This window comes from Streptomyces sp. NPDC057900, assembly GCF_042887885.1.
GTDB lineage: Bacteria > Actinomycetota > Actinomycetes > Streptomycetales > Streptomycetaceae > Streptomyces.
In genome coordinates, this window is sequence record NZ_JBHVOI010000005.1 from 335,921 (window position 1) to 393,591 (window position 57,671).

At 71.4% G+C, this 57,671-nt stretch carries 51 protein-coding genes and 1 riboswitch (2 of these 52 running past the window's edge); of the genes, 31 read left to right on the forward strand and 20 right to left on the reverse strand.

The window, feature by feature from the left end; translation table 11 throughout:
* A protein-coding gene (locus tag ACFVQ0_RS21765; protein ID WP_073735556.1) for a sulfite oxidase-like oxidoreductase crosses the window boundary here: on the forward strand, positions 1-565 show its 3' portion. It extends 68 nt beyond the left edge of the window; only the last 565 of its 633 coding nucleotides appear in the window; its start codon lies beyond the left edge, outside the window; the stop codon is at positions 563-565.
* Between the two features lie 15 nt (positions 566-580).
* Here ACFVQ0_RS21765 and ACFVQ0_RS21770 read toward each other — a convergent pair whose 3' ends face one another.
* From ACFVQ0_RS21770 to thiO, 6 genes are all read right to left on the reverse strand, one after another.
* Positions 581-1,072 (reverse strand): DUF4396 domain-containing protein, encoded by a 492-nt coding sequence (locus ACFVQ0_RS21770; RefSeq protein WP_390090356.1) that lies wholly within the window; start codon positions 1,070-1,072, stop codon positions 581-583.
* 70 nt (positions 1,073-1,142) lie between these two features.
* A complete protein-coding gene (locus ACFVQ0_RS21775; RefSeq protein WP_390090358.1) occupies positions 1,143-2,021 on the reverse strand; it encodes a deoxyribonuclease IV in 879 nt (292 codons plus the stop codon).
* 6 nt (positions 2,022-2,027) lie between these two features.
* Complete coding sequence (pknB, locus tag ACFVQ0_RS21780; protein WP_390090360.1) at positions 2,028-3,947, reverse strand: Stk1 family PASTA domain-containing Ser/Thr kinase; 1,920 nt, start codon at positions 3,945-3,947, stop codon at positions 2,028-2,030.
* A gap of 123 nt (positions 3,948-4,070) precedes the next feature.
* Positions 4,071-4,865, reverse strand: a complete 795-nt coding sequence (locus ACFVQ0_RS21785) for a thiazole synthase (RefSeq protein WP_390090362.1) — start codon at positions 4,863-4,865, stop codon at positions 4,071-4,073.
* Positions 4,866-4,867: 2 nt separating this feature from the next.
* The gene (gene thiS / locus ACFVQ0_RS21790) at positions 4,868-5,086 is read right to left on the reverse strand and encodes a sulfur carrier protein ThiS (RefSeq protein ID WP_390090364.1); all 219 of its coding nucleotides are present in this window, start codon (positions 5,084-5,086) and stop codon (positions 4,868-4,870) included.
* Positions 5,083-6,267, reverse strand: a complete 1,185-nt coding sequence (gene thiO, locus ACFVQ0_RS21795; protein WP_390090366.1) for a glycine oxidase ThiO — start codon at positions 6,265-6,267, stop codon at positions 5,083-5,085. The genes thiS and thiO overlap by 4 nt, the downstream gene beginning before the upstream one ends.
* Positions 6,259-6,371: riboswitch (TPP riboswitch) on the reverse strand. (Overlaps the previous gene by 9 nt.)
* Positions 6,372-6,564: 193 nt before the next feature.
* Here thiO and ACFVQ0_RS21800 point away from each other — a divergent pair.
* The 5 genes from ACFVQ0_RS21800 (at position 6,565) to ACFVQ0_RS21820 (ending at position 11,046) form a co-directional block, all read left to right on the forward strand.
* A complete protein-coding gene (locus ACFVQ0_RS21800) occupies positions 6,565-7,746 on the forward strand; it encodes an NAD(P)/FAD-dependent oxidoreductase (RefSeq protein WP_390090757.1) in 1,182 nt (393 codons plus the stop codon).
* A gap of 83 nt (positions 7,747-7,829) precedes the next feature.
* Positions 7,830-8,195: an Rv2175c family DNA-binding protein gene (locus ACFVQ0_RS21805; RefSeq protein WP_123526562.1), complete on the forward strand. Its 366-nt coding sequence runs from the start codon at positions 7,830-7,832 to the stop codon at positions 8,193-8,195.
* Between the two features lie 97 nt (positions 8,196-8,292).
* Positions 8,293-8,946, forward strand: a complete 654-nt coding sequence (gene thiE / locus ACFVQ0_RS21810; protein ID WP_390090368.1) for a thiamine phosphate synthase — start codon at positions 8,293-8,295, stop codon at positions 8,944-8,946.
* Positions 8,947-9,082: 136 nt separating this feature from the next.
* Entirely contained in the window at positions 9,083-10,000 is a 918-nt protein-coding gene (metF, locus tag ACFVQ0_RS21815) for a methylenetetrahydrofolate reductase [NAD(P)H] (RefSeq protein ID WP_390090370.1), read from the forward strand.
* Positions 10,001-10,050: 50 nt separating this feature from the next.
* Positions 10,051-11,046, forward strand: coding sequence for a hypothetical protein (locus ACFVQ0_RS21820; RefSeq protein ID WP_390090373.1), 996 nt, complete (start codon positions 10,051-10,053; stop codon positions 11,044-11,046).
* Between the two features lie 58 nt (positions 11,047-11,104).
* On the opposite strand, the gene ACFVQ0_RS21825 is transcribed toward ACFVQ0_RS21820, so the two are convergent.
* From ACFVQ0_RS21825 to ACFVQ0_RS21845, 5 genes are all read right to left on the reverse strand, one after another.
* Complete coding sequence (locus ACFVQ0_RS21825; RefSeq protein WP_390090375.1) at positions 11,105-12,622, reverse strand: phytoene desaturase family protein; 1,518 nt, start codon at positions 12,620-12,622, stop codon at positions 11,105-11,107.
* A gap of 31 nt (positions 12,623-12,653) precedes the next feature.
* Positions 12,654-13,271, reverse strand: coding sequence for a DUF4126 domain-containing protein (locus ACFVQ0_RS21830; protein ID WP_390090377.1), 618 nt, complete (start codon positions 13,269-13,271; stop codon positions 12,654-12,656).
* A 376-nt stretch (positions 13,272-13,647) separates the two neighbouring features.
* Positions 13,648-14,259, reverse strand: a complete 612-nt coding sequence (locus tag ACFVQ0_RS21835; protein WP_311306182.1) for a TetR/AcrR family transcriptional regulator — start codon at positions 14,257-14,259, stop codon at positions 13,648-13,650.
* Positions 14,260-14,288: 29 nt separating this feature from the next.
* Positions 14,289-16,376, reverse strand: a complete 2,088-nt coding sequence (locus ACFVQ0_RS21840; RefSeq protein ID WP_390090379.1) for a YhgE/Pip family protein — start codon at positions 16,374-16,376, stop codon at positions 14,289-14,291.
* Positions 16,348-17,142 carry an ATP-binding cassette domain-containing protein gene (locus ACFVQ0_RS21845; RefSeq protein ID WP_390090381.1) on the reverse strand — a complete coding sequence of 265 codons (795 nt, stop codon included), beginning with the start codon at positions 17,140-17,142 and terminating at the stop codon, positions 16,348-16,350. Before ACFVQ0_RS21845 ends, ACFVQ0_RS21840 begins: the two co-directional genes overlap by 29 nt.
* A 168-nt stretch (positions 17,143-17,310) precedes the next feature.
* Between ACFVQ0_RS21845 and ACFVQ0_RS21850 the strand changes: the two genes are divergently transcribed.
* The 3 genes from ACFVQ0_RS21850 to ACFVQ0_RS21860 all read left to right on the forward strand — a co-directional run bounded on the left by ACFVQ0_RS21850 (position 17,311) and on the right by ACFVQ0_RS21860 (position 19,379).
* Positions 17,311-17,835, forward strand: a complete 525-nt coding sequence (locus ACFVQ0_RS21850) for an SAV_6107 family HEPN domain-containing protein (protein ID WP_390090383.1) — start codon at positions 17,311-17,313, stop codon at positions 17,833-17,835.
* Between the two features lie 102 nt (positions 17,836-17,937).
* The gene (locus ACFVQ0_RS21855) at positions 17,938-18,696 is read left to right on the forward strand and encodes a class I SAM-dependent methyltransferase (protein WP_390090385.1); all 759 of its coding nucleotides are present in this window, start codon (positions 17,938-17,940) and stop codon (positions 18,694-18,696) included.
* Between the two features lie 284 nt (positions 18,697-18,980).
* The gene (locus ACFVQ0_RS21860) at positions 18,981-19,379 is read left to right on the forward strand and encodes a DUF3040 domain-containing protein (protein ID WP_024493487.1); all 399 of its coding nucleotides are present in this window, start codon (positions 18,981-18,983) and stop codon (positions 19,377-19,379) included.
* Positions 19,380-19,579: 200 nt separating this feature from the next.
* Here ACFVQ0_RS21860 and ACFVQ0_RS21865 read toward each other — a convergent pair whose 3' ends face one another.
* The 4 genes from ACFVQ0_RS21865 to ACFVQ0_RS21880 all read right to left on the reverse strand — a co-directional run bounded on the left by ACFVQ0_RS21865 (position 19,580) and on the right by ACFVQ0_RS21880 (position 25,257).
* On the reverse strand, positions 19,580-22,006 hold the full coding sequence (locus ACFVQ0_RS21865; protein ID WP_390090387.1) for a DUF3488 and DUF4129 domain-containing transglutaminase family protein: 2,427 nt from the start codon (positions 22,004-22,006) through the stop codon (positions 19,580-19,582).
* Between the two features lie 10 nt (positions 22,007-22,016).
* On the reverse strand, positions 22,017-23,402 hold the full coding sequence (locus ACFVQ0_RS21870; RefSeq protein WP_390090389.1) for a DUF58 domain-containing protein: 1,386 nt from the start codon (positions 23,400-23,402) through the stop codon (positions 22,017-22,019).
* Positions 23,402-24,451: an AAA family ATPase gene (locus ACFVQ0_RS21875; RefSeq protein WP_390090391.1), complete on the reverse strand. Its 1,050-nt coding sequence runs from the start codon at positions 24,449-24,451 to the stop codon at positions 23,402-23,404. Before ACFVQ0_RS21875 ends, ACFVQ0_RS21870 begins: the two co-directional genes overlap by 1 nt.
* A 242-nt stretch (positions 24,452-24,693) precedes the next feature.
* Positions 24,694-25,257 (reverse strand): beta-class carbonic anhydrase, encoded by a 564-nt coding sequence (locus tag ACFVQ0_RS21880; protein ID WP_390090393.1) that lies wholly within the window; start codon positions 25,255-25,257, stop codon positions 24,694-24,696.
* 401 nt (positions 25,258-25,658) lie between these two features.
* Between ACFVQ0_RS21880 and rsmH the strand changes: the two genes are divergently transcribed.
* From rsmH to ACFVQ0_RS21960, 16 genes are all read left to right on the forward strand, one after another.
* Positions 25,659-26,624, forward strand: coding sequence for a 16S rRNA (cytosine(1402)-N(4))-methyltransferase RsmH (gene rsmH / locus ACFVQ0_RS21885; protein ID WP_390090395.1), 966 nt, complete (start codon positions 25,659-25,661; stop codon positions 26,622-26,624).
* 49 nt (positions 26,625-26,673) lie between these two features.
* Positions 26,674-27,264: a hypothetical protein gene (locus ACFVQ0_RS21890; protein WP_390090397.1), complete on the forward strand. Its 591-nt coding sequence runs from the start codon at positions 26,674-26,676 to the stop codon at positions 27,262-27,264.
* 4 nt (positions 27,265-27,268) lie between these two features.
* Positions 27,269-29,254, forward strand: a complete 1,986-nt coding sequence (locus ACFVQ0_RS21895; RefSeq protein WP_390090399.1) for a peptidoglycan D,D-transpeptidase FtsI family protein — start codon at positions 27,269-27,271, stop codon at positions 29,252-29,254.
* Between the two features lie 18 nt (positions 29,255-29,272).
* Complete coding sequence (locus ACFVQ0_RS21900) at positions 29,273-30,991, forward strand: UDP-N-acetylmuramoyl-L-alanyl-D-glutamate--2,6-diaminopimelate ligase (RefSeq protein WP_390090401.1); 1,719 nt, start codon at positions 29,273-29,275, stop codon at positions 30,989-30,991.
* 4 nt (positions 30,992-30,995) lie between these two features.
* The gene (gene murF / locus ACFVQ0_RS21905) at positions 30,996-32,402 is read left to right on the forward strand and encodes a UDP-N-acetylmuramoyl-tripeptide--D-alanyl-D-alanine ligase (protein WP_390090403.1); all 1,407 of its coding nucleotides are present in this window, start codon (positions 30,996-30,998) and stop codon (positions 32,400-32,402) included.
* The gene (gene mraY / locus ACFVQ0_RS21910) at positions 32,399-33,469 is read left to right on the forward strand and encodes a phospho-N-acetylmuramoyl-pentapeptide-transferase (RefSeq protein ID WP_311306196.1); all 1,071 of its coding nucleotides are present in this window, start codon (positions 32,399-32,401) and stop codon (positions 33,467-33,469) included. Before murF ends, mraY begins: the two co-directional genes overlap by 4 nt.
* Entirely contained in the window at positions 33,451-34,893 is a 1,443-nt protein-coding gene (gene murD / locus ACFVQ0_RS21915) for a UDP-N-acetylmuramoyl-L-alanine--D-glutamate ligase (protein ID WP_390090405.1), read from the forward strand. The genes mraY and murD overlap by 19 nt, the downstream gene beginning before the upstream one ends.
* A gap of 115 nt (positions 34,894-35,008) precedes the next feature.
* Complete coding sequence (gene ftsW / locus ACFVQ0_RS21920; protein WP_390090407.1) at positions 35,009-36,451, forward strand: putative lipid II flippase FtsW; 1,443 nt, start codon at positions 35,009-35,011, stop codon at positions 36,449-36,451.
* 6 nt (positions 36,452-36,457) lie between these two features.
* Positions 36,458-37,552, forward strand: a complete 1,095-nt coding sequence (murG, locus tag ACFVQ0_RS21925; protein WP_390090409.1) for an undecaprenyldiphospho-muramoylpentapeptide beta-N-acetylglucosaminyltransferase — start codon at positions 36,458-36,460, stop codon at positions 37,550-37,552.
* A gap of 50 nt (positions 37,553-37,602) precedes the next feature.
* Positions 37,603-38,397: a cell division protein FtsQ/DivIB gene (locus ACFVQ0_RS21930; protein ID WP_390090411.1), complete on the forward strand. Its 795-nt coding sequence runs from the start codon at positions 37,603-37,605 to the stop codon at positions 38,395-38,397.
* Between the two features lie 276 nt (positions 38,398-38,673).
* The gene (gene ftsZ, locus ACFVQ0_RS21935) at positions 38,674-39,888 is read left to right on the forward strand and encodes a cell division protein FtsZ (RefSeq protein ID WP_311306201.1); all 1,215 of its coding nucleotides are present in this window, start codon (positions 38,674-38,676) and stop codon (positions 39,886-39,888) included.
* Between the two features lie 17 nt (positions 39,889-39,905).
* Positions 39,906-40,646: a peptidoglycan editing factor PgeF gene (pgeF, locus tag ACFVQ0_RS21940; RefSeq protein ID WP_390090413.1), complete on the forward strand. Its 741-nt coding sequence runs from the start codon at positions 39,906-39,908 to the stop codon at positions 40,644-40,646.
* Between the two features lie 3 nt (positions 40,647-40,649).
* On the forward strand, positions 40,650-41,378 hold the full coding sequence (locus ACFVQ0_RS21945) for a YggS family pyridoxal phosphate-dependent enzyme (protein ID WP_390090415.1): 729 nt from the start codon (positions 40,650-40,652) through the stop codon (positions 41,376-41,378).
* Between the two features lie 125 nt (positions 41,379-41,503).
* Positions 41,504-42,115 carry a cell division protein SepF gene (locus ACFVQ0_RS21950; protein ID WP_073735522.1) on the forward strand — a complete coding sequence of 204 codons (612 nt, stop codon included), beginning with the start codon at positions 41,504-41,506 and terminating at the stop codon, positions 42,113-42,115.
* 71 nt (positions 42,116-42,186) lie between these two features.
* On the forward strand, positions 42,187-42,471 hold the full coding sequence (locus ACFVQ0_RS21955; protein ID WP_389211005.1) for a YggT family protein: 285 nt from the start codon (positions 42,187-42,189) through the stop codon (positions 42,469-42,471).
* 49 nt (positions 42,472-42,520) lie between these two features.
* Entirely contained in the window at positions 42,521-43,666 is a 1,146-nt protein-coding gene (locus tag ACFVQ0_RS21960; RefSeq protein WP_390090417.1) for a DivIVA domain-containing protein, read from the forward strand.
* Positions 43,667-43,950: 284 nt separating this feature from the next.
* Here the strand turns inward: ACFVQ0_RS21960 and ileS are convergent, their stop codons facing one another.
* Positions 43,951-47,100, reverse strand: coding sequence for an isoleucine--tRNA ligase (gene ileS, locus ACFVQ0_RS21965; RefSeq protein WP_390090419.1), 3,150 nt, complete (start codon positions 47,098-47,100; stop codon positions 43,951-43,953).
* Between the two features lie 575 nt (positions 47,101-47,675).
* Between ileS and ACFVQ0_RS21970 the strand changes: the two genes are divergently transcribed.
* Genes ACFVQ0_RS21970 through ACFVQ0_RS21985 form a run of 4 tightly spaced genes read left to right on the forward strand, consistent with a single transcriptional unit; the run spans position 47,676 to position 50,565 of the window.
* Entirely contained in the window at positions 47,676-48,416 is a 741-nt protein-coding gene (locus ACFVQ0_RS21970; RefSeq protein ID WP_390090421.1) for a TraR/DksA family transcriptional regulator, read from the forward strand.
* 57 nt (positions 48,417-48,473) lie between these two features.
* Positions 48,474-49,133, forward strand: coding sequence for a signal peptidase II (gene lspA / locus ACFVQ0_RS21975; protein WP_390090423.1), 660 nt, complete (start codon positions 48,474-48,476; stop codon positions 49,131-49,133).
* A 23-nt stretch (positions 49,134-49,156) separates the two neighbouring features.
* Positions 49,157-50,098 (forward strand): RluA family pseudouridine synthase, encoded by a 942-nt coding sequence (locus ACFVQ0_RS21980; protein ID WP_311306208.1) that lies wholly within the window; start codon positions 49,157-49,159, stop codon positions 50,096-50,098.
* Complete coding sequence (locus ACFVQ0_RS21985) at positions 50,095-50,565, forward strand: GNAT family N-acetyltransferase (protein ID WP_390090425.1); 471 nt, start codon at positions 50,095-50,097, stop codon at positions 50,563-50,565. The genes ACFVQ0_RS21980 and ACFVQ0_RS21985 overlap by 4 nt, the downstream gene beginning before the upstream one ends.
* A 29-nt stretch (positions 50,566-50,594) precedes the next feature.
* Here the strand turns inward: ACFVQ0_RS21985 and ACFVQ0_RS21990 are convergent, their stop codons facing one another.
* A complete protein-coding gene (locus ACFVQ0_RS21990) occupies positions 50,595-52,925 on the reverse strand; it encodes a hypothetical protein (protein WP_390090427.1) in 2,331 nt (776 codons plus the stop codon).
* Between the two features lie 239 nt (positions 52,926-53,164).
* Here ACFVQ0_RS21990 and ACFVQ0_RS21995 point away from each other — a divergent pair, with 239 nt between their 5' ends.
* Positions 53,165-54,751, forward strand: coding sequence for a Na+/H+ antiporter (locus tag ACFVQ0_RS21995; protein ID WP_390090429.1), 1,587 nt, complete (start codon positions 53,165-53,167; stop codon positions 54,749-54,751).
* A gap of 87 nt (positions 54,752-54,838) precedes the next feature.
* Here the strand turns inward: ACFVQ0_RS21995 and ACFVQ0_RS22000 are convergent, their stop codons facing one another.
* Entirely contained in the window at positions 54,839-55,960 is a 1,122-nt protein-coding gene (locus tag ACFVQ0_RS22000; RefSeq protein ID WP_390090759.1) for a mechanosensitive ion channel family protein, read from the reverse strand.
* Between the two features lie 37 nt (positions 55,961-55,997).
* On the opposite strand from ACFVQ0_RS22000, the gene ACFVQ0_RS22005 reads away from it, so the two are divergent.
* Positions 55,998-56,576: a dienelactone hydrolase family protein gene (locus ACFVQ0_RS22005; protein WP_390090761.1), complete on the forward strand. Its 579-nt coding sequence runs from the start codon at positions 55,998-56,000 to the stop codon at positions 56,574-56,576.
* A 78-nt stretch (positions 56,577-56,654) separates the two neighbouring features.
* Here ACFVQ0_RS22005 and ACFVQ0_RS22010 read toward each other — a convergent pair whose 3' ends face one another.
* Both ACFVQ0_RS22010 and ACFVQ0_RS22015 read right to left on the reverse strand, forming a co-directional pair.
* The gene (locus ACFVQ0_RS22010) at positions 56,655-57,470 is read right to left on the reverse strand and encodes a DsbA family protein (protein WP_390090431.1); all 816 of its coding nucleotides are present in this window, start codon (positions 57,468-57,470) and stop codon (positions 56,655-56,657) included.
* Between the two features lie 48 nt (positions 57,471-57,518).
* Positions 57,519-57,671, reverse strand: the final stretch of a protein-coding gene (locus ACFVQ0_RS22015; RefSeq protein ID WP_390090433.1) for a hypothetical protein. Its footprint extends 579 nt past the window's final position; the window shows 153 of its 732 coding nt (coding positions 580-732); the start codon falls outside the window, past its right edge; it ends in the stop codon at positions 57,519-57,521.

A 57,671-nucleotide genomic window follows, 5' to 3' on the forward strand; every position in this document is an offset into this window, starting at 1 on the left:
TCAGCGCGGCTGGCCGGTCACCCATTACGGGCCGGTGCCGAAGTTCAAACCCGAGCGCTGGGAATTCCGCGTTTTCGGGGCCACCGCCGATGGCGACAAGCACTGCTGGAACCATCAGGAATTCTCGGAACTGCCGTTCTCCTCGGTCGTCGCGGATCTGCACTGCGTGACGAAATTCAGCATGCTCGGCGCCGAGTGGGGCGGCGTGCTCGTCCGCGACGTCGTCGCACTCGCACCGCCCGCGCCCCATGTCACCCATGTGATGGTCTGGGCCGAATACGGATTCAGCTCGAACCTCAGGATCGACGACTTCACGGCCGAGCGGGCCCTGTTCGCCACCCACAAGGACGGCGAGCTGCTCACCGCGGAGCACGGCTTCCCGCTCCGGCTCGTGGTTCCGCAGCTCTACGCCTGGAAGGGCCCCAAGTGGGTCCGGGGTATCGAGTACATGACCGCCGACCGCCGCGGCTTCTGGGAGGAGCGCGGCTATCACAACGTCGGCGATCCGTGGAAGGAACAGCGCTACTCCTACCAGGAGGAGCCCGGGGACGGCCCCGAGCTCTGACCTCCCCGGACCGCCTCAGTGGTGGTACCGGTGCACCACGGCGTGCCCCTTGCCGCGCCCGATCATCCACTTGTTGACCGGTGTGGTGACGACGAAGGCGACGGCCAGCGAGAGCGCGAGCGTCCCCCAGAACAGCGCGTCCGCGAGTGTCGCGTCCATCGCGCCCGGCCACAGCGCGATCAGCCCGTTGTCGATCAGTTCCATCACCGCGATGGAGAGCGTGTCGGCGGCGAGCGCGACGTGGAAGGCCGTACGGAAGTCGACGCCGGCCTTACGGACGGAGCGCAGCGTCAGCGTGTAGCCGAAGAAGAACGCCAGCGCGATCGCGAGAACCATCGTCGCCGTGTTGCCCCAGCCGAACGCCGTACCGGCCACCATGCCGAGCACCTCACCGATGGCGCAGCCGGTGAGGCAGTGCAGGGTGGCACGGGCCGCCATGGCCCATCCGACGTGCCCCGTGTGCTCTGCGTGCTGTGTGTGCTCCGCGTGCTGTGCGTGGTCCTGCATGTTGATCCCCCAATGCCGGATCGCGGTTCCTGACGACTACAGGAACCACATACCCCCCTGGGGTATTCCGTCATTCGTGGGCGGAGCTCTGCCGGCTCCGGTCGCGCAGCTCCTTCAGCCGGGCCACGTCCGCAGCGTGGCCCTCCTTGCCGCCCGGGGTCTCGATGACCAGCGGCACGCCCTCGGTGGCCGGATGGGAGAACAGCTCCCGGAACGGCTCCTCACCGATATGACCCGCGCCGATGTTCTCGTGCCGGTCCTTGTGGGCACCGGCCACGTCCTTGGAGTCATTGGCGTGGATCAGCTTCAGCCGGCCGGTGCCGACCGTCTCCACCAGCAGGTCCAGCGTCTCCTTCATCCCGCCCGGACCGGCCAGATCGTGTCCGGCCGCGAAGATGTGGCAGGTGTCGAGGCAGACGCCGAGCTTCGGATGGGCGTCGAGCGCTTCGAAGTACGGACCGAAGTCCCAGGTCCGCGAGCAGAGTGAGAAACCCTGGCCCGCGGTCGACTCCAGCAGCAGGAACGGGTCGTCGTCGTGCGTCAGCTCGTCCAGCAGCGGGCGCATATGCGTGCGCACCTGGGCCAGCGCCTCCTCGCGAGGCCTGCCGTTGGTCGCGGAGCCGGTGTGCACCACGACGCCCAGGGCGCCGATCTCGCGGGCGCGGCGCAAGGAGTGGCGCAGCGAGTCCACGGATTTCTCCACGGTCGCCGCGGTGTGCGAGCCGAAGTTGATCAGGTACGGGGCGTGCACGTACGCGGGCATGGACGCGGCGGCGCACTCGGCCCGGAACCGCTCGTCCTGCGCGGGGTTCCCCGCGGGGGTCGCCCAGCCGCGCGGATTGGCCACGAAGACCTGGACGGCCTCCGCCCCCATCTCCCGGGCGTAGGGCAGTCCGACCTTGGCGAGGCCGCCGGCCACCGGGATGTGGCCGCCGACAGGGTTGCGCATACGGATCTAGAGCCCCTTGGTCTTGATGGTGACGGTGCTGCCCTCGGGCGCCCGGTCGCCGCCGTCCACGGACTGGCTCGCGACCGTGTCGCTGAAGGAGAGGAACGGGCGGTCGACCTTGACCTCGAAGCCCGCGTCCTCCAGCTCGCCACGGGCGTCGTCCACGTCCTTGCCGGTGACGTCCGGTACGTCGATCATCCGCGGGCCCTTGGAGACCGTCAGCGTGACGGTGTCGCCCTCCGCGGCCTCCCTGCCCTCGGCCGGTGACTGCTTGGCGACGTCGCCCGCGTCCTGCGGGCTGTTCACCCGGCCCGGCAGCACCTTGGCCTTCAGCCCCTCCTCGTCCAGCGCGTCGGTGGCGTCCTCGACGGAGAGGCCGGTGACGTCGGGGACGTCGACCGGGCTGCCCTTGGAGACCACGAGCGCGACCGCGGTGTCCGGGTGGCGCTCGGCACCGGCCTCCGGGTCCGTGCGCACCACCTCACCGGCCGCCGCGTCCTCGCTGAACTCCTTGGTGGTCATGCCGGGCACCAGGCCCGCCTTCGTCAGCCGGCGCTTGGCCTCGGCCAGCGTGACGCCCCCGACATCGGGCACCTTCACGATCTCGGGCCCGCGCGAGACGACGAGCTCGACCGAGCCGTTGCCCCGGATCCGGGCGGCCGACTTCGGGTCGCTGTCGATCACCTTGCCGCGCTCGACGGTGTCGCTGTAGGCGCGCTCCACGCCCTTCAGCTCCAGACCGGCGTCCGACAGCCGCTCCTTCGCCGCCTTCTCGCTCTGGCCGAGCACCCGGGGGACGTGGGTGAACTGTCCCGAGTTGATATACCAGACGCCGCCGCCGATCCCCAGGACCAGCAGCACCGCGACGAGCGAGGCGATAAGGCCGCGCCGGGGGCCGCCGAGGAACCCGGCCCGGCGGGCGGGCCGCTCCGGCGGCAGCGGCGGGGGCATCTCCAGCCGGCTGGTGTGGTGGGCGGTGCCCTGACCGGGCGGCAGCACTCGGTGGATCACGCTCGTGCGGTCCTCGGCGGCGTCGCGCACCTCCGCCAGGGCCTGCGGCGGTACGGCGTCCAGCTGGGCGTCGGTGAGGCCGGCGCGGGCCTCGCGGGCCTCGGCGAGCAGCGCCACCGCGTCGAACGGCCGCACCTCGGGGTCGCGCGCGGTCGCGCTCGCGACCAGCCTGTCCAGCTCGGGCGCGAGCCCGGGGACGAGGGCGGAGGGGGCCGGGACGTCCTCGTTGAGATGCTGGTAGATGACCTGGGCCGGGGACTCCCCGGTGTGCGGCTTGGCGCCGGTGAGCATCTCGTACAGCACCACACCGCACGCGTACACATCGGCGCGGGTGTCCGCGGTGCCGTGCTCGATCTGCTCGGGGGCGAGATAGGAGACGGTGCCCAGGATCGACCCGGTGGTGTTGGTCACCGTGCCCACGGCACGTACCAGGCCGAAGTCCGCGACCTTGACCCGGCCGTCGTCGCCTATGAGTACGTTCTCCGGCTTCATGTCCCGGTGTACGAAGCCGGCCCGGTGCGCGGCGCCGAGCGCGGCGAGCACCGGCTCCAGGATGTCCAGCGCGGCCCGCGGCTGCAGCGCGCCGCGCTCGCGCAGCACATCGCGCAGCGTGCAGCCCGCGACGTACTCCATGGCCAGGTAGACGTACTGCTCCTGGGCCCCCTGGTCGAAGACCCCGACCACATTGGGGTGCGCGAGCCCCGCCACCGACTTGGCCTCGCGGATGAAGCGCTCGACGAACGAGGCGTCGGTCGCGAGCGCCGGGTGCATCACCTTGAGGGCGAGCACCCGGTCGAGGCGGGTGTCCATGGCCCGGTAGACCGTGGCCATGCCGCCCACGGCGATGCGGGCATCGACGCGGTAGCGGCCGTCGAGCAGCTGCCCGACGAGAGGGTCCTGGAGGGTCGTATCCACGCAGCGAGTCTACGAGCCGCCACGGACACCACCGACTGCCCGGGGCAATCCTGCGGTCGTACTGCAGCCGAGCCGTGACAGGGACACGCGATCCACCGCCGCCACGGCTCCGGAGGGTACGGGTCAGAACGCGGGGCGCTCCGGATCCAGCGCCGCGCGCCCCGCCACCGGCGACGACGCCTCCGCGAAGTGGCGGCGCGGAATCCGGCCCGCCCGGTACGCGAGGCGCCCGCCCTCCACCGCGTGCCGCATCGCGGCGGCCATCAGCTCGGGCTCCTGGGCGCGGGTCACCGCGGAGGCGAGCATCACAGCCGCGCACCCGAGCTCCATGGCGAACGCCGCGTCCGAGGCCGTACCGGCGCCCGCGTCCAGGATCACCGGGACCCCGGCCCGCTCGGTGATCAGCTGGAAGTTGTGCGGATTGCGGATGCCGAGGCCCGAACCGATGGGGGAGCCGAGCGGCATGACCGCCGCGCACCCCACGTCCTCCAGCTTCCGGGCCAGCACCGGGTCGTCGTTGGTGTACGGCAGCACGGTGAACCCGTCGTCCACCAGGATCTCCGCGGCGTCCAGCAGCTCGACCGGGTCGGGCAGCAGGGTGCGCTCGTCGGCCACCACCTCCAGCTTGACCCAGTCGGTGCCGAGCGCCTCGCGGGCCAGCCGGGCGGTGAGCACGGCCTCGCCCGCCGTGAAGCAGCCCGCCGTGTTCGGCAGCACCCGGATGGCGAGCTTCTCCAGTACGGAGAGCACGGAGCCCTGCACGGTCGGGTCCAGGCGGCGCATCGCGACGGTGGTCAGCTCGGTGCCGGACGCGGTCAGCGCGCGCTCCAGCACATCGAGGCTGGGCGCCCCGCCCGTCCCCATGATCAGCCGGGAGCCGAAAACGGTGTCCCCGAGGGTGAAGAGGTCCTCTGACACGGTCAGCCTCCCTGGACGGCGGTCAGGACCTCGACCCGGTCGCCGTCCGCGAGCTTCGCGGCGGACCACTGGCCGCGCGGCACGACGGTCTCGTTCAGCGCCGCCGCGACCCCGGAGGGCGCTTCGGTCAGGGTCGCGACGAGGGCGTCCAGGGTGGTGCCACCGGCGACGGTGACGGTCTCGCCGTTCACGGAGACGGCCAGGGAAGTGGGCGCGGTCATGCGGGCTGCTCCTGTCGTACGGGGGCGGCGGCCGGGAAGCGGCCGGGGGAGAAGGGGCGGGCCACCTCGGGCAGCTCGCCGTCGGCCAGCAGCTGCGCCATGGCGTCACCGGTGACCGGGGTGAGGAGCACCCCGTTGCGGTGGTGGCCGGTGGCGAGGTGGAGGCCGGGCAGCGCGGTGCGGCCGAGCAGCGGGGCGTTGTCGGGGGAGGCGGGGCGCAGACCGGCGCGCGTCTCGGTGAGCGGCAGCTCGGTGATGCCGGGCACCAGCTCGTGGGCGTCGCGCAGCAGCTCGTAGACCCCGCCCGCCGTGACGGTGGTGTCCCAGCCCATCTCCTCACTGGTGGCGCCGACCACCAGTTCGCCGTTCTCGCGCGGCACGAGGTAGAGGTGGCTGCCCCGGACCACGGCCCGGACGGTGCGGCTGAGGAAGGGGGCGTACGCGGTGGGTACGGTCAGCCGCAGCACCTGGCCCTTGACCGGGCGGACGGGCGGCCGGACGTGGTCCGGCACCCCCGCGAGCCGGCCGCTCAGGCTGCCGGCGGCGAGCACGACCTGATCGGCCTCCGTCCGCGTACCGTCGGCCAGTACCGCACCGGTCGCCCGGTCGCGCACCACCGAGAGCCGCTCGGCCCGCTGCCGGTGGAAGACGACCCCGGCCCGCTCGCAGGCCGTCAGCAGCGCGGCGGACAGCCGGCGCGGGTCGACCTGGTGGTCGCCGTCGACCCGCAGCCCGCCGCGTACGCCCGGCGCGAGCATCGGCTCCAGGCGCCGGCACTCCCGGCCGGTGAGCCACTGCGACTCCAGCCCGGAGCGGCGCTGCAGCTCGTGCAGCTCCCGCAGATGGGCGCGGTCGTCGGTGTCCAGCGCGACGGCCAGGGTGCCGCAGGCGCGGAAGCCGATGTCCTGCCCGCTCGCCGACTCCAGCTCGGCCGCGAACGCCGGATAGCGCGCTGCGGAGGCGACGTTGAGCCCCAGCAGCATCTCCTCGCCGTAGTGCAGCTCGGTGACGGCGGCCAGCATTCCGGCCGCGACCCGGGCGGCCCCGCCGCCGGGATCGGGATCGACGACCGCGACGGCCAGACCGCGCTGCGCGGCCCGCCAGGCGGTGACCAGCCCGATGACGCCGCCCCCGATGACGAGGACCTCGTACCCGCTCGCGCGGTGGACAGGCGTGGGCATCCAGCCCCTCCCTTCGCCGGCATGACCCGGATCAGGTTCGTACGGTCGGAGGCCGCCCAGCCTCCCTCTCAGCCCGGTACGTCCGGGCTCCCGCGAGTCTTTTACGTGGGCCACCCTAGACCCAGCCCCGCTGGACGGGTAAAGCAGGAGGCCGGCGGTACGAGGACGGTGAGGAACCCCTTTCCTGACGGACCGTCAGTTGATTAAGGTGGTCGGGTGAACGAGCAGCAGCGGGCAGAGCGGCCGGAGCGGCAGTCGGAGCGGGCCGGACGGCGGGTGGTCGTCGTCGGCGCGGGCATGGCGGGTGTGCAGACGGCGGTGGCCCTGCGGGAACAGGGCTTCACCGGCGCCCTCACCCTCATCGGCGCCGAACCCCACCAGCCCTACGACCGGCCACCGCTGTCCAAGGCGGTGCTGCTCGGCAAGGCCGAGGAATCCGCCTTCGACATCGACTTCGAGGCACTCTCCATCGAGCTGCGGCTGGGCCGCGAGGTCACGGGCCTGCGTGCCGGGGACCACGAACTGGACACCTCGCAGGGGCCCGTCCCCTACGACGTCCTGGTCATCGCCACCGGAGCCGAACCCGTCGTGCTGCCCGGCTCCGAGGGGGTGCCGGGGGTCCATCTGCTGCGCACCCTGGACGACGCGGCGCGGCTGCGGCCCGTCCTGGACGCGGGGCACACCGTCGTGGTCGTCGGCGCGGGCTGGATCGGCGCCGAGTTCGCCACCGCGGCCCGCTCGGCGGGCTGCGAAGTCACCGTCGTCGAGGCCGCGGACCGCCCCCTCGCGGGCGCCCTGCCCGCCGAGGTCGCCGCCCCGATGGCCGCCTGGTACGCGGAGAGCGGCGCCACGCTGCTGACCGGGGCGCGGGTAGCCGGGGTCGAGCCCGGCCGGGTGCTCCTGGCGGACGGCCGAAGCCTGCCGGCCGACGCCGTCGTCGTCGGGATCGGCGCCCACCCCGCCACCGGCTGGCTGGCCGGGTCCGGCGTCGCGCTCGGGCCCGACGGCTCCGTGACCGCCGACGCGGCGCTCCGCACCTCGCTGCCCGATGTGTACGCGGTCGGCGACTGCGCCTCCTTCCCCTCCGCGCGCTACGGGGCGCGGCTGCTGGTCCACCACTGGGACAACGCGCTCCAGGGGCCGCGGACCGCGGCCGCCCACATCATCGGGGCTTCGCCGGACGGGGCCGAGCCGCCCGCCTACGACCCCGTGCCCTACTTCTGGTCCGAGCAGTTCGGCAGGTTCGTGCAGTACGCGGGCCACCACGAGGGCGCGGACACCCTGCTGTGGCGCGGCGATCCGGACGGTCCCGCCTGGTCGGTGTGCTGGCTGCGGGACGGCGTGCTGGCCGCGGTGCTCTCCGTGGGCCGCCCGCGTGACCTGATCCAGGGACGCAAGTTCATCGAGGCGGGGACACCGCTCGATCCGGAGCGGGCCGGTGACGCCTCGGTGCCGCTGAAATCGGCGGTACGCCAGTAGCCCGCACCGCCGACGGGGTGTGTCGGGCCCTGAAGGGCGGAGTCCGGGTATCGGCTGTCAGTCCGGGATGGCAGGCTTGTCCCGTGACCGAGATTGACGCAAAGATCGATGCTCTCGTCCCTGCCTGGCTCCACCTTCCCGATATCGCCGAAATGTTCGATATCCAGGTGACGCGTGTACGGCAGCTGGTCAAGGAGGGCCAGCTCATCGCCGTACGACGTGGTGAGAACCGCGCACTTCAGGTGCCCGCCGCCTTCATCGACGGCGACAAGGTGGTCAAGGGCCTCTCGGGGACCCTGACGCTCCTGAGGGATGACGGCTACTCCGACGAGGAGATGCTGGAATGGCTCTTCACCCCCGACCCGAGCCTGCCGGGCACGCCCGCGCAGGCGCTGAGTGAGAATCGCGGCACGGAGGTGAAGCGCCGCGCCCAGGCGCTCGCCGTCTGACCTTCCGCCGTACCGGGGGATGCGGGGCGCACGGCGCGGCCCGCATCCCTTCCGCACCACCTGACCGACGCCATCGCTCTCCCGGGGGAACTTCGCCATGTCCACGCCTCGCGCACAGCTGTCCGATGCCCGGCTCTACCTGTGCACGGACGCCCGCAGGCGCCAGGGAGACCTCCCCGAGTTCCTCGACGCGGTGCTCTCCGGCGGAGTGGACATCGTCCAGCTCCGCGACAAGGGGATGGAGGCCGCGGAGGAGCTCGAACACCTCGCGGTCCTCGCCGACGCGTGCCGGCGGCACGGCAAGCTCCTCGCGGTCAACGACCGGGCCGACGTCGCGCACGCCATCGGCTCCGACGTGCTGCACCTGGGCCAGGGCGACCTGCCGGTGCCCGCCGCCCGCGCGATCATCGGCCAGGACGTCGTCATCGGCCGCTCCACGCACGCGGAGGCCGAGGTCGACGCGGCGGTGGCCGAGCCCGGCGTCGACTACTTCTGCACCGGCCCCTGCTGGCCCACCCCGACCAAGCCCGGCCGCCACGCGCCCGGTCTGGACCTCGTCCGGTACGCGGCCTCGCTCGCGCAGGCCCGCCCCTGGTTCGCCATCGGCGGGATCGACGCGGGCAACCTCGACGAGGTGCTCGACGCCGGAGCGCGCCGCGTCGTCGTCGTACGGGCCCTCACCGAGGCGCCGGATCCGGCCGCCGCCGCGGCCGAGCTGGCCGGCCGGGTCCGGGCGCGCTCCGACGCGTGATCCGGCGGGTCCGCCGGGCCTTCCCGAGGGGCGTGTTTGGGACATCGGTGTCCGAAGCGTGGACAAGAACCGGTCAATTAGGGCAAATCTCTCCAGTTCGGTTGGGTGGCCGTCACGCCCTGGTTAACCTGCCGTTATGGCCTTCGGTACACCCTCCACCAGGACAGATCGCGCGCGCACCGTGCGCGAGATGCTCGCGACCGGCAAGACCCTGCACTCGTTCGAGTTCTGGGCGCCCAAGACCGAGAAGGGTGAACGGAACCTCTGGAACGCGCTGCGCCGGATCGAGGCGGTCGGCCCGAGCTTCGTCTCCGTGACGTACGGAGCCGGCGGGTCCACCCGCGCCGGGACGGTGAAGGCGACCCAGGACATCGCCGCCGAATCCACCCTCACCCCGGTCGCGCACCTCACGGCGGTGAACCACTCCATCGCCGAACTGCGCAACATGATCGGCCAGTACGCGGACGCCGGAATCCGGAACATCCTCGCCGTGCGCGGCGACCCGCCCGGCGACCCGATGGGCCCGTGGGTCGAGCATCCGCAGGGCGTGCGGTACGCGGCGGATCTCGTCCGGCTGATCAAGGAGTCCGGGGACTTCTGCGTCGGCGTCGCGGCCTTCCCCGAGATGCATCCGCGCTCCGCCGACTGGGACACCGACATCCGGCACTTCGTGGACAAGTGCCGCGCCGGCGCGGACTACGCGATCACCCAGATGTTCTTCGACCCGGAGGACTATCTGCGGATGCGTGACCGAGTGGTCGCCGCCGGTTGCGAAACCCCGGTCATTCCCGAGGTGATGCCCCTCACCAGCGTCCGGCAATTGGAGCGATTCGCGCAGCTCAGCAACGCGACGCTGCCCACAGCCCTGAAAGAACGCATCCTCGCCGTCAAGGACGATCCCGCCGCTGTACGCTCCATTGGCATCGACTTCGCAACGCGGTTCTGCGCGAAGCTGCTCTCCGAGGGTGTCCCCGGGCTGCACTTCATCACGCTGAACAACTCGACGGCGACGCTCGAAATCTACGAAAATCTCGGACTGCACAAGCAGTCGTGACCGGCCGTACCCGCCGAGCTCCGGGGCGGTGGCCGTAGAAGGGGGCGGGCATGGGCTGGACGGTCCTCTACATCGCGTTCGGCATCGTTGCGCTGTGGCTGCTCGGAGAGGTGCTGCTCCAGTACAAGGCGCGGCTCCGCTGGCGTCTGCTCGCCTTCACCGGATTCGTCGGTGTGGTCATCGGTGTCCTGATGCCGTCCGTGCCCGTCATCGTGGTCGGCGCGATCGCCTTCGCGACGGGCCAGACGTACGTCACGCTCTCGTTCCGGCGCGGCTTCTCGACCGGCTGGGCCATAGGCGGCAGCCCCGGCGAGAGCCGCCGCCGCCGTGGGAACGGCGACCGCGAGCCCCGGCTGCAGGTATCGGACCTGGAGACGGAGTACGAGCCCGGCTCCACGCCGCCGGAACCGTCCCACGCCCCGCAGGGCCCGGCTGCGGTCTACGAGCCGGAGCCCCTGCCGGACGACACCGGCCAGTACGGCGTCTACACCGACCCCCGGTCCCGGGAGGAGCCCCAGCAGCACCAGGGACCCGAACAGCCCCAGGGCCAGCCGCAGTACGCGGGTTACGAGCCCTACACCGACTACTCCGCGTACCCGGCGCAGGGCCAGGACGCCTACGGCAGCCAGGACACCTACGAGGGCCAGGACACCTACGGCAGCCAGGCCGGCTATCCCGGCCAGGAGACCTACGCGGGCCAGGACGGCTACGCGGGCGCCGGGCAGTACGACTACGGCACCTCCGGGCAGCAGTACGCCGCGTACTCCGACCCGTACATCGGCACCGGCACGACCACGGGCGCCCCGCAGTACGGTACGTACGACAGCTACGGGAACCACGACAGCAACGGCGGCCGGCCGCAGTACGCGGACCCGTACGCCCCCTCCGAGCAGTACGCCCCCGAGACGCCTCCGGGCGGGGTCTGGGTGCCGCAGCAGCGCGAGGGCGAGCAGCACTACGCCCCGATGCCCCCGGAGCAGCCCGCCGAGCCGGCCCCGTACCCGAACGGCTACGACACCGGCCACAACGACCAGTACCGCTACTGAGCCCGGAGCGGGCGGCCGGGACGGTACCGGCGCCGCTCACGCCCCGGCTTCGCCCGGCTCACTGCGATCCGCGGAAGCCGTCCCCCTCGACGATCAGCCCCGCCACCAGCGTCCCCGACATCCCCGCGTGCGCCGGACCGCCGCCCGGATGCGACCAGCCGCCCGCCAGCAGCAGACCGGGCACCCGGGTGCTGTTGCCCGCGTGCAGATACCCGCCCCCGGCCCCGGCCAGTGCGGGCGGGGGAACCGCGCCACCCGCCGCGCCGGTCTCCGCCTCTGTCTCCGCGGGCGTCCGCACCTCCGCGTGGAGCACGCGTTCGCGCAGGCCGGGCACGGCCGCTTCCGCCGCGTCGATCAGGGTGTCCGCGTACCGCTTCCGCAGCGCGGCGTCCGTCCAGTCCACCGCGCCGTGCGGGGCGACCGTCGCCATCAGGGTCACCGCCTCGTGGTCCGCGTCGGGGCGCGTTGAGGGGTCGTCCGGGCGCAGCACCGTCACCGTGGGGCGCTCGGCGAGCCGGCCGCCGAACACCGCCTCGCGCTCGGCCGCCCCGTCCGCCGGATGAACCAGCGTCCGGTGCGCGGCATCGGAGGGGCGTGCTCCGCGCAGCGACAGCAGCACCACGAACCGGCCCGTCGCCCCGGCGCCGCCCGGCCGGGGCTGAACCGTCACATCGCCGTCCCGCCAGATCTCCTGACCGGGGATCAGCCCCGGCCGCGGCTGGGCGCCCAGCACCACATGGGCGGCTTCCCGGACCGATCCGTCGGCCAGCTCCACCCCGGCGGCGCGGCCGTCCTTCTCCACCACCCGGGCCACTTCGGCACCGAAGACGAACTCAACCCGGCGCGCCAGGCACCGCTCGTACACCGCCCGCGCCAGCGCCCGCATGCCACCGGAGACGTACCAGCTGCCGAACGTCTCCTCCATGTACGGCAGCAGGGCCGCGCTCGCCGGGGCGTGCAGCGGATCCAGGCCGTAGGACAGCGCGTACCCGTCGAACAGGGCGGCCAGCCGGGGGTCCGCCAGCTCCCAGGAACCCACCTCCGCCACCGTGCCGGCCCGCAGCGCCGGGCGCAGCAGCCGACGCCGCACCGGGGCCGGGTACGGATCACGGGCCAGCACCTGCCAGTCGGGGCGCAGCGGCTCCTCCAGCAAGGGCCGCCTGGACCGGTCCCAGGCATCCCCGGCCCGGTCCAGGAACGCGCCCCAGCGCTCACCCGCACCGTCCCCGAGCGCGGCGTCCAGCGCCGTGACGACTCCGGACCGCGAGGCGTTCGGCAGCGACACCGAGGTGCCGTCCGCGAAGACATGACGGCTCGCCGGATCGACCTGGGACAGCGTGACGCACCGCTCCAGCGGCTCCTTGCCCGTCTTCACGAACAGGTCGCGGTAGACCGCGGGCAGATGCAGCAGGGAGGGCCCGGTGTCGAACGCGAAGCCGTCCCGCGCATGGCGGCCGACCGAGCCGCCGAAGGTCTCCGAGCGCTCGTACACCGTCACCCGGTGGCCTGCCACGGCCAGCCGTGCCGCCGCCGACATCGCGCCCATCCCGGCGCCGATCACCGCAATACGTGCCATGGCAGCGACCTTAACGGCCGCCACCGACAGCTCAGCCGTCAGGCCACCGGGAAGGGACGGCGGTCAGCCGCTTCTCCTCCCGCCGCTGCGCCCTGCGGCGCAGGAACCGGCGGATGCGGGAGGCCAGGAAGGCCAGTATCACCAGCCCGAGCAGCAGCAGCGTCCCGGCGATGCCGGCCGCGATCCAGGGATGGAATATGGCGAACGTGACGACCCCGGCCACGCCCAGGTCCTCGACCGTGCTCATGGCGATGTTGCTGAACGGCTCCGGGGAGGTGTTGACGGCCATTCTGGTGCCCGCCTTCACCAGATGGCTCACCAGCGCGGTGGAACCGCCGACGGCCCCGGCCGCGAGTTCCGGCAGCGAACCGTCCCCGCCCGCCAGCAGCGCCGCGACGACCGCTCCGGAGACCGGCCTGATGACGGTGTGGGCGGTGTCCCAGACCGAGTCGACATAAGGGATCTTGTCGGCCACCAGCTCGCACAGGAAGAGCACACCGGCCACGACGAGCACATCGGTGCGCTGGAGCGAGGCGGGCACCTCGTCGCTCACACCGGTCGCGCCGAATATGCCGAGGAGGAGGACCACCGCGTAGGCGTTGATCCCGCTCGCCCAGCCGCTCGTGAACACCAGGGGGAGTACGGACACGGACGCGATCGTAACCAGTCGGCGTACGGGCGGGGGAGGGCTTCGGTGCGCAGGTCTGAGTATCCGTACCTAGAACGCCGGATGAGTAGGGACGCGGATGGGCCGCGGCCCGCGCAAACGGCAGAGTGGTGACCACGGGAGGGGCGCCGCGACGGTACCGCCGGCACGGGGCGGCGGAGCGGCCGCGGTGCCCCGTCCGAACGGGGGCAGCGACGGAGGGCCCGGGACCACGGGGGAACGAACGGGGTCACGGGGGAGGCTCTCCGGCAGCACGGATGACGCCGGTCAGGCGAGGCCCGGGGGGATCGGGCCCGGTCGGACCGGCGTCGTCGTGCGTCCGCGGGGCTGGAGCCCGCGGGCCTGGCGCCTGGCCGGGTCAGCGCCCGCTGACGCGGCCGTGCAGCAGCAGGGACAGCGCCGAGTGCACGTCGTCGATCGACCGCTCCGGCTGGAACGCCTGCCAGTCCAGCGCCGCCACCAGCACCATGCCGACGAGCGCGGCCGCCGTCAGCGGGATGTCGATCTCCTCGCTGAGCTCGCCGCCCGCGACCCCCTCCCTGAGCACTCCCTCGACCACGGCGACGGCCTCCTGACGCACCACCAGCAGGGTTGCCTGCCAGGCCCGGTTCGTCCGCCAGAGCTCCGCCACGTACAGCTGGGTGAAGGCGGGATAGCGGTCGATGAAGGCCAGACCGGCCCGGATCATGGCGTCCAGCGCCTCGACCCGGCTGCCGCCCCGGGCGTCGGTCTCCTCCTCCGCCGCGCGCAGCGAGGCGGTGAGCAGCCCGACGCCGTGCCGCAGCAACTCCTCGAACAGCTCGGTCTTGCTCTTGAAGTTGTAGTAGACCGTGCCCTTGGCGACCCCGGCGCGCTCGGCGATCTCGTCCACGGTGGTGGCCGAGAAGCCCTTCTCGGCGATGAGGGTCACGGCCGCCTCGTAGAGCTTCTGCCGGGTGGCCTGGCGGCGCGTGGTGCTACTGCTTTCCATGCTCCTGATTCTCACAGGTCCCGGGGTGCTCACAGGCTCAGCTCCGGGTGCAGCCGGTCCACGGTCCACATCTGTTTGCGGCGCGCCGAGACGGCGGTCAGCGCGAGCGCGCCCGCGGTGAAGGCCGTCAGCACCGCGCAGCCCTGCCAGACGGGGCCGAGTCCGCCGCCCGTGATCAGCCGGCGCAGCCCCTCGACGACGTAACTCATCGGCAGGTAGGGGTGGATCGCGTTGAAGAAGCCCGGACTGGTCTGGACGGGGTACGTGCCCCCGGCCGAGGTCAGCTGGAGCATCAGCACGGCCAGCACGAGGATGCGCCCCGCCGCTCCGAAGCGGGCGTTCAGCCACTGCACGATCGCGGCGAAACAGCAGGTCACCAGGGCCAGGAAGCCGACCGTCCCGGCCGCCCGGACCATCTGCAGTCCGAGCCCCCAGTGCAGTACGGACATCAGGGCGGCCACCTGGAGCAGACCGATCGCGGCCACCGGCAGCCAGCCCGCGAGGGCGATCCGCCAGGCCGGGGCCCCGGCGGCGAGCGCGCGCCGGTTCAGCGGCTGGATCAGCATGTACGCCACCATCGCGCCGACCCAGAGGGAGAGCGGGATGAAGTAGGGCGCGAAGCCGGTGCCGTAGTTCGGGGCGGCGTGCAGCGACTGGGAGGCCAGCTGCACCGGGTCCGCCATCACCCCGGTACGGGCGTCACGGTCCTTCTTGTCGTAGTCGGGGATCTTGCCGGCCCCCTCGTTGAGGCCCTGGGCGAGGGTGGCCGAGCCGTCCTTGAGCCGGACCATCCCGCTGTCCAGGCTCGTCGCGCCCTTCTTCAGGTCGCCCACGCCGGTGTTCAGCTCGGCCGAACCCGTCCGGGCCGTGGCCAGCCCGGTGTGCAGCTGGTCCGCGCCCTTGGCGACCTTGTGGGCCCCGGTGTTGAGCGCGTTGATCTTCTTGACCGCGCCGTTCAAGTCCTCGTCCAGGTGCGGTGAGCGCTCGGCGAGTGCGTCGGCCTGCTTCTGCAGGGTGGTCAGCTGGCCCCGGAGCGCCGTGAGGTCCCCGTGCTGGTTCGTCACCAGGACGTTCACGTCGTCGGCCACGGCCGCCACGTCGGCGGCAGCCTTCACGGCCCGCTTGAGCGGCGCGCAGACGGTGGCGTCGGGAAGGGGCTGCTCCTCGCACCGGGTGCGGTGGACGGCGGTGAGATCGTCGGACGCCGTGTGCGCCGCGGTGGCGGCCGCGGGCGCGGCTTTGACCAGCACGTCGAGGTTGTCCCGTACGGTCTGCGAGGAATCGGCCACCAGCCGGGCGGTGTCCCCGATCGACTTCCCGTTGTCCTTGAGGAACGGGCGGATGTCGGCCGCCACCGCGTTCACCTTGTCGGCGAGCAGTTGGGTGCCGTCCGCGACCTGCTGCGAGCCGGTCTTCAGGTCGCCCGCGCCGGTGTTCAGCTTGACGATGCCGCCCGCCAGCCGGCTGCTGCCCGCCTTCGCGTCCTTCAGCCCGTCCGCGAGGTCCTTGGAGCCCTTCTTCGCCTTGCCGATCCCGCCCCGGAGATCGTCGGCGCCCTTGGCGGCCTTCGCCGTCGCGTCGTGGAGGTCGGAGAAGTTGATGAAGATCCGGTCCAGGAAGCCGCGCGAGGCGTTGGCGGAGGCGGCGGTGCGGACCTCGGAGAAGACCGTCCGGGAGATCTGGCCGACGATGTAGTTGTTGGCGTCGTTGGTGCGCACCTGGAGCGCGCCGGTCTCGGGGGAGTCCCCGGAGCTGGAGGCGATGCGCCTGCTGAAGTCCGACGGCATGCGCAGCGAGAGGTAGTACGTACCGTCCTCGACGCCCTTGTCGGCCTCCTTCGCGCTCACCTCGTGCCAGTCGAAGACCTTGGAGTCGAGCAGTCTGCCGGTGATCTCGTCCCCGGCCTCGATGCGCTTGCCCTCGGCGGTGGCGCCCTTGTCGTCGTTGACCAGGGCGACCGGGATGCGGTCCAGGCGGCCGTACGGGTCCCAGAACGACCACAGGTACAGGGCGCCGTAGAGCAGCGGCAGCAGCAGGAGGGCGGCGAGGGCGGCTCTCGGCAGCCTGCCCCGGCCGAAGCGCCGCAGCTCAAGAGCGGCCAGTCGCGGCGAGCGCATCGGCGGTCCCTTCGTCGTCAGTGTCGTGAATGTCGGTGCTGTCGGTGGTGCCGGTGGTGCCGGTGGTGCGTGCTCCCGTGCGTACGGTCACCGCGTCCGCCGGGGCCGGGCCGCTGCATACGGCCAGCACGGTCGTACCGTCGGCGGCGAGGGAGCGCAGCAGCTCCCAGGCCTCGGCGCGTTCGGCGTCGGAGAGCTTCAGATCGGCGTCGTCCACCGCGATCAGCGCGGGCCGCCCGATCAGCGCGAGGGCGACGGAGAGCCGCAGCGCCTCCAGCCGCTCCAGATCCTGTACGCGGGTCCGCTCTGCCTTGGGCAGGGTGGCGGGGTCGAGCCCGGCCGCGTCCAGTGCCGCGTCGATCCGGGCCCCGGCCGAGGCGGCGCGCGCGCGGCGCGGGCGCAGCAGGGCGCGCGGGGAGCCGTCGTAGCGGCGCTGGAGCAGGGCGCGTTCGCGCAGGTGCTCGGCGACCGTGAGGGCAGGGTCCAGCTCGTTGACCCCCGGCACGGGTCCCAGCGCCGCGATGCGCCGTACGGCGGCGGCCCGGCGCGGCAGGCGCAGCCCGCCGGTCTCTGCGTGGCCCTCCGACGGGCGCATCCGGCCGGTGAGGGCGAGCAGCAGGCAGGTGCGGCCGGAGCCGGAGGGGCCCTCGACCGCGATCAGGGAGCCGGGCCCGGCGCTGAAGGTCACCTCGCGGAAGACCCAGCCGCGCGGCCCCTTGAGCCCGAGATTCCCGGCGGTGACGGCGGCCCCGTGCGGGCTGTCCACAAGCTCTCCCCAAACTCTTTGGACTGACTGGTCAGTGCAAAAAGGTAGCCCGAACTTGCGATCGAAGCAAAACTCCAGGTCAGGCCGCGATCGGGGCCGATTGTCAGTGGGGGCCGTCACGATGGATACAGACGGCCACCGAGCCGTTACGAGACAGGAGGTTCTGTCATGGCCCACTCGTCCGCAGCAGCCGCCCCGCGACGCCGCGCAGACGGCCCTGCCCCCTCATCGACCGGTCCGGCGCAAGACGTCCACCCCGTTCTCCGGCGTGCCACGGCGCCGCCCGCCGCTCTCGACCTCCTCGCCCAGGCCCGCGCCGGCCTCGAAGAGGCGGCTGTTCTCGACGTGCCCAACGAGCGGTATGCCACCGCCCACCTCGCCGCGCTGCGCGCCGCGGCCGCCGTGCTCGCCGTCCGGGGGCGCCCCGAGCCCTCCCGGCGGCGCCGCGAGAAGATCCGCAGCGCCTGGGAGGTCCTCCCGGAGATCGCCCCCGAGCTGACCGAGTGGAGCGCGCTGTTCGCCTCCGGTGCCCGGCGCCGGGCCCGTGCGGAGGCGGGCATACCCGGTGCGGCGGGCCGGCGTGACGCGGACGATCTGCTGCGGGACGCGGCGATGTTCCTTCGCCTGGTGGAGCGGCTGCTGGTCCTCCAGCCCGTGCTGCCGCAGCCGCGCGGGGAGCGGCCGGAGGCGTGAGGGCGGTGCGGGCGGCGCGAGGCAATAGGGTGGTCGGGACCTATCACCTGCGCTGTTCACGCTCCGCCCCAAGCGGCGGCCCGTGCCGAGGAGTCAACTGCCGTGTCGGATCAGCTGCGCCCCCGCGCCTCCCTCCGTACCGCCGTGGTCTGGGAGGTCCTCAAGGACGCACTCGACCGTCAGGTCAAGGCGACCGGCAGGGACGCCCTGGACGTGCTGGACACCGGCGGCGGCACGGGTAACTTCGCGGTGCCGGTGGCCCGCCTCGGCCACCGGGTCACCGTCGTCGACCCCAGCCCCAACGCGCTCTTCGCGCTGGAGCGCCGCGCCGCGGAGGCCGGGGTGGCGGAGCGGGTCAACGGTGTCCAGGGCGACATCCTCGGCCTGTTCGACGTGGTCGGGCGCGGTGGCTACGACGCGGCGCTCTGCCACGGCGTCCTGGAGTACGTGGACGACCCCGCACAGGGCGTGCGCAACGCGGTGGACGCGCTCCGTCCGGGCGGCGCCCTCAGCCTGCTCGCCGCCGGACTGGGCGGCGCGGTCCTGGCCCGTGCGCTCGCCGGCCACTTCACCGAGGCCAGGCAGGCGCTCAGCGACCCGGCGGGCCGCTGGGGCGAGGGCGACCCGATGCCCCGGCGCTACACGGCCGAGCAGCTCACCGAGCTGGTCTCCGCGGCCGGTGCCGAGGTCGGCGCGGTGCACGGCGTACGCGTCTTCGCGGACCTCGTTCCCGGCGTCCTGGTGGACACCGAGCCCGGTGCGATGGAAGCCCTGCTGAAGCTGGAGACGGCGGCCGCGGAACTGCCGGCCTTCCATTCGGTGGCGACCCAGCTGCACGTTCTGGGTGCCAGGCAGGCCTGAGCCACCGGCCGGATCACGCTACTAGCGCGGCTGATCAGCAACGCAGCCGCAGACGGAGTACGGCCCAGCAGCCCCGATCAGCGCCTGAGCCCCGTATGATCGGAGGACACCATCCGGCATGACGGATCGGAGGTTGGGGAATCAACGCCTCAGCAGCTGAGCCGCCGTGGCGGCCCGGACTGGCTGATTGGCAATGAGGGCGGGTTTCACGGGGACGATTCCCTGCCTATCCTGGAAGGGCCGCATACCGGCCGCCCCCCGCGGCCGACGACGAGGAGGACTCCGTGCCGCTCTCGGAGCACGAGCAGCGAATGCTCGAGCAAATGGAGCGAGCGCTGTACGCCGAAGATCCCAAGTTCGCGACAGCGCTTGAGGGAAGCGGGCTGCGTACGTACACCCGGCGACGGGTCTACCAGGCAGTTGCTGGCTTCCTGGTGGGTATCGCGCTCCTCATGGCCGGAATGGTCGCCCAGCAGATCTGGATCAGCGTGGTGGGGTTCCTCGTCATGCTCGGCTGTGCGGTGCTCGCGGTCACGGGCTGGCGCAAAGCGCCCAAGCCCGGTGAGCAACAGACGGCCGGGACCGGAGGCGGGGGCGAGCGCCGACAGCCCAAACAACGCCGGACCGTGATGAATCGGATCGAGCAACGGTGGCAGCGCCGCCGCGATGAGCAGGGCCAGTAAGCGCTTCGAACACTTATGGGTGAGGGGCGGTCGCATTTCTGCGGCCGCCCCTCACACGTGTATCCGCACACCCGTGTCCGCCCAGGGAGAACACGCGTGTCCGCCCGTGGAGAACACCCGGCCCGTCCGGGCCGCCGGTCAGCCTTCCCGACCGGCGGCCCCGACGGTGTCAGCCCTCCTGGCCGGCGGCCCCGACGGTGTCAGCCCTCCTGGCCGGACGGGCGCCGTGACCAGCCGGGCCGCCGCAGCCACGCCGGGCGCCGGGGCAGGTGCCACCGCGCGGTCAGGGCCGCCCGGCGCTCCGAGGCCGCCCACATCACCCGTACGGCCGAGCGCGGTGCCACGGTCGCGCGGAACCGGAGCAGCCCGCCGACGGAGGCCCGCAGCGCGGCCCGTACCGCCCGCACGTCCTCGGAGAGCCCCGTCTCGGGCCGCGGCTCCGGTGCGTAGAGCACCTGCTCCACCGCGCCCGCCACCCGGTGCACCGCCTCGGCACCTTCGGTGTCGAGCCGCCCCAGCCGTACGAGGCGCTCCGCCGCCTTGCGCGGGGTCAGGGACTCGTCCGGGACGATGCCGTGGTCCCACGCCGTATCGGTGATCTCCCGCCAGGCGGCCAGCGTTCTGGCGGTGACGTCACCCGGCGTACGCCCGGCGGAGAAGCTCAGCCTGCGGGCCCGTGCCCGGATCCGCCAGAGCATCGGCAGCAGCGGCAGCAGCAGTACAAGCACCACCAGCAGGGTCACGCCGGCCACCGTGCCGGCCGGCGTCCCCGAATCCGTCGGACCCACCGCTCCCGGCGCCACCGTGTTGCCGCACTCGCCCTGCTTGCGCTCCTGCGCCGGGCAGCTCTCCGAGGCGGACGGGGCGACCGGCGTGGCGGCCGACGCGCCCGCCTCCGGGCGGTCGGGACCGGCCGGATCACCGGAGGGGGCGTCCGGCAGGGTGTACGAAGGCGCGGTGCCACGCGTCGGCGTCGGCTCGAACCGGGTCCAGCCCACGCCCTCGAAGAACAGCTCCGGCCAGGCGTGCGCATCGCGCAGCCCGACCGAGACCGAACCGTCCGGCTGCGTGGTCCCCGGAGTGAAGCCGATGGCGACCCTGGCGGGAATTCCGAGCGTCCGGGCCATCGCGGCCATCGTGAAGGAGAAGTGGACGCAGAAGCCCTCCTTGTCCTTCAGGAAGCGGCCGATCGCCGCGCTGCCGGTGCCGGAGTTCACCGAGGTGTTGTAGGTGAACCCGCCCTCGGAGGCGAAGTAGTCCTGGAGCTTCACCGCCTGCTCGTAGGGGTTTCCGGCGCCCCGCGTCACCTTCTCCGCCGTCTCCTTGACCACCTTCGGCAGCGAGCCGGGCACCCGGGTGTACTCGCGCTGGAGAGCGGCCGGGGCCGGTCCCGCGTTGGCCAGCTGGTCCGACGTCGGCTGCACGACCAGGCTGGACACCTGGTACTGCGCCCCCTGGGTCGTCTCCCCGCCGTCGCCGACGAGGGTGCGCCCCTCTGACTCGTACCGCCAGTGCCCGCCGACCCGGACCTCGGTCGCCGGATAGGGCAGCGGCAGATACGTCTGCCGGTACGAACTGGACGCGGAGATGTTCGAGCTGATCTCCGTGACCGCGACCTCCGGGGACAGCCCCCCGGGGCTCGGCAGCCGCTTCGGCACGTCCTTCAGCCGACGGGTCGAGGCCCGCCACTCGTTGCCGTTGAACTGGTCCAGCGCCAGGATCCGCAGGTAGAAGTCCTGCGGGCTGTTCGAGTTGGTGCGGTACGAGATCACCTGCCGGTTCTCCGGCTGGTTGAGGTTGTTCTGAAGGGAGACCAGCGGGTTCACCGCGGAGATGGTGCCGCCACCGCCCCCCTTGCCGTTGCCCGCCCCGGAACCGGACAGCAGACCGCCGTCCAGGGCGGGCAGCGCCGCGGGAACGACCAGCGCGATGCCCAGGGCCAGCGCCCCGATGCGGCGCCCCGTGCGCACCGGGGCGAGCGCTCCGCCGCCCGTGAGGCCGCCACCGGCCGGACCTCGGCCGGGCCCGGCCGCACCGGCGAAGACCCGGCCCCACTGCGAGAGCCGGTCGCGCCCCTCGCCCAGCAGCAGAAGCAGATAGCCGAAGGCGGCGAGGAGGAACCACAGCCAGTCCGCACCGCCGTCCGACAGCCCGGCCGCGACGGAGTACAGGGCCAGCAGCGGGAGCCCGGCCGGGGCGGCGCTGCGGAACGTCACCGCCAGCACGTCCACCGCCAGACCGACCAGCAGCACACCGCCCACCAGCATCAGCCGGATGCCCGCCGTGGCCGGAGCCGGAATCGCGTACCGGCTGACGTCATCGGCACCCTCCGACAGCAGATCCGAGAGCAGCACCACGGTCTGCGGCCCCGGCAGGAACCCCGCCAGCGCCTGCTCCCTGGCGAACGCCACGGTGAGCAGCATCAGCGTGACCAGCAGCTGCACGGCGACGGTCAGCAGCCGGGGCAGCGGCACCCGGCGGCCGAGCGCCCCCACCCCGCACTGGATGGCCAGCAGGAACGCGGCCTGCACCATCCAGCTGACCGGGTCGACCAGCGGCAGCATCGAACACGCCGCCATCAGCGTCGCCGCATAGGCGCACAGCGCCAGCCGACCACGACCGCTCATGCCCGTCCCCTCATGACCAACCACCGGAGAAACCTGTCGTACCGCCCGTAGAACCGCCCACGGCCGCGGACTGCGTGAGCGAACCGAGATGGCTCGCCTGCTGCCACAGCCCGGCGAGGCCGCTGCCGGGCTTCACCGCGACCGCCGTCCACCCCGACTCGCGCAGCAGTCGCAGCCGCTGCTCGGACGCCTCCTCCGTGGCGGGCGACTCGCCGTGCACCCAGGCGGCGCTGTCCAGCACGAAGGCGACGGCGCCACCGCTGCGCTGCCGCATCCGGGCGGCCACCGCCGCCTGCTCCTCGTCCAGTTCGCCCAGGAAGGCGATCAGCAGGCCCTCGTTGCCGCCGCGCAGCACGTCGTACGCCCGGGAGAGGCCGCCCCCGTCGGAGTTGTCCACCTCGGCGAGGGTGTCCATCATCAGCCCGGCCGCGGCCGCCGGATCCTGGCCCGAGCCGGAGAATCCGCCCGCCCCCTCGACCGGGAGCACGCTGCCCTCGTCCGTCAGGAGCCGGACGGAGAAGCCCCGTTCCAGCATGTGCATCAGCGCGGAGGCGGCCCCGGACACCGCCCACTCGAACGCGGAGTCGGGCCCCGTTCCCTGGTAGGCGATCTGCCGGGTGTCCAGCAGCACCGTGCATCTGGCCCGCTGCGGCTGCTCCTCGCGGCGCACCATCAGCTCGCCGTAGCGCGCGGTCGAACGCCAGTGGACGCGGCGCAGGTCGTCGCCGTGCCGGTAGCCGCGCGGAATCACGTCGTCCTCACCGGCCAGCGCCAGCGACCGCTGCCGCCCCTCGCCGTACCCGGAGGACTCGCCCGCCAGCCGCACCGGCGGCAGCGGTTCGGTCCGGGGGATGACGACGAGGGAGTCGTACGCGGTGAACGAACGCGTCAGCTCGCACATCCCGAACGGATCGCTCAGCCGCAGCTGCAACGGGCCGAGCGGATAGCGCCCCCGCAGATCGGACCGCACCCGGTAGGACACCTCGCGCCGGCCGCCCGCCTCCACCCGGTCCAGGACGAAGCGGGGCCGGGGGCCGAGCACGTACGGCACCCGGTCCTGGAGCATCAGCAGGCCGGTGGGCAGCCGCGAGATGTTGTCCATCCTCAGGTGGACCCGTGCCTCCGTGCCCGCGGCCACCCGGGACGGCGAGAGCCGCCGGGTCCCCGCGACCCGGTACCGGGTCCGGAAGAGCACCCCCACACAGACCAGCGGCAGCACGGCGAGCAGCAGTCCGACCCGCAGCAGATCCCCCTGGCCCAGCACGTACGCGCAGACCGCGGCGGCGATACCGGCGGCGAGGAAGGACCGGCCCCGGGTCGTCAGCCCGCTCAGAGCGGCTCGCAGACCCCCCTTGTCGTCGCCGTCGTCCATCGCCGCGGGCCCCCCGGCGCTCATCAGAGCCGCCGTACGCCGGGCTGCTGCCGGGTGTCGTACGAGGCGGCAGGGCGATGCGGCGGGGACGGGACGGACGCGCCGCCCGCGGCGGTCGGCACCGGTGTCTGCTGGAGGATCTCCAGCACGACCTGCTCCGCGGTACGGCGGTTGAGCTGGGCCTGAGCGGTGGGCAGCAGCCGGTGTGCGAGCACCGCGACCGCCAGCCCCTGGACGTCGTCCGGCAGGCAGTAGTCCCGTCCGCTCAGCGCCGCGGTGGCCTTCGCCGCGCGCAGCAGGTGCAGGGTGGCACGCGGCGAGGCGCCGAGTCTGAGATCGGCGTGGCCGCGGGTGGCCCCGACGAGCTGCACCGCGTACCGGCGGACCGCGTCCGCGACATGGACCGTGCGCACGGCCTCGATCAGCTTCGCGATGTCGTGTGCGTGCGCCACCGGCTGGAGGTCGTCCAGGGGCGAGACGCCGCCGTGCACATCGAGCATCTGGAGCTCGGCCTCCGGGCTGGGGTAGCCGATCGACACCCTGGCCATGAACCGGTCGCGCTGGGCCTCCGGCAGCGGATACGTGCCCTCCATCTCGACCGGGTTCTGGGTGGCCACGACCATGAACGGGTCGGGCAGCTCGTAGGAGTGCCCGTCGATCGTGACCTGGCGCTCCTCCATCGACTCCAGCAGCGCGGACTGGGTCTTGGGCGAGGCGCGGTTGATCTCGTCGCCGATCACGATCTGGGCGAAGATCGCACCCGGTTTGAACTCGAACTCGCGGCGCTGCTGGTCGAAGATGGAGACCCCGGTGATGTCGGAGGGCAGCAGGTCCGGTGTGAACTGGATGCGCCGCACCGAGCAGTCGATGGACCGCGCCAGCGCCTTGGCCAGCATGGTCTTGCCGACACCGGGAACATCCTCGATCAGCAGATGCCCCTCCGCGAGCAGCACGGTCAGCGAAAGCCGTACGACCTCAGGCTTGCCCTCGATCACACTCTCCACCGACCTGCGCACCCGCTCCGCTGTGGTGGTCAGATCTGTGAGGCTCGCTCGATCGTCATAGGTCGTCACCCGGCCCTCCTCGGCCCTGCCCCACGCTCACCAGGAGCACGGGATTCCCCAGTCACGGTCCGGTGCTCCTGTACGGCCCGGCCCACCCCGAAATGCGGACACCCCGCCGGACGATGTCCGACGTGGTGTCACACCCGCATTCTTGTTGCCGTTACCGCTTCGTGTCACTCGCCTGTGGATAACAAGGGTCGATATGTCGGGTTGGGTGGGTTTTTCGATGCCCGAAAGGGTCTTTCCTGAGGTCAGGAAGCCGGAAGGATCTCGCGCAGCAGACCGGTGGTCACGTCGAACACAAAGCCCCGGACGTCATCCTTGTGCAGCAGGAACGGCGAGGTGCGGACGCGCTGGATCGACTGCCGGACGTCCTGGTCCGCGTCGGTGTAGGCCTCCACGGCCCAGACCGGGCGCTGGCCGACCTCGCCCTCCAGCTCCTGGCGGAACTCCTCGGTGATCGACTCCATGCCGCAGTTCGTGTGGTGGATCAGAATCACGCTGCGGGTGCCGAGGGCCCGCTGGCTGATGGTCAGCGAGCGGATCACGTCATCGGTGACCACTCCGCCCGCGTTGCGGATGGTGTGACAGTCACCGAGCGCCAGGCCGAGCGCCTTGTGCAGGTCGAGGCGGGCGTCCATGCAGGCGACGACGGCGACGCGCAGCACCGGCTTGGCGTCCATGCCCGGATCGGTGAACTCGGCGGCGTACTCGGTGTTCGCACCGACCAGGCGGTCGGTGACCGTACCGCCGGAGTTGGCCCGGCCTGCGGCGGGAGCGGACGGCTCGGCGGGGGAATGCGCGGAAATCGACATGGACAAGACGTTAGCCCGGCCCGGCCGCTCCGGCGTGGCGTGGAAGCGGACAAAGAACGTCAACGGTGTTTGTTGTGAGGTAACCCACAAGCCTCACTCCAGGTCACCCGGCCGGGTGAACAAAGGGACGGCCGACGCGCTGCCGGGTTGATTGATCGGGAATCGATCGAATGGCAGGGTGGAGCAGGACCGGCTGCCGGTCGGTCTAAAGTGACGGGAAGTTACCGACACCCTGCACATTCCGAAGTTTCCCCGTGTGCGCGGCGTACGTACGGCCCGGCCCTCTCCCGCTCGCCGGTCGGCTGACGCCCCTTCCCCGGCGCCGGCGGACCTCCCCTTCGCGAGCGGGCGGGGACCAGGCCGTACGTGCCGCCACCCGGGACCTGAGCCTGAGAGGGCGCATGAGCCAGACCCGACACGTCCCGGTGATGCTCCAGCGGTGCCTGGACCTGTTGGCCCCGGCTCTGGAGGCACCGGGGCCGCAGCAGCCCGTGGTCGTCGACTGCACGCTGGGCCTCGGCGGACACAGCGAGGCGCTGCTCTCGGCCTTCCCCACGGCACGGCTGATCGCGCTGGACCGGGACAAGGAGGCGCTGCGCCTCTCGGGTGAGCGGCTCGCCCCCTACGGCGACCGCGCCACCCTGGTGCACGCCGTCTACGACGAACTGCCCGAGGTGCTCGACCGGCTCGGCGTCCCCGAGGTCCAGGGCATCCTGTTCGACCTCGGCGTCTCCTCCATGCAGCTGGACGAGGCGGACCGGGGGTTCGCGTACGCCCAGGACGCCCCGCTCGACATGCGCATGGACCAGACGACCGGCATGGGCGCCGCCGAGGTCCTCAACACCTACCCGCCCGGCGAACTGGTCCGGATCCTGCGGGCGTACGGCGAGGAGAAGCAGGCCAAGCGGATCGTCTCCGCCGTCGTCCGCGAGCGCGAGAAGGAACCCTTCAGCAACAGCGCCCGGCTCGTCGAGCTGATCCGCGACTCGCTGCCGCAGGCCGCCAAGCGCACCGGTGGCAACCCCGCCAAACGCACCTTCCAGGCCCTGCGCATCGAGGTCAACGGCGAACTGACGGTGCTGGAACGGGCGATCCCGGCCGCCGTGCGGAGCCTCGCCGTCGGCGGGCGCATCGCCGTCCTCTCGTACCACTCGCTGGAGGACCGGCTGGTCAAGCAGGTGCTCGCGGCGGGCGCCGCCAACACCGCTCCGGCCGGGCTGCCCGTCGTCCCCGAGCGCTACCAGCCCCGGCTGAAGCTGCTCACCCGGGGCGCGGAGCTGCCCACGGAGGAGGAGGTCGCGGAGAACCGGCGCGCCGCCCCCGCCCGGCTGCGAGGCGCCCAGCGGATCAGGGCGGAGGAGCGATGAGCCCCCGGAACCCCGGCGGGCCGACACGGCCGAGGGACGGGGCGGTGCGGTGAGCGGAGCGGCCGGGCAGTTGAAGGGGCGTGCCGCACGGCTCACCCGGCTGATGCCGGCCGGGCCGAGCAAGGCCGCCCGGACCCCCTTCGTCCTGCTGGTCGTCCTGCTCCTGGGCGGCGGCCTGATCACCCTGCTCGTGCTCAACTCCGCGCTCAACGAAGGATCGTTCCGGCTGAGCGAGCTGAAGAAGCGCACCACGGACCTCACCGACGAGCAGCAGGCGCTCCAGCGCGACGTCGACAGCTCCGCCGAACCCGACGCGCTCGCCCGCCGGGCCCGGGAGCTGGGCATGGTCCCCGGCGGCAGCCCCGTCTTCCTCGGCCCCGACGGCAGGGTCCGGGGCGTGCCCTCCACCGCCACCTCGGAACCGGCCCCCGCACCCCCGCAGAAGACCACCGCGCCGCCGCCGCCCCCCGCGAGCCCGGCGGCCCCCTCCGGTTCGCCCGCGTCCGGCGGCCCCACCCCGTCGGGCAGCGCGGCCACCGGGCCGAGCACCTCCGCCGCCGGCCCCGGCGCGGCCGCGCCGAGCACCCCGGCGGCCCCGCGTACCCAGGCAGACCAGCCCTCATCGAGCCCCGGCAGGTGACGCAGTGCCCTCCAAGGAACCCCCGCGCCGCCGGGTCCCCGGCCCGGCGCGCCCCCGTGGCGGGGCGCCCCGATCCGGCCGTCCCCGCCCCGACGCGCGACGGCGGCCCGCGCCCGCCGCGCGCCGGCCGGCCCCGCGCGCCCGCTCCGGCCGCACGCTGCGGCTCGGCAGCCCGCGCCCCCGGCTCCGGCTGGTCAGCCTCGCCCTGACGCTCGTCATGATCGCGTTCGTCGTCCGGCTCCTCCAGGTCCAGGCCGTCGACGCCAACGCGTACGCCGCCAAGGCGGACAAGAACCGCTACCTCAGCTACACCGTCGCCGCCGAGCGCGGCGAGATCACCGACCGCAGCGGCATCGCGCTGGCCACCAGCGTCGACGCGTACGACATCACCGCCGACCCCAAGATGTTCACCCCGGCCGACAGCAAGGCCCCGGACGCACCCCAGCAGGCGGCCGCCCTGCTCGCGCCCATCCTCGGCGCCGACGCGGCCGAGCTGACCAAGAAGCTCGCGAAGCCGAAGAGCCGCTACACGGTGCTCGCCCGCCGGCAGACCCCGCAGGTCTGGAAGCAGATCAAGGACCTCAAGTCGGTCTTCGCGGAGAAGGCCTCCAAGGACAAGGCGGCCGGCGGCCCAGGAGCCAATGTGCTCGCCGGTGTCTTCCAGGAGGCGACCACCAAACGGGTCTACCCCAACGGCGGCCTCGCCGCCGGGATACTGGGTTACGTCAACGCGGAGGGCAAGGGCGCGGGCGGCCTCGAATCGCAGCTGGACAAGGAGCTGGCGGGCGAGGACGGCACGATCAAGTACGCCCAGTCCGGCGGCCGCCGGGTGCCCACCGCGGGCACCAAGGAGGTCCCTGCCGTCGCGGGCTCCGACATCGAGCTGACCATCGACCGCGACATCCAGTGGGCGGCCCAGAAGGCCATCTCCGAACAGGTGAAGAAGTCCAAGGCCGACCGGGGCTACGTCGTCGTCCAGAACACCCGGACCGGCGAGGTGCTCGCCATGGCCAACGCCCCCGGATTCGACCCCAACGACCTCTCGCAGGCCGACGCGGCGTCCCTGGGCAACGCCGCGCTCCAGGACGTGTACGAGCCCGGCTCCACCAGCAAGGTCATGTCCATGGCCGCGGTACTGGAGGAGGGGGCTGCCACCCCCGGCACCCACGTCACCGTCCCCAACCGGCTGCACCGCGGCGACCGGCTCTTCAAGGACGACATCGACCACCCCACCTGGTACCTGACGCTCAACGGCGTACTCGCCAAGTCCAGCAACATCGGCACCATCCTGGCCGCCGGACAGCTCGGCAAGACGCAGGCCCAGGCCAACAAGACGCTCTACTCCTACCTGCGCAAATTTGGCATCGGCTCACCGACCGGACTCGGCTACCCGGGTGAGACCCCCGGCATCCTCGCCAAGCCGCAGGACTGGTCGACCTCGCAGCAGTACACGATCCCGTTCGGCCAGGGACTCTCGCTCAACGCCATGCAGGCCGCCTCGATCTACTCCACGATCGCCAACGGCGGGGTCCGGATCGCACCCACCCTGGTCCGCGGCACCAAGGGGGCCGACGGCCGCTTCACCACCGCCGACGCCCCCGAGCAGACCCGGGTGGTCAGCGAGAAGACGGCGAAGACACTGGCGAAGATGCTGGAGTCGGTCGTCGGCGACCAGGAGGGCACCGGAACCCAGGCCAAGATCCCCGGCTACCGCGTCGCGGGCAAGACCGGTACGGCCAACCGGGTCGATCCGGTACGCGGCGGCTACCACGGCTACACCGCCTCCTTCGCCGGTTTCGCCCCCGCCGACAACCCTCAGATCACCGTCTACTGTGCGATCCAGAACCCCACCAAGGGCGGCTACTTCGGCGGCCAGATCTGCGGGCCCATCTACAAGCAGGTCATGGAATTCGCGCTCAAGACCCTTCAGACCGCACCATCCGGCAGCGAGCCGGCCAGGCTGCCGGTGTCCTTCAAACCCGGCGAGTGAACTCGGGGAGACCCTCCAGTGACAACCATCACCCCTGATCCCGGGAACCGGAACGGGAACCACCACGACCCCAACCCCTCACTTCGCGAGAGGCCGGGTGCTCCCGGTACGCTCACCGCCGTGTCCCACGCTGAACAGTCCCGAACCACCCAGAAGGACGCCCCTGTGAACTACCCGGGAGCGCCCCGCCCGGATCGGCTGCGGCCGACCTCCATTGCCGATCTGGCCACCCGGCTGGGAGTCGAACCGCCGGGCACCGGCGAAGTCACCGGCATCACCCACGACTCCAGGGCCGTACGCCCCGGAGACGTGTACGCGGCCCTGCCCGGCGCCCGCCTGCACGGCGCCGACTTCACCGCCCAGGCGGCCGGCCTCGGCGCCGCCGCCATCCTCACCGACCCGGCGGGCGCCGAACGCGCCGCCGCCACCGGGCTCCCGGTGCTGGTCGTCGAGGACCCGCGCGGCCGGATGGGCGAACTCGCCGCCGAGATCTACGGGCACCCCGGCACAGACCTGCTCCAGATCGGCATCACCGGGACCTCCGGCAAGACCACCACCGCCTACCTCGTCGAGGGCGGCTTCCGCGGCGCCGGCCGCAGCACGGGCCTGATCGGCACCGTGGAGATGCGGATCGGCGACGAACGCATCAAGTCGGAGCGGACCACGCCGGAGGCCACCGACCTGCAGGCCCTGTTCGCCGTCATGCGCGAGCGCGGCGCCGACGCGGTGACCATGGAGGTCTCCAGCCACGCCCTGGTGCTCGGCCGGGTCGACGGCTGCGTCTTCGACGTCGCCGTCTTCAACAACCTCAGCCCGGAGCACATGGAGTTCCACTCCGGCATGGAGGACTACTTCCAGGCCAAGGCGCGGCTGTTCACCCCGCAGCGCAGCAGGCAGGGCGTCGTCAACTTCGACGACGAGTACGGCCGCAGGCTGATCACCGAGGCGTCCGTCCCGATCACCACCTTCTCCGCGGAGGGCCACCCGGACGCCGACTGGCGGGCCGAGGACGTCGAGGTCGGCCAGCTCGGCTCCACCTTCACGGTCGTCGGCCCCAAGGACGAACGGGCCACCGCCAAGGCTCCGCTGCCCGGACCGTTCAACGTCGCCAACACCCTGGCCGCGATCGTCACCCTCGCCGTCGCGGGCATCGACCCGCAGATCGCGGCCGACGGTGTCGCCGCCGTGCCCGGAGTGCCCGGCCGGCTTGAGCGGATCGACGCCGGACAGCCGTATCTCGCGCTCGTCGACTACGCGCACAAGACCGACGCCGTCGAATCGGTGCTCCGCTCCCTCCAGAAGGTCACGGAGGGCAAGCTGCACATCGTCCTCGGCTGCGGCGGCGACCGCGACACCACCAAGCGCGGCCCGATGGGAGCGGCCGCGGCCCGGCTCGCCGACACCGCCGTGCTGACCTCCGACAACCCCCGCTCGGAGGACCCCCTCGGCATCCTGGCCGCCATGCTCGCGGGCGCCGCCGAAGTGCCCGTGCACGAACGCGGTGACGTCCTGGTCGACGCCGACCGGGCCGCCGCCATCGCCGCCGCGGTCGGCCGGGCCGGCCCCGGCGACACCGTGATCGTCGCGGGCAAGGGCCACGAGCAGGGCCAGGACATCCACGGCGTCGTGCGCCCCTTCGACGACCGGGTGGTCCTGCGCGAGGCCATCGAGCGGTCCATGGGACACGAGAGCGCCGCCCACCGCGCCCCCACCCACGAGAACAACAGTCAGGGATGACCAAGTGATCGCCCTTTCCCTCGCCGAGATCGCCGAAATCGTCGGCGGGCAGTCGTACGACATACCGGATCCGGCAGCAATCGTCAGCGGGCCAGTCGTCATCGACTCCCGGGCGGTGAAGCAAGGCAGCCTCTTCGTCGCCTTCGCCGGTGAACGGGTCGACGGCCACGACTACGCGCGGCGCGCCGTCGAGGCGGGCGCGGCAGTCGTGCTGGCCTCCCGCCCCGTCGGCGTCCCCGCGATCGTCGTGGACGACGTGGTGGCGGCCCTCGGCGCGCTCTCCCGCGCCGTCGTCGGCCGCCTGGGCACCACCGTGGTCGCCCTCACCGGATCCGCCGGCAAGACCTCCACCAAGGACCTGATCGCCCAGCTCCTGGAGCGCAAGGGCCCCACCGTCTACCCGGAGGGCAACCTCAACAACGAGATCGGCCTGCCGCTCACCGCGCTGCGCGCCACCGAGGAGACCCGGCACCTGGTCCTCGAAATGGGTGCACGCTACATCGGTGACATCTGCTACCTCACCGGTCTCGTCCCGCCCCGAATCGGCCTCGTCCTCAACGTCGGCAGCGCGCACATCGGTGAGTTCGGCGGAAAGGAGCAGATCGCCCAGGCCAAGGGCGAGATGGTCGAGTCCCTCCCCGCGGACGGTCTCGCCGTACTCAACGCCGACGACCCGCTCGTACGTGCCATGACCTCCCGCACCAAGGCCCGGGTTCTGCTCTTCGGCGAAGCCGCGGATGCGGACGTACGGGGAGAGAACGTGCGGCTCACCGACGACGGCCGCCCCGCGTTCCGCCTCCACACACCCACCGGGTGCAGCGATGTGACCATGCGCCTGTACGGTGAGCACCACGTGTCGAACGCGCTCGCCGCGGCCGCCGTCGCCCATGAGTTGGGCCTGTCCGCAGACGAGATCGCCGAAGGGCTCTCCGAGGCGGGCACCCTCTCCCGCTGGCGCATGGAGGTCACCGAGCGTCCGGACGGCGTGACGTTCGTCAATGACGCCTACAACGCCAACCCCGAATCCGTGAAGGCAGCGCTGCGCGCGCTGGCCGCCATGGGGAAGGGGCGTCGTACGTGGGCGGTGCTCGGCCTGATGGCCGAGCTCGGCGACGCCTCGCTCACCGAGCACGACGCGGTCGGACGGCTAGCCGTCCGGCTCAACGTCAGCAAGCTCGTCGCGGTCGGGGGCAGAGAGGCCTCCTGGCTGCAACTGGGCGCATACAACGAGGGTTCGTGGGGTGAGGAGTCGGTGCATGTGTCCGACGCACAGGCTGCCGTCGACCTGTTGCGCAGTGAACTGCGCCCGGGAGACGTCGTGCTGGTGAAGGCGTCCCGGTCGGTCGGCCTGGAGCAGGTCGTTACGGCACTGCTGGAGAACGCGACCGAGGGCGAGGTCGCCGGCCGATGAGGCAGATCCTCTTCGCGGGGGCCATCGGGCTCTTCCTGACCCTGGTCGGTACCCCGCTGCTGATCAAGCTGCTGGCCCGCAAGGGATACGGGCAGTTCATCCGCGACGACGGCCCGCGCAGCCACGGATCGAAGAAGGGCACGCCCACCATGGGCGGCATCGCCTTCATCCTGGCGACGATCATCGCGTACGTCGTCGCGAAGCTGATCACCGGCGAGGACATGCGCTTCTCCGGCGTGCTGGTCCTCTTCCTGATGGCGGGGATGGGGCTCGTCGGCTTCCTCGACGACTACATCAAGATCGTCAAGCAGCGCTCGCTGGGCCTGCGTGCCAGGGCGAAGATGATCGGCCAGCTGACCGTCGGCATCGCTTTCGCGGTGCTCTCGCTCCAGTTCGCGGACGCCCGCGGCAACACCCCCGCCTCCACCAAGCTCTCGTTCGTCGAGGACTTCGGCTGGTCGATCGGGCCGGTGCTGTTCGTGGTCTGGGCGCTGTTCATGATTCTCGCCATGTCCAACGGCGTGAACCTGACGGACGGTCTGGACGGCCTCGCCACCGGTGCGTCGGTGATGGTCTTCGGCGCGTACACCTTCATCGGGCTCTGGCAGTTCCAGGAGTCCTGCGCCAACGCGGCCACCCTCACCAACCCGAGCGCCTGTTTCGAAGTACGAGATCCACTCGACCTCGCGGTCGTGGCCTCGGCCCTGATGGGCTCCTGCTTCGGCTTCCTCTGGTGGAACACCTCGCCGGCCAAGATCTTCATGGGTGACACCGGCTCGCTCGCCCTCGGCGGCGCGCTCTCCGGTCTGGCGATCTGCTCCCGCACCGAGTTCCTGATGGCGGTCCTCGGCGGCCTCTTCGTGATGATCACGATGTCCGTCGTCATCCAGGTCGGCTCGTTCAAGATGACCGGCAAGCGAGTGTTCCGGATGGCGCCGCTCCAGCACCACTTCGAACTCAAGGGGTGGTCCGAAGTCCTTGTCGTGGTCCGCTTCTGGATCATCCAGGGCATGTGCGTCATCGTCGGTCTCGGCCTCTTCTACGCAGGATGGGCAGCCAAGAAGTGAGCAACGCGGACTGGCAGGGCAAGCACGTCACGGTCGCCGGACTCGGGGTCTCCGGGATCCCGGCGGCCCGGGTGCTGAACGGTCTCGGCGCCGTCGTCACCGTCGTCAACGACGGGGACGACGAGCGCTCACGGGCCCAGGCGGCGGAGCTGGAGGCGCAGGGCATCACCGTGCGCCTCGGCGACGGTGCCACCCTGCCGGAGTCCACCGAGCTCATCGTCACCACGCCGGGCTGGAAGCCCGACAAGCCGCTGTTCGCCGCGGCCGCCGAGGCGGGCGTCCCCGTCTGGGGCGACGTCGAACTCGCCTGGCGGCTGCGCGGACAGGACGGCCGCGAACCGGCACCCTGGCTCGCGGTCACCGGCACCAACGGCAAGACCACGACCGTCCGGATGCTCGCCTCGATCCTGGAGGCGGCCGGACTGCGCACCGCCGCCGTCGGCAACATCGGCGTCTCGCTCCTGGACGCGGTGCTCAGCGACGAGAAGTACGACGTACTCGCCGTCGAGCTGTCCAGCTACCAGCTGCACTGGTCGCCCTCGCTGCGCGCCCACTCCGCGGCCGTCCTCAACCTGGCCCCCGACCACCTCGACTGGCACGGCTCCATGGCGGCGTACGTCGCGGACAAGGGCCGGATCTACGAGGGCAACACCGTCGCCTGCGTCTACAACGTCGCGGACGGGCTCACCGAGGAACTGGTGCGCCGGGCGGACGTCGAGGAGGGCTGCCGGGCGATCGGCTTCACCCTCGGCACTCCCGGGCCCTCCCAGCTCGGGGTGGTCGACGGCATCCTCGTCGACCGCGCCTTCGTGACGAACCGGCAGAAGCAGGCCCAGGAGCTCGCCGAGGTCGCGGACGTGAACCCGCCCGCCCCGCACAACATCGCCAACGCGCTGGCGGCGGCGGCGCTGGCCCGCGCCTTCGGTGTGGAGCCCGCCGCCGTGCGGGACGGGCTGCGGAACTTCCGCCCCGACCCGCACCGCATCGAGCACGTCGCGGACGTCGCCGGGGTCACGTACATCGACGACTCCAAGGCCACCAACACCCACGCCGCCGAAGCCTCGCTGGCCTCGTACGAGCCCATCGTCTGGATCGCCGGCGGACTGGCCAAGGGCGCCACCTTCGACGAGCTGGTGACCGGGTGCGCGGGCCGGCTGCGGGGCGTCGTGCTGATGGGCGCCGACCGCGCCCTGATCCGCGAAGCCCTCGCGCGACACGCGCCCGAGGTCCCGGTGACCGACCTCGACCGGACCGACACTGGGGCGATGTCGGAGGCGGTCCGCGAGGCGGCACGGCTCGCCCGGCCGGGAGACACCGTACTGATGGCCCCGGCCTGCGCCTCGATGGACATGTTCACCAACTACAACAAGCGGGGCGAGGCCTTCGCGGACGCGGTCCGCGCACTCGCCGCCGAGAGCGCCTGACGGGCCCGGCCTCCACGCCGTACCGTCCCGGCACAACCGGGTGCGTACGGCAGTGCCGTGGGCGCGGGCCCTCGGCACCGAAGCCCCGGGCACGAGCAGTGGAGGGGACAGGACCATGCCGGCCGAAGAGAGCCCTGCCGCACGCGGCGGGGACCGCTCACGGGCGTCCGCGGCGATCAGCCGGGCGCTCCATCCGCCCCTCCTGGCGACCGCGGGCGCCCCGCTGCCGGACGGACTCGCGCTCCGCGTCCGCTCCGCGCCCGGCTCCCGGCGGCCCCCCGCCGCCCGCTCCAGGAGCACGGGCGGTCCCCGCACCCCGCGCGGCGGCGGTGTGCGGCGGCTCTACGAGCAGGCACGCAGGGCCTGGGACCGGCCGCTGACGGCGTACTACCTGATCCTGGGCGCCGGGCTGCTCATCACCGTGCTCGGGCTCGTGATGGTCTACTCCGCCTCGATGATCAAGGCGCTGGAGCTCGACAAGCCGGGCACCTACTTCTTCCGCAAGCAGTTCCTGGCCGCCGTCATCGGGGCCGGGCTGATGGCGATCGCCGCCCGGATGCCGGTGAAGCTGCACCGCGCCCTGTCCTACCCGCTGCTGATGGGTGCCGTCTTCCTGATGGTGCTGGTCCAGGTGCCGGGGATAGGGATGTCGGTCAACGGCAACCGCAACTGGCTCTACCTGGGCGGCCCCTTCCAGCTCCAGCCCAGCGAGTTCGGCAAGCTCGCCCTCGTCCTGTGGGGCGCCGACCTGCTCGCCCGCAAACAGGACAAGCGGCTGCTGAACCAGTGGAAGCACATGCTCGTGCCGCTGGTGCCGGTCGCCTTCATGCTGCTCGGGCTGATCATGCTCGGCGGTGACATGGGCACTGCGATCATTCTCACGGCGATCCTGTTCGGGCTGCTCTGGCTGGCCGGGGCTCCCACCCGGCTGTTCGCCGGAGTGCTCGCCACCGCCGGACTGATCGGCTTCGTGCTGATCAAGACCAGTCCGAACCGGATGGCCAGGCTCGACTGCATGGGCGCGAGCGAGCCCGGACCGGGCGGCTCGTGCTGGCAGGCGGTGCACGGTATCTACGCTCTGGCGTCCGGCGGCTGGTTCGGATCCGGGCTCGGTGCGAGTGTGGAGAAATGGGGGCAACTCCCAGAACCCCACACCGACTTCATCTTCGCCATCACGGGGGAGGAACTGGGGTTGGCGGGGACACTGTCGGTACTCGCCCTCTTCGCGGCTCTAGGCTATGCGGGTATCCGCGTGGCCGGACGCACGGAGGACCCCTTCGTGAGGTATGCCGCGGGAGGTGTGACCACCTGGATCACGGCTCAGGCCGTGATCAATATCGGTGCGGTGCTCGGTCTGCTTCCGATCGCCGGTGTCCCGCTCCCGCTGTTCTCCTACGGAGGGTCAGCCCTGCTTCCGACCATGTTCGCTGTCGGGCTGCTGATCGCGTTCGCGCGAGAGGATCCCGCCGCGAAGGCGGCCCTGGCCATGCGGAGGCCCGGGGTGAGATGGAAGACGATGAGACGGCGCATCAAGAAGCGTTCGTCCGGAGAGCGGTGAATTTCGGTGCATGTCGTACTCGCCGGTGGGGGGACCGCCGGCCACATCGAGCCCGCGCTTGCCCTCGCGGACGCCCTGCGCAGGCAGGACCCGAGCGTGGGAATCACCGCTCTCGGCACGGAGCGCGGACTTGAGACAAGACTCGTACCCGAGCGGGGGTACGAACTCGCCCTGATCCCGGCCGTACCGCTGCCGCGCAAGCCCACCCCCGAACTCATCACCGTCCCGGGCAGGCTGCGCGGCACCATCAAGGCCGCCGAGCAGATCCTGGAGCGGACCAAGGCGGACTGCGTGGTCGGGTTCGGCGGCTACGTCGCGCTGCCCGGCTACCTCGCCGCCAAACGGGCCGGGGTGCCGATCGTGGTGCACGAGGCCAACGCCCGGCCGGGCCTGGCCAACAAGATCGGTTCGCGGTACGCGCACGGGGTCGCCGTCTCCACCCCCGACAGCAAGCTCCGGGGTGCCCGCTACATCGGCATTCCGCTTCGCCGCACCATCGCCACCCTGGACCGGGCCCGGGTCCGTCCGGAGGCGCGTGCGGCCTTCGGGCTCGACCCCAACCTGCCGACGCTGCTGGTCTCCGGCGGCTCGCAGGGCGCCCGCCACCTCAACGAGGTGGTCCAGCGGGTCGCGCCGCTGCTGCAGCGCTCCGGAATCCAGATCCTGCACGTGGTCGGTCCGAAGAACGAAATGCCGCGCGTGGACAACATGCCCGGTATGCCGCCCTATATCCCGGTACCGTATGTGGACCGGATGGACCTCGCGTACGCCGCGGCCGACATGATGCTCTGCCGCGCGGGCGCGATGACCGTGGCGGAACTCTCCGCCGTCGGGCTGCCGGCCGCCTATGTCCCGTTGCCGATCGGCAACGGCGAACAGCGGCTCAACGCCCAGCCGCTGATCAACGCCGGCGGCGGTCTGCTGGTGGACGACGCCGCGCTCACCCCGGAATGGGTGCAGGGCAACGTCCTTCCGGTGCTGTCGGATCCGCACCGGCTGTACGAAATGTCCCGCGCTGCCGCCGAGTTCGGCCGGCGGGACGCCGACGACCTGCTGGTCGGCATGGTGTACGAGGCGATTGCCGCACGCCGAGGCGCGTGAGGCGGACGGGTCCGGGGGCGGCGCCCCCGGACCCGGCATAAGGAGCGAGCGTGGCCGGACCGACGACCGCCCAGCGCGGTGCAGGGCAGCAGGAGGACACCCCGGACCGGCCGCCGCGCCCGGGGGGCGAAGGGCGCCGGATGTCCCGGCGGACCCTGCTGATCGTGATCGCCGCGGCCGTACTGCTGCTCGGCTCCGGCGCCGTCTGGGCGCTCTACGGCTCCTCCTGGCTCCGCACCGAACAGGTCCGGATCACCGGCGTCGACGTCCTGTCACCGGCCGAGGTGGAGTCGGCCGCGGCGGTGCCGATGGGGTCTCCGCTGGTCTCCGTGGACACGGACGCCATCGCGGACAGATTGCGCCAGAAGTTGCCTCGTATCGACTCGGTGGATGTCGTACGGTCATGGCCGCACGGCATCGGACTTAAGGTGACCGAACGAAAGCCGGTCCTGTTGGTGAAAAAGGGCGCAAAGTTCATCGAAGTGGACGCCAAAGGCGTGCGCTTCGCCACGGTGGACAAGGCGCCCGGGCGCGTACCCCTGCTGGAACTGACCGCTGGTCGGTCGGCGAGCCTGCGCCGTTTCGGCAGCGACCGGCTGGTGCGGGAGGCGGTCCGGGTCGCGGGCGACCTTCCGGGCGGCATTGCCGGGGACACCAAGGTCGTGCGGGTCACCTCGTACGATTCGGTCTCCCTGGAGCTCACTCGGGACCGTGAGGTGATCTGGGGGAGTGGCGAAGAAGGTGCTGTGAAGGCGAAAGTCCTCACCGCGCTCATGAAAGCCGCTCCCAAAGCAGGACACTTCGACGTGAGTGCACCCACCGCTCCTGCGGTGTCGGGTAGTTGACGCACATTCGGCCTGGCCAGCACCCTGGTTGGTCAGCGCTACGGGTGATCACATAGGGTGAAAAGAAAAACGGGAGGTTCGGCGTGTTCGTTGAACGTGCGCCACTTGTCGACTTAGTGTCCTGTTCGGAAGAGTCCATGAAGCAGACACACTGGTAACCCTAAACTTCAACGTTAGGGTTTGGGTCGGCGTTCGGACCGTCCCAATCGGCATCCGTCGTCGCGGCGGGACTACCGCCAAGCGACGACACGTAACTCGAGGCGAGAGGCCTTCGACGTGGCAGCACCGCAGAACTACCTCGCAGTCATCAAGGTCATCGGTGTCGGCGGCGGTGGTGTCAATGCCATCAACCGAATGATCGAGGTCGGTCTCAAGGGCGTCGAGTTCATCGCGATCAACACTGATGCGCAAGCCCTGTTGATGAGCGACGCCGACGTCAAGCTCGACGTCGGCCGTGAACTCACCCGTGGCCTCGGCGCCGGGGCGAACCCGGCCGTCGGTCGCAAGGCGGCAGAGGACCACCGTGAAGAGATCGAGGAGGTCCTCAAGGGGGCCGACATGGTCTTCGTCACCGCAGGCGAAGGCGGTGGCACCGGAACCGGTGGTGCACCCGTCGTCGCAAATATCGCGCGCTCGCTCGGCGCCCTGACGATCGGTGTGGTCACCCGCCCGTTCACCTTCGAGGGCCGGCGTCGCGCGAACCAGGCGGAGGACGGCATCGCCGAACTCCGCGAAGAGGTCGACACCCTCATCGTCATTCCCAACGACCGGCTGCTGTCCATCTCGGACCGCCAGGTGAGCGTGCTCGACGCGTTCAAGTCGGCCGACCAGGTGCTGCTCTCGGGTGTCCAGGGCATCACCGACCTCATCACCACCCCGGGTCTGATCAACCTCGACTTCGCCGACGTCAAGTCGGTCATGTCCGAGGCCGGATCGGCGCTCATGGGCATCGGCTCGGCCCGCGGCGACGACCGCGCGGTGGCCGCGGCGGAGATGGCGATCTCCTCGCCGCTCCTGGAGGCGTCCATCGACGGCGCCCGCGGTGTCCTGCTCTCCATCTCCGGTGGCAGCGACCTCGGTCTCTTCGAGATCAACGAGGCCGCCCAGCTGGTGAGCGAGGCGGCGCATCCGGAGGCGAACATCATCTTCGGTGCGGTCATCGACGACGCACTGGGCGACGAGGTGCGGGTCACCGTGATCGCCGCGGGCTTCGACGGCGGACAGCCGCCGGCCCGTCGCGAGAACGTCCTGGGCGCGAACTCCACCAAGCGTGAGGAGTCCGCCCCGCCGGTCCGGGCCGCGGAGCCCGTGCGCCAGTCGAGCGGACTGGGCTCCGTGCCCCCGCGCGAGGAGACCCCGGTCCAGGCGGAGCCGGTGCCGGTGGCCAACGAGAGCCACCTCCCGCCGGTCGCCCCGCCGCACGTCCCGCCGGCCCGTCCCTACCAGGACTCCCAGGCCGAAGAGCTGGACGTTCCGGACTTCTTGAAGTGATAGGTCCGCATCACACAGTGAGCTCCACGGATTCCGGTTCGCCGGGCGGCGGCGCCCACTTCTCCTTCACCGACAGGTGGGGAGGGGTGAGCGCCGCTCCGTATGCGGAGCTCAATCTCGGCGGCGCGGTCGGTGACGACCCCGCCGCCGTTCTGGCCAACCGCGAGCGCGCCGCGCGCGCTCGCGGGCTGGACCCGGCGCGGGTCGTCTGGATGAACCAGGTCCACGGCCGGGACGTCGCCGTGGTCGACGGGCCGTGGGGCGACGCCTCCGAGATTCCCGCCGTGGACGCGGTGGTGACCGCGCGGCGCGGACTCCCGCTCGCCGTTCTCACCGCGGACTGCACCCCCGTACTCCTCGCCGACCCGGTCGCCGGGATCGTCGCGGCGGCACACGCGGGCCGCCCCGGCCTCCTCGCCGGAGTGGTGCCCGCCGCGGTGGAGGCCATGGTCCGGCTCGGCGCGGCCCCCTCGCGGATCATCGCCCGCACCGGGCCGGCCGTCTGCGGACGGTGCTACGAGGTCCCGGCCGCGATGCGCGACGAGGTCGCCGGGAGCATCCCCGCCTCCTGGTCCGAGACCAGCTGGGGAACCCCCGCCGTGGATGTCACCGCCGGGGTCCATGCCCAGCTCGACGCCCTCGGAATCACCGACCGGCACATGTCGCCCGTTTGCACTCTCGAATCGGGTGACCATTTCTCGTACCGACGCGACCGCACCACCGGGCGGCTCGCCGGATATGTCTGGCTGGACGGATAGGGCATGACGGACCGTAGGGATCAACTCGCAGCGAATCTCGCACAGGTGGAGGAACGCATCGCGTCCGCCTGCGCCGCCGCCGGCCGTAAGCGGGAGGAGGTGACCCTCATCGTGGTCACCAAGACCTACCCGGCGAGCGATGTGCGGATCCTGTACGAACTCGGCGTGCGCCAGGTCGCGGAGAACCGCGACCAGGACGCGGCGCCCAAGGCCGCCGCATGTGCGGATCTGTCCCTCACATGGCACTTTGTCGGTCAATTGCAGACGAACAAGGTTCGCTCTGTGGTGAGTTATGCCGATATCGTGCAGTCGGTGGATCGCGCCAAGCTCGTGACGGCGCTCTCCGCGGCGGTCGGTCGCGACGAGCGCGACGGGCGTGAACTCGGGTGCCTCATCCAGGTCGCGCTCGACGCGGAGAGCGGTGAGCGGGGTGAGCGGGGCGGCGTCGCCCCGGACGGGGTCGAGGAGTTGGCCGCCGCGGTCGAATCCGCCCCGGGGCTGCGGCTGGCCGGTCTGATGACCGTCGCGCCGCTCGCCGGACCGTTCGCCGGAAGGCAACGCGCCGCGTTCGACCGGCTGATGGAAATCTCATCCCGGCTGCGCGGGAACCATCCGGCTGCGAACATGGTCTCTGCAGGGATGAGTGCGGACCTTGAGGACGCGGTTGCGGCCGGTGCGACACATGTGCGCGTCGGTACTGCGGTACTCGGAGTCCGACCCGGGCTCGGGTAACGTCGCCAAGCAAGTCGGACCACAGCAGAAAATATGGTCATTACCGCCCACGGCGGATAGACCACAGTGGATCGCGGGCACTTGGTGACAGATGCCGATCCACCACAGAGCGGAGGACTCAGAGCATGGCCGGCGCGATGCGCAAGATGGCGGTCTACCTCGGCCTCGTGGAGGACGATGGGTACGACGGTCCGGGGTTCGACCCCGACGACGAATTCGAACCCGAGCCGGAGCCCGAGCGGGACCGGCGCCGGCACCAGCCCGCGCATCAGGTGGAGCGGGAACGGGACGAACCGGTACGAGCGGTACAGCCTCCCGCGCAGCGGGAGCCGGTTCAGATCCCGGCCGAGCGAGAGCGACCCGCCCGAATCGCCCCCGTGGCATCCATCACACCTGAACGCTCGAACTTGGAGAAGAACGCACCGGTGATCATGCCCAAGGTTGTGTCCGAGCGGGAGCCCTACCGCATCACCACGCTGCACCCCAGGACCTACAACGAGGCCCGTACCATCGGGGAACACTTCCGTGAGGGCACTCCGGTGATCATGAATCTCACGGAGATGGACGACACGGACGCGAAGCGACTTGTCGACTTTGCCGCAGGACTTGTCTTCGGTCTCCATGGCAGCATTGAGCGAGTGACACAGAAGGTCTTTCTGTTGTCGCCTGCTAACGTCGATGTCACGGCGGAGGACAAGGCCCGCATCGCAGAGGGCGGATTCTTCAACCAGAGCTGAGAACACGACACCGGGAACAACCCGGCCGAGAGGCCGGAGCTACGAGAGCCAGGGGAGAGGGAAGCGCGAGGATGGGCGTCGCTCAAAGTGTTGTCTACATCGCGTTGATGTGTTTCCTCATCGTGCTGATCTTCCGGCTGGTCATGGACTACGTCTTCCAGTTCGCACGTTCATGGCAGCCGGGCAAGCCGATGGTGATCGTCCTTGAGGCGACTTACACGGTCACCGATCCACCGCTCAAGCTCCTGCGGCGGTTCATTCCGCCGCTGCGTCTCGGGGGCGTGGCACTCGACCTGTCCTTCTTCGTTCTGATGATCATCGTTTCCATCCTGATCAGCGTCGTGATCAGGTTGTGAGCGATACGGTCTTGCCGACTGCCGACGACTACGTAGAGGTGAAGAAGAGATGCCGCTGACCCCCGAGGACGTGCGGAACAAGCAGTTCACGACGGTCCGCCTCCGAGAAGGCTATGACGAGGACGAGGTTGACGCCTTCCTCGACGAGGTCGAATCGGAGCTGACCCGCCTGCTCCGTGAGAACGAGGACCTGCGCGCCAAGCTGGCCGCCGCCACGCGTGCCGCCGCGCAGAACCAGCAGCAGCAAGGCATGCGCAAGCCGGAGCAGCAGGAACGGCCCGGCGCACCGGTGCCGGCCGCCATATCTGGTCCGCCGGTCCAGCAGCAGCAGCCCCCGCAGATGGGTCCCCCCCAGCTGCCCGGTGGCGCTCCGCAGCTGCCCGCCGGTCCCAGCGGCCACGGACCCCAGGGTCCGCACGGCCCCGGTCCGCAGGGCCCGCACGGCCCCGGCCCGATGCAGGGCGGCCCCATGGGTGGCCCGATGGGCGGCCCCATGGGCGGCCACAACCCCCAGCAGCAGATGCAGCAGATGCAGCAGCAGCAGCCGCCGCAGATGCAGCAGCAGCAGGGCCCCGGCGGCGACAGCGCCGCCCGTGTCCTCTCCCTGGCGCAGCAGACCGCCGACCAGGCGATCGCGGAGGCCCGTTCCGAGGCCAACAAGATCGTCGGCGAGGCGCGCAGCCGTGCCGAGGGCCTGGAGCGCGATGCCCGTGCCAAGGCGGACGCCCTGGAGCGGGACGCGCAGGAGAAGCACCGCGTGGCGATGGGCTCCCTGGAGTCGGCCCGCGCGACGCTTGAGCGCAAGGTCGAGGACCTGCGCGGCTTCGAGCGCGAGTACCGGACGCGTCTGAAGTCCTACCTGGAGAGCCAGCTCCGTCAGCTGGAGACCCAGGCGGACGACTCGCTCGCTCCGCCGCGGACCCCGGCGACCGCTTCGCTGCCGCCGTCGCCCTCGCTGGCTCCGGCCGGTGCGGGTGCCATGGGCCACACCATGGGCGGCAACCACGGCGGTCACGGCGGCCCCCAGATGGGCGGCAGCCCGTCCATGGGCAGCGCGCCCTCGTACGGTGGCCAGCAGCAGATGTCGCCGGCGATGACCCAGCCGATGGCACCGGTGCGGCCGCAGGCGCCGCAGCCGATGCAGCAGGCGCCTTCGCCGATGCGTGGGTTCCTCATCGACGAGGACGACAACTGAGCGGTTCGCGCTCGCTGAGCGCGTAGCCGTCGGCAGGCAAAGGGCCGGGCCCCGGGGTTTCCCCGGGGCCCGGCCCTTTGCCATGGGCGTGGCGTCCCCTGCTCCCGGGGGCTCTGCCCCCGGACCCCCGCTCCTCAATCGCCGGAGGGGCTTGAGATGTCCAGCCTCGCCGGCGTTTGAGGCGCGGGGGCTGGGGCGGAGCCCCAGGTTCGGGAAGGGGCGGGTAGGGGAACGACAAGGGGCCCGGCCGGAATGTGTCCGGCCGGGCCCCATGCGCTGTGTGGCTAGCGCTCCGTCCTGCGGAGGCGGAACGTCAGGGACAGGCCCTCGTCCTCGAACGGCTCGCCGTACGCCGCGTCCGCCTCGCCCTGCGCGTAGTCCAGGGCGAGGACCTCGTCCGCGATCAGGGACGCGTGCTCGGCCAGCGCCTCGGCCGTCGCGGGTGATGTGGACGTCCAGCGGACGGCGATGCGGTCCGCCACGTCCAGGCCGCTGTTCTTGCGGGCCTCCTGGATGAGGCGGATCGCGTCACGGGCCAGGCCCGCCCGCCGCAGCTCCGGGGTGATCTCCAGGTCGAGGGCGACCGTGGCGCCCGAGTCGGACGCGACCGACCAGCCCTCGCGCGGGGTCTCGGTGATGATCACCTCGTCCGGGGCCAGCGACACCGTCTCGCCGTCGACCTCGACCGAGGCCGTGCCCTCGCGCAGGGCCAGCGACAGCGCGGCGGCGTCGGCGTTCGCGACGGCCTTGGCCACCGCCTGGACGCCCTTGCCGAACCGCTTGCCCAGCGCCCGGAAGTTGGCCTTCGCCGTCGTGTCGACCAGCGACCCCCCGACCTCGGACAGGGAGGCCACGGAGGAGACGTTCAGCTCCTCGGTGATCTGGGCCCGCAACGCGGGGGAGAGGCTCTCGAAGCCCGAGGCCGCGACCAGGGCACGGGACAGCGGCTGACGGGTCTTGACACCGGACTCGGCACGCGTCGCCCGGCCCAGCTCGACCAGCCGGCGCACCAGCGCCATCTGCGTCGAGAGTTCGGGGTCGATCGCCGTCAGGTCTGCCTTCGGCCAGTCGGAGAGGTGGACCGACTCCGGGGCGTCCGGGGTGACCGGCACGATCAGGTCCTGCCAGACCCGCTCGGTGATGAACGGGGTCAGCGGGGCCATCAGCCGGGTGACCGTCTCGATGACCTCGTGCAGGGTGCGCAGCGCCGACTTGTCGCCCTGCCAGAAGCGGCGGCGGGAGCGGCGCACGTACCAGTTGGACAGATCGTCCACGAACCCCGAGAGCAGCTTTCCGGCCCGCTGGGTGTCGTAGCCCTCCAGCGCCTGGGTGACCTGGTCCACCAGGGCGTTCAGCTCGCTCAGCAGCCAGCGGTCCAGGACCGTGCGGTCGGCCGGTGCCGGATCGGCCCCGGACGGCGCCCAGTTCGACGTACGGGCGTACAGCGCCTGGAAGGCGACCGTGTTCCAGTACGTCAGGAGCGTCTTGCGGACGACCTCCTGGATCGTGCCGTGACCGACGCGCCGCGCCGCCCACGGGGAGCCGCCGGCCGCCATGAACCAGCGCACGGCGTCGGCGCCGTGCTGGTCCATCAGCGGGACCGGTTCGAGGGTGTTGCCCAGGTGCTTGGACATCTTGCGGCCGTCCTCGGCGAGGATGTGGCCCAGGCAGACCACGTTCTCGTAGGAGGACTTGTCGAAGACCAGGGTGCCGATCGCCATCAGGGTGTAGAACCAGCCGCGTGTCTGGTCGATGGCCTCCGAGATGAACTGTGCCGGGTAGCGGCTCTCGAAGATCTCCTTGTTCTTGTGCGGGTAGCCCCACTGCGCGAACGGCATCGAGCCCGAGTCGTACCAGGCGTCGATGACCTCGGGGACGCGGTACGCCTCCAGCTGGCAGCTCTCGTGCGAGCAGGTGAACGTGATCTCGTCGATGAACGGCCGGTGCGGGTCGAGACCGGAGAGGTCGGTGCCGGTCAGCTCGCTCAGCTCGGCGCGCGAGCCGATGACGGTGAGGTGGTCGTCCTCGCAGCGCCAGATCGGCAGCGGGGTGCCCCAGTAGCGGTTGCGGGACAGCGCCCAGTCGATGTTGTTGTTCAGCCAGTCGCCGTAGCGGCCGTTCTTGACCGAGTCGGGGAACCAGTTGGTCTTCTCGTTCTCCTCCAGCAGGCGGTCCTTGACGGCCGTCGTGCGGATGTACCAGGACGGCTGCGCGTAGTAGAGCAGCGCGGTGTGGCAGCGCCAGCAGTGCGGGTAGCTGTGCTCGTACGGGACGTGCCGGAAGAGCAGGCCGCGGTCTGCGAGGTCCTCGGTGAGCGCCTCGTCGGCCTTCTTGAAGAAGACGCCGCCGACCAGCGGCACGTCCTCCTCGAAGGTGCCGTCGGGCCGCACCGGGTTGACCACCGGGAGGCCGTACGCCTTGCAGACCAGGAGGTCCTCGGCGCCGAAGGCGGGGGACTGGTGGACCAGACCCGTACCGTCCTCGGTCGTCACGTACTCGGCGTTGACGATGTAGTGCGCCTCGGCCGGGAAGTCGATCAGGGCGAACGGGCGCTCGTACGTCCAGCGCTCCATCTCGCGGCCGGTGAACGACTGGCCGGTGAGCTCCCAGCCCTCGCCGAGCGCCTTCTCGACGAGCGGGCGGGCGACGACGAGCTTCTCCTCGCCGTTCGTCGCGACGACGTACTCGACCTCGGGGTGCGCGGCGACAGCCGTGTTGGAGACCAGGGTCCAGGGGGTCGTCGTCCAGACCAGCAGGGCCGCGTCGCCGGCCAGCGGCCCGGAGGTGAGGGGGAAGCGGACGAAGACGGAGGGGTCGACGACCGTCTCGTAGCCCTGGGCCAGCTCGTGGTCGGAGAGGCCGGTGCCGCAGCGCGGGCACCAGGGGGCGACGCGGTGGTCCTGGACCAGCAGGTCCTTGTTGAAGATCTCCTTCAGCGACCACCAGACCGACTCGACGTACTCGGGGTCCATCGTGCGGTAGGCGTCGTCGAGGTCGACCCAGTAGCCCATCCGGGTCGTCAGCTCGGTGAAGGCGTCGGTGTGCCGGGTGACGGACTCACGGCACTTGGCGTTGAACTCGGCGATGCCGTACGCCTCGATGTCCTTCTTGCCGTTGAAGCCCAGCTCCTTCTCGACCGCGAGCTCGACCGGCAGGCCGTGGCAGTCCCAGCCGGCCTTGCGGCCGACGTGGTAGCCCTGCATGGTACGGAAGCGCGGGAAGACGTCCTTGAAGACGCGGGCCTCGATGTGGTGGGCGCCGGGCATGCCGTTGGCGGTCGGCGGGCCCTCGTAGAAGACCCACTCGGGGCGGCCCTCGGACTGGTCGAGGCTCTTGGTGAAGACCTTGTTCTCGCGCCAGAAGTCGAGCACGGCGTGCTCCAGCGCGGGCAGGTCTACCTGGGCGGGTACCTGGCGGTACTGCGGCGATGTCATGTGCGGGCTTCCTCCGGCGGACGTTTTCCACTTCCGTCGGAGGGACGAGAACCGGTCGGGTCCCCGCGGTACCACCCTCCTTGGCCCCGGACGGCTGCCCGTGGCCCCCTCATTAGGGGTGCGAAGCCGGTTCTACTCGCCCTGTGCGCGTGGGCGCGGCCCACGGTCCAAAGCTTTCCTCCGACGGCTCCGGGTGATCTTCACGACGCGCTCGCCCCCGGGCTTCCACCGTCCCCGGGTCGCTCCTGGCTGCGTACGACGCTACTCGTCCCATCCACGCCTCTCGCTGCCGCCAGTGTACGGGGCCCGGGGTGCGGGGGCCGACCGGTTTAACGGCCGGCCCCGGAGTGACCCGAATGGCCAGACGCGGCGTACGGAGTACCGGCGCCGCCCGGCGAGCGGAGCGAGGGCGGATTACCCGGCGGGGAGCTGGGCACAACGGACTCAGGTGGGCTGTCGTCCGGAGACGGGGAGGGGCGAACCGGCGGCGTGCCCCGTTGCCGCGGGGCTGGGGTCGACTTATCGTCCCAGCACGACACGCGAGCAAGATCACAATGTGTGAAGGGGCCGCGGCCATGGTGGCGAAGAAGACCGCCGCAAAGAAGACGGCGTCAGCGGAATCCACGGGCGCGGCGGCCGAGGAGAAGGCGACGAAGAAGGCCGCCAAGAAGGCGGCGCCGAGGAAGACGGCGACCAAGAAGGCGGCGGCGAAGAAGGCCGCTCCGAAGAAGGCCGCGGCCGCGAGGACCTCGGCCGAGAAGGCTTCGAAGAAGGCCGCCGCTGCGGCCACGGGGGCGGCCGAGGCCGCCGAGCAGACGGGAGCTCACACGGTGGTAGCCAAGAAGAGCGCGGCCAGGACCCGGACCGCCGGTCGGAGCACGGCGCCCGTGCCCCCGGCCCGCGCCGCCGCGACCGCACCGGGGGAGCTGGCCGTACGGCCGGGCGAGGACCCCTGGACGCCGGAGGAGGTCGCGGCCGCCCGGTCCGAGCTGACCGGCGAGATCGCCCGGCTCCGCAGCGAGCTGGAGACCTCGGGTGCGGCACTGGCCGGGCTGATGCGGGACTCCGGTGACGGGGCGGGTGACGACGAGGCGGACACCGGCACCAAGAACATCACCCGCGAGCACGAGATGTCGCTGGCCGCGCACGCCCAGGAGACGCTGGAGCAGACCGAGCGGGCGCTGGCCCGGCTCGACGCCGGGACGTACGGGCTCTGCGAGATCTGCGGCAACCCGATCGGCAAGGCGCGGATGCAGGCGTTCCCCCGGGCCACCCTGTGTGTCGAGGACAAACAGAAGCAGGAGCGACGAGGCTGATCCCCGCCGCCGTGTCGTACCCTCGTCCTCAGTCGGGAACTAGGTTGAGGGACTCACGTGGCAGAGGCGGAGAGCATCATCGGTACGCCGGACATCCCTGAGGCTGAGGGACACGAAGGAGCCGAGCCGGACCGGGGCGAGGGTGCCGGGTCCCCGGACGGGCGTTCGGTGGACCCCGCCGCCGCGCGGGACGGGGACGGCGAGGCGGTGGTCGACCGTTCGGCGGCGACCCGGCGTCGCCGGATCATCCTGCTCTTCTGCGTCGCCGTCCTGGCGTACCTGCTCGACCTGGGCAGCAAGATGCTCGTGGTGGCGAAGCTGGAGCACCAGGAGCCGGTCGAGATCTTCGGGAGCTGGCTCAGGCTCGACGCGATCCGCAACGCGGGCGCCGCGTTCGGTATCGGTGAGGCCTTCACGATCATCTTCACGATCATCGCGGCGACCGTCATCGTGGTGATCGCACGGCTGGCGCGCAAGCTCTACAGCCTGCCGTGGGCCATCGCGCTCGGGCTGCTGCTCGGCGGTGCGCTGGGCAACCTCACCGACCGAATCTTCCGTGCGCCGGGCACCTTCCAGGGCGCGGTGGTGGACTTCATCGCCCCCGCCCACTTCGCCGTCTTCAACCTGGCCGACTCCGCGATCGTCTGCGGCGGCATCCTGATCGTGATCCTTTCCTTCAGGGGCCTGGACCCCGACGGCACCGTGCACAAGGACTGAGCCATGCAAGGCATACTCGACAGGTGAGTACGCATCCCGAGATCCGAACCCTGCCCGTACCCGATGGCCTGGAAGGCGAGCGTGTCGACGCCGCCATTTCCCGCATGTTCGGTTTCTCCCGCACCAAGGCCGCAGAGCTGGCCGCCGCCGGGAAGGTACAGGTGGACGGTTCGGTGGCCGGGAAGTCCGAGCGGGTGCACGGTGGCGCCTGGCTGGAAGTGGAGATGCCGCAGGCTCCCGCACCGGTCCAGATCGTCGCCGAGCCCGTCGAGGGCATGGAGATCGTCCACGACGACGACGACATCGTCGTGATCATGAAGCCGGTCGGTGTCGCCGCGCACCCCAGCCCCGGCTGGACCGGCACCACCGTGATCGGCGGCCTCGCCGCCGCCGGGTACCGGATCTCCACCTCGGGCGCCGCGGAGCGCCAGGGCATCGTGCACCGGCTCGACGTCGGGACCTCGGGGCTGATGGTCGTCGCCAAGTCCGAGCGGGCCTACACGCTGCTGAAGGCCCAGTTCCGCGACCGGGTCGTCGAGAAGAAGTACCACGCGCTGGTCCAGGGGCACCCGGACCCGATGAGCGGCACCATCGACGCCCCCATCGGGCGCCACCCCAACCACGACTACAAGTGGGCGGTCGTCGCGGAGGGCAAGCCGTCGGTCACGCACTACGACCTGATCGAGGCGTACCGCGCCGCCAGCCTCCTGGACATCAAGCTGGAGACCGGCCGTACGCACCAGATCCGGGTGCACATGTCCGCCCACCGCCACCCCTGCGTCGGTGACCTGACCTACGGCGCCGACCCGACGATGGCCAAGCGCCTCGGCCTGACCCGGCAGTGGCTGCACGCCGTCCGGCTCGGCTTCGAGCACCCCTCCGACGGCCGCTGGGTGGAGTTCTCCAGCACCTACCCGGACGACCTCCAGCAGGCCCTGGACCGGATCGCGGCGGAGAGCGAATGATCTCCTACACCACCAGGACCGCCGTCGGGGAGCAGGACCGCGCCGCCTGCTTCCAGGTCCGCAAGGACGTCTTCGTCGGTGAGCAGAACGTGCCGGAGGAGATCGAGTACGACGCCTACGACGCGGACGCGGTGCACGTCATCGCCGTCGCGGCGGACGGCACGGCGCTCGGCACCGGGCGGCTGCTGCACGGCCCCGGCACCGAGGCGAAGACCGGCGGTGACCTCACGGTCGGCTCGCTCGGCCGGCTCGCGGTGACCAGCGGGGCGCGCGGCCTCGGGGTCGGCGCGGCGCTGGTGCGGGCCATCGAGGACGCCGGCCGTGAGTTGGGCCTGGCCGCCGTCGACCTGCACGCCCAGACCCACGCGCTCGGCTTCTACGAGCGGCTCGGCTACGTCGCCTACGGCCCCGAGTTCCCGGACGCGGGCATCGCGCACCGGGCGATGCGCCGCACGCTGAACGACTAGAGCCCCCGGCCGCCCGCCACCGGCTCAGGTCAGCCCGGCAGGCCCCATTTCGTCCACGCCCCGTTCGACGGCACGTCGCGCGGGTCCGTCGGGCCCCGGTGGGCGCCCCTCGGGGTGATCAGCGCGGTGGAGCCGCGCGGCAGGTCGATCGTGATCCGGCCCGGCCCGCTCTCGTGCCAGCGCAGCGGGCGGCCGCGGCCGTCCCGCACCTCGACCGGCCCCCGGACCGAGTGGTCCAGGGTGAGTGGGGCGCCCGCCTCGCTGCGCACCCGTACCCAGCGCGTGGCACCGCCCGAGCGGTCGGCGTCCACGAGGAAGGCGCCCTGGGTGCGCAGGGACGCGAACGACGCGTCGGCCCAGCGCTCCGAGACGGACGGGAAGACCTTCACGACGCCCTCGTGTCCCTGCACCACCATGTCGAGCATCGACTGTGCGGCGGACAGCGGGCTCTCCAGGGCCAGGTTCTTGCCCTCCCGGTACATCGTGTTGACGGTCATCCCACAGTCCGCGACCACCTTCAGATCGGTGAAGAAGGTCAGGAAGTCGAGCGCCTTCTCCGGCTCGTCCATCACCGAGTACATCGAGGACGCGGTCGCGTAGCTGTAGCCGTGCCACAGCTCCCGCATCGAGACCCAGTGGTCCGTGGAGCGCCGCATGAGGTCGCGGTCCCCGGCCCGGTCCCAGCTCCGTTCCCGCAGCGGGTACAGCCAGAGCAGGTGCGAGTGGTGGCGGTGCGAATCGGCCAGCGGGACGCCCTTGCCGATCATCACACCGGCCGCCGGGTCCTCGGCGTAAGGGGTGAGGCGGCGCTCGATGTCCTGCCAGCGCGCGAGCCGGGGGTCGTTGTTCCGCAGCAGCTTCGTGGACGCGATGAGGGTGCGTACGCCCCAGCGGATGAGCGAGAGGTCGTAGGTGCAGTCCTCGGCGTTGGCGTACTCGGGGGAGCGGGTCTCCAGCAGGTGCAGCCTGCCGTCCGGGCCCTCGTGCAGGAAGTGCGCGTAGAAGTTGACGGCCTTGGCGAGGACCGGGTGCACGACGTCACGCAGGACGGACAGGTCCATCGAGTGCCGGTAGGACTGCCAGACGTTGCGCAGCGCCCAGATGAGGTTGCCGAAGTTGTCGGAGACGTGGTCCGAGCCGGGGGCGCCGACGTCGTACGTGTCGCCCGCGCGCAGCTGCCAGTCGGAGGGGTGGCCCAGCGCGTAGCTCTGGCCGTCGCGGTACGCGGCCGGGACGGAGGCCGGGAGGTTGTCCTCGAAGCGGCGGAACGTGCTGGTCACCGAGTCGAGTTCGGGATGGTTGGAACCGTGGACCGGGGCCATGCCGATCTGGACGTTGAGATTCCACCAGACGGCCGTCCAGTTGTTGCCGACCTCGGGGAACCAGGGGCCCCACTCGGAGATCGTCGGCCCCCCGGCCCTGGTCGAGGCGGCGAGCTTGTAGAGCTGGAGGATGTAGAAGCTCTGCAGCCGCTTGTCCGGTACGGAGAGGAAGCTGCGCCGGTAATAGGCGTGCCACCAGCGGCGGTGACGGTCCACCAGCTGGTCCGGTTCCGTGGCCAGGGTGCGGTCCACGGCCCGCAGCGCGTCGGCCGTCGCCCGCGACACCTGGCCGGGGAAGCGGTACACCAGGTGGGCGGCGAGCAGCCGGCCCGTGCCCTCGCGCCGCTCGCGCCATGCGGTGGTCCAGCCGCCGCCCGCGAGCAGCGGCTGTTCGACGAAGCCGTCGCCGGTCCGGGGGTCCGGGTTGGGCGTGTAGTCCTCCGGTTTCCCGCTGTTGCGGGTGGTGGCGGCCGGCAGCCACTGGAAGGACCAGGCCGAGACCTCCTCGCCGGGGCTGGGCCGGGTGGAGACCAGTAGGGCGCTCGTGTCGTTCTGGACGAGGGCGGAGAAGGCCAGGGAGCCACGGGTGGTGGTGACGGTGCCGCGCAGCTCGGCGTCGTACGGGTCCAGGGTCCAGTCGACCCCGGTGATCTCCCCGGCCAGGGTCAGGGTGAAGTACCCGATGGGCAGCCGGGAGAAGCCGATGCCGCCGCGCCACTGGCCGCGCTGGTCCTGCACCTGGCTGTGGTTGATCATCAGCTTCAGGGTGTTGGCGGACCCACCCGCGTAGAGCTGGGCGCCGAGGTAGCCGTTGGCGAGGAACGGGGCCTCCTGCCAGCCGGTGGGGAGGGTGCGCCAGGTCATGGCGGCGTCCCGGGCGGTCTTCTCGTGGACGGTTTCCTCGTGGGCTCCGGGGCCGGGCCGGCCGGTGGGCGCGGAGGTGGCCGCCGCCCATCCGGTGGGGGAGCCGGCGAGCCAGAACGCGGAGGTGCCGGCTGCGGCCGTGCCGACGAAATGCCTTCGGGAGAACGCGGTCACGTGGTCTCTCCTGCCAGTCATGTATGTGGTGAGAGTTCTCGTCCCTGAATACGCACGCCGCATACTGCCCTCCCGCAGAGAGCGGCGGAAGGGGGCTGACAGCAGAAACATCGGAGGAATGATCGGTCAGGAGGGCTGCGCGGAGGGGGTGTTGCCGGGATTGCGGGCCTTGCATGGCAGGCTGGAACCCCGTATCGGCCGATCACCGAGGCCGGTTCGCCGCGCTCGGAAGGCACCTCGTGGACCAAATGGCCCTGTTGCTCCTGCTGTTGCTCGGAGCGGTGGTGACCGTGCCACTGGGGGACAAGCTGGGGCTGCCCGCGCCGGTGCTGATGACGCTCGCGGGCGTCGGGATGGCCTTTCTCAGCTTCGTGCCGAATGTGGACATCCCGCCCGAGATCATTCTTCCGGCGCTGCTTCCGCCGCTGCTCTACGCCTCTGTGCAGCGCACTTCCTGGCGGCAGTTCGCCGCCAATAAACGACCGATCTTTCTGCTGGCCGTGGCGCTGGTCTTCCTGACGACGGCGGCCGTGGCCGCGGTCGCCAACGCGATCGTCCCCGGGCTGCCCATCGCCGGCGCCGTCGCGCTCGGCGCGCTCGTCGCACCGCCCGACCCGGTCGCGGCGACCGCCGTCGCCGGTTCGGTCGGGCTGCCCCGCAGGCTCGTCTCCATCCTGGAGGGCGAGGGGCTGTTCAACGACGTGACCGCGATCGTGCTCTACCACGTGGCGATCGCGGCCGCGGTGAGCGGCACCTTCTCGCTCCCGGAGGCGTTCGGGCTGCTGATCCTGTCCGCTGTCGTCGCGGTGGCGGTGGGCGTCGCGCTCGGCTGGCTCACCATCAAACTCATGGGTCTGCTGGGCGATGCGACGCTCCAGGTCGGACTCACCCTGCTGGTGCCCTTCGTCAGTTACGTGCTCGCGGAGGAGCTGATGGGCTCGGGCGTCCTCGCCGTCCTCACCACCGCGCTCTTCCTCGCCGAGCACACCGCCGACGCCGACGACGTGCTCGGCCGGCTCACCGGCCGCACCTTCTGGGAGATCGTCGACACCCTCGTCACCGGCGTCGCCTTCGGACTGATCGGCCTCGAACTGCACAATGTCTTCGGCACGGCCGACGGGCGCGAACTGGAGATGGCCGGCTGGGCGCTGGCCGTCGTCGCGGTCGTCGTCGGTGTCCGGCTGCTCTATCTGCTCCCCGCGACCTGGCTGGCCAAGCGGCTGCACACCCGCCGCGACGTCAGCGAGGAGATCCCCACCGGCTGGCGGGAGACCGTCGTCATGTGGTGGGCCGGGATGCGCGGGGTGGCGTCGGTCGCGCTGGCCCTCGCGATCCCGCTGAAGACGGACGACGGAAAGCCGTTCCCGGGCCGCGACGAGATCGTCTTCATCGCCTTCGCCGTGATCATGGTGACCCTGGTCTTCCAGGGCCTGACCCTCCCGTGGCTGGTGCGCAAGCTGCGGGTCAAGGCGGACACCGACGCCGAGGAGGCACTGGAGAAGGACCTCGCGATCCGGGCCGCCAGGGCCGCCAAACAGCGGCTCAAGGAGATCCAGGAAGTTGAGGAGTTCCCCGAGGACGTCGTGGAACGGCTCCAGCGCCTCGCCTACGACGTGGGGGCCCGGATCAGCCCCGACATGGTCGACGACGAGCGCCGCGAGGCGTACGCGAAACGCGCCGAGCGGTTCAAGGCCGTCAGCCGCATCCAGCGCGAGATGATGTCGGCCGCCCGCCACGCGGTGCTGGCCGCACGCAGCGAGGCCGGGGCCGACCCCGAGATCGTCGACCGGGTGCTGCGACAGCTGGACGTACGCAGCCTGCGCTGACCCGCGCGCCCCGACCTGCTGACGCCCTGACCCGCTGACCCGCGACCCGGACGGGCCCGGTCAGCGGCGTCCGGTCAGCCGCCCCGGTCAGCCGCGTCCGGTGCGGGGCGCCCTGTCCCGGGCCGCCTGCTTTCCGTTCGGGTGGGTGCTGACCGGCCACCCGTCCTCCGGCGGCAGCGCCGCGGGCGCCGTCGCGACGCGCGGCAGGGCGTACGGATGGTGATCGCGCAGCCAGCCGATCAGCTGCTCCCGGACCGCGCAGCGCACCGTCCAGATGTCGTCCGCGTCCTTGGCCGTGACCACCGCGCGCACCACGACGGTCGACGGGGTGGTGTCGGTGACGGCCAGCGACCAGTTCCGGCCGTCCCACGCGGCGCACTCGCCCAGGATGTCCCGCAGCTGCTCCCGCATCGCGGCGACCGGCGCCGAGTGGTCCAGGTGGAAGAAGACCGAACCGGTCATCTGGGCCCCGCCGCGCGACCAGTTCTCGAAGGGCTGGCTGGTGAAGTACGAGACCGGCATGGTGATCCGCCGCTCGTCCCAGGTCCGTACCGCGAGGAAGGTCAGCGTGATCTCCTCGATCGTGCCCCACTCGTCGTCCACCACCACCGTGTCCCCGATCCGCACCATGTCGCCGAAGGCGATCTGGAGACCCGCGAAGAGGTTGCCGAGCGTGGACTGGGCGGCGACACCCGCGACGATGCCGAGCACACCGGCAGAGGCCAGCATCGAGGTTCCGACCGTGCGCATGGCGGGGAACGTCAGCAGCATCGCGGCGACCGCGATCGTCGTCACGATCGCGGTGACCACCCGCTGGATCAGCGTGACCTGCGTCCGGACCCGCCGCACCCGCGCCGGGTCCTGGGTGTTCGCCGCGTAGCGCGCGTACACCGAGTCCACCACCGCGATGGCGATGCGCAGCACCAGCCAGGCGGAGGCGCCGATCATCACCAGCGTCAGCGCCTGGCCGATGCCCTTGCGGTGGTCGGTGATCAGGTCGAGCCCGGTGTGGGTGTAGCCGGCTCGCAGCAGCGCGGTGCACAACGTGAGCTGGAACGGTATGCCGCAGCGCCGCAGCAGACCCCACAACGGGGTCTCGTGATGGCGCCCGTCGGCCCGTCTGAGCAGCAGGTCCACCAGCCAGCCGACCAGCAGTGCGATCGCTACCGAACCGCCGATGGTGATCAGCGGACGCAGGAGGTCCTCCATCCTGTCGTTCTCCAAGCTTTCGACGGTAAATGGCACCATAGGCCTCATGAACATCATGCTTTTCCACTCGACGTACGGTCTGCGCCCCTCGGTGCACGCGGCCGCCGACCGGCTGCGTGCAGCCGGGCACGAGGTGCGCGTTCCCGATATCTTCGCGGGGCACACCTTCGAAACCGTCGAGGAAGGACTGGCCTTCCAGCAGGAGACGGGCAAGGAGGAGCTGCTCAAGCGGGCTGTGCTGGCCGCCGCGCCCTACTCCGACTCCGGGCTGGTGTACGCCGGCTTCTCGTTCGGCGCGTCCGTCGCCCAGACGCTGGCGCTCGGGGACGCGAAGGCGCGCGGGCTGCTGATGTTCCACGGTACGTCGGACATCGCGGAGAGCGCCTCGGTGGACGAGCTGCCGGTACAGCTGCATGTCGCGGACCCGGACCCGTACGAGACGCACGACTGGCTGAACTCCTGGTACCTCCAGATGCGGCGGACCGGGGCCGACGTCGAGATCTACCGCTACCCCGGCGCGGGGCACCTGTTCACCGACGCCGAGCTGCCGGACTTCGACCAGGCCTCCGCCGAGCTGGCCTGGAAGGTCGGGATCGGTTTCCTCGCCACGCTGTGAACACCCCGAAGGGCCCCGCGCGGTGTTCCGCGCGGGGCCCTTCGGTGATGCTGATCGTGGTGCGGATCGCGGGGTGGGTCAGCCCTTCAGCGCCGCGGTGATCGCGGTGTTGAAGTCCGCCACGCTCATCGGCGCGTTCTTGTTGTCGGAGCCGGTCAGCGTCTTGCCGTCCATCTTCAGCGTCGGGGTGCCCTGGACGCCGCTCTTGTCGAAGGTGGCGGACATCTTCATCGCCCAGGTGTCGAACTTGCCGTCCTTGACGTTCTTCTCGAACCCGCTGTTGCCCTTCAGCGCGTCCACCGTGTCGGCGATCTTGAGCAGGTACGAGTCGTCCTTGAACTTGTCCTCGGTCTCCGAGGGGTGGTACTTCGCCGAGTAGAGCGCGTACTTGTAGTCGAGGAAGGCCTCGGGGCTCACGTCGAGGGCGGCGCCCAGCGCGCTCAGCGCGTTCTTCGAGCCCTCGCCGTTGTCGCTGTTGTCGATGAACGTGGCACCGACGTACTTGATCTTGTACTTGCCGGCGTCGACGTCCTTGTGGACGGTCTCACCGACCGTCTGCTCGAACGTGGCGCAGATCGGGCAGCGGGAGTCCTCGTACAGCTCCAGGGTCTTCTTGGCGGTCGACTTGCCGACGACGACGGTCGTGCCGTCCTTGCCCGAGGTGTTCTTCGGCACGGAGACGTTCTTCGCGTCGGCCACGTCGTCCCAGTGGTCCGGCTTGTTCAGCTGCATCACGCCGTAGCTGACGCCCGCGGCGATCGCGAGGACGGCGACGATCGAGACGCCTACGACGACCTGCCGGCGGGTCTTGTCCTTCTTGGCCTGGCGCTCGCGCTCGGCGCGCAGCCGCTCGCGGGCGGCGGACTTGTTGGCCTGGCTGTTGCGGTTGCTCATGTCTGTTCTCCGTGGGGTACGTGGTCGTGCGTGGTCGGGGACTCCTGCTCAGGCGGTGGCGCAGGCCGAGCGCGGCGGTCCCCTCCGTCCCACGGAGTGCACGAGGAGGCGGGCCGGTGCGTGCGCGTGCGGGCCACGCGGCGCCGGCCGGACCGGACGGCGTACCCGGTGACGGGCCGTACCCGCCACGGCGACCGCGAC

Bases quoted from the DNA above. Each gene is read 5' to 3' on its own strand.
- ACFVQ0_RS21770 (WP_390090356.1), bottom strand. From the start codon at position 1,072: ATGCAGGACCACGCACAGCACGCGGAGCACACACAGCACGCAGAGCAC.
- ACFVQ0_RS21775 (WP_390090358.1), bottom strand. From the start codon at position 2,021: ATGCGCAACCCTGTCGGCGGCCACATCCCGGTGGCCGGCGGCCTCGCC.
- thiS (WP_390090364.1), bottom strand. From the start codon at position 5,086: ATGACCGCGCCCACTTCCCTGGCCGTCTCCGTGAACGGCGAGACCGTC.
- thiO (WP_390090366.1), bottom strand. From the start codon at position 6,267: ATGCCCACGCCTGTCCACCGCGCGAGCGGGTACGAGGTCCTCGTCATC.
- ACFVQ0_RS21800 (WP_390090757.1), top strand. From the start codon at position 6,565: ATGGCGGGTGTGCAGACGGCGGTGGCCCTGCGGGAACAGGGCTTCACC.
- thiE (WP_390090368.1), top strand. From the start codon at position 8,293: ATGTCCACGCCTCGCGCACAGCTGTCCGATGCCCGGCTCTACCTGTGC.
- metF (WP_390090370.1), top strand. From the start codon at position 9,083: ATGGCCTTCGGTACACCCTCCACCAGGACAGATCGCGCGCGCACCGTG.
- ACFVQ0_RS21820 (WP_390090373.1), top strand. From the start codon at position 10,051: ATGGGCTGGACGGTCCTCTACATCGCGTTCGGCATCGTTGCGCTGTGG.
- ACFVQ0_RS21825 (WP_390090375.1), bottom strand. From the start codon at position 12,622: ATGGCACGTATTGCGGTGATCGGCGCCGGGATGGGCGCGATGTCGGCG.
- ACFVQ0_RS21835 (WP_311306182.1), bottom strand. From the start codon at position 14,259: ATGGAAAGCAGTAGCACCACGCGCCGCCAGGCCACCCGGCAGAAGCTC.
- ACFVQ0_RS21840 (WP_390090379.1), bottom strand. From the start codon at position 16,376: ATGCGCTCGCCGCGACTGGCCGCTCTTGAGCTGCGGCGCTTCGGCCGG.
- ACFVQ0_RS21850 (WP_390090383.1), top strand. From the start codon at position 17,311: ATGGCCCACTCGTCCGCAGCAGCCGCCCCGCGACGCCGCGCAGACGGC.
- ACFVQ0_RS21865 (WP_390090387.1), bottom strand. From the start codon at position 22,006: ATGAGCGGTCGTGGTCGGCTGGCGCTGTGCGCCTATGCGGCGACGCTG.
- ACFVQ0_RS21870 (WP_390090389.1), bottom strand. From the start codon at position 23,402: ATGAGCGCCGGGGGGCCCGCGGCGATGGACGACGGCGACGACAAGGGG.
- ACFVQ0_RS21880 (WP_390090393.1), bottom strand. From the start codon at position 25,257: ATGTCGATTTCCGCGCATTCCCCCGCCGAGCCGTCCGCTCCCGCCGCA.
- rsmH (WP_390090395.1), top strand. From the start codon at position 25,659: ATGAGCCAGACCCGACACGTCCCGGTGATGCTCCAGCGGTGCCTGGAC.
- mraY (WP_311306196.1), top strand. From the start codon at position 32,399: ATGAGGCAGATCCTCTTCGCGGGGGCCATCGGGCTCTTCCTGACCCTG.
- murD (WP_390090405.1), top strand. From the start codon at position 33,451: ATGGGCAGCCAAGAAGTGAGCAACGCGGACTGGCAGGGCAAGCACGTC.
- ftsW (WP_390090407.1), top strand. From the start codon at position 35,009: ATGCCGGCCGAAGAGAGCCCTGCCGCACGCGGCGGGGACCGCTCACGG.
- ACFVQ0_RS21945 (WP_390090415.1), top strand. From the start codon at position 40,650: ATGACGGACCGTAGGGATCAACTCGCAGCGAATCTCGCACAGGTGGAG.
- ACFVQ0_RS21950 (WP_073735522.1), top strand. From the start codon at position 41,504: ATGGCCGGCGCGATGCGCAAGATGGCGGTCTACCTCGGCCTCGTGGAG.
- ACFVQ0_RS21955 (WP_389211005.1), top strand. From the start codon at position 42,187: ATGGGCGTCGCTCAAAGTGTTGTCTACATCGCGTTGATGTGTTTCCTC.
- ACFVQ0_RS21960 (WP_390090417.1), top strand. From the start codon at position 42,521: ATGCCGCTGACCCCCGAGGACGTGCGGAACAAGCAGTTCACGACGGTC.
- ileS (WP_390090419.1), bottom strand. From the start codon at position 47,100: ATGACATCGCCGCAGTACCGCCAGGTACCCGCCCAGGTAGACCTGCCC.
- ACFVQ0_RS21970 (WP_390090421.1), top strand. From the start codon at position 47,676: ATGGTGGCGAAGAAGACCGCCGCAAAGAAGACGGCGTCAGCGGAATCC.
- ACFVQ0_RS21985 (WP_390090425.1), top strand. From the start codon at position 50,095: ATGATCTCCTACACCACCAGGACCGCCGTCGGGGAGCAGGACCGCGCC.
- ACFVQ0_RS22000 (WP_390090759.1), bottom strand. From the start codon at position 55,960: ATGGAGGACCTCCTGCGTCCGCTGATCACCATCGGCGGTTCGGTAGCG.
- ACFVQ0_RS22010 (WP_390090431.1), bottom strand. From the start codon at position 57,470: ATGAGCAACCGCAACAGCCAGGCCAACAAGTCCGCCGCCCGCGAGCGG.